The following is a 57,671-nucleotide window of genomic DNA, read 5'->3' on the forward strand; positions in this document are numbered from 1 at the left end:
AAATACATGTTCGATCCGCTGGACACCGAGTTCGGCGCCTACTTCATGAACTACCACAGCCGTGCGCCGATTTTCAGCGGCAAAGGTGCTCCGGCGAGCGCTTACAGCGCGGCGGGCCTGGTGGGTTCACTGAGGGCTGCGGGGGTTCCGGCCGGTGTCGCGGCAAGCCTGGCACCGACCTTGTTGCCATTGAACGTGGCCGGTAACTCCAGCTACTACGTCGAGTACCCTGAAGATATTCGCCTGTATGGCTTGAGCTTCTCCACGACGCTACCGACAGGTACTGCGTGGAGCGGTGAAGTCAGCTACCGGCCGAATGCTCCCGTTCAGCTCAACACCACCGACATTCTGTTTTCCGGTCTGACGCCGCTGAACCCTAACGTTTCCGTGCTCCAGGGGGCGCCAGGGGAGGATCAAAAAGGCTATCGCCGCAAGGAAGTGACCCAGCTCCAGACGACCCTTACTCACTTCTTCGACCAGGTGATGGGCGCCGAGCGACTGACCCTGGTGGGCGAGGTCGGCTTTACTCACGTTGGTGGTCTGGAAAGCACTAACAAAGCGCGTTACGGCCGTGACCCGAGCTACGGCCCCGGTCCATTGCCCGGTGGTCAGTGCCAGACATTGAACAGCGGCACCCTGGCCGGCGGACCACAAAACAACGTCAGTCGCTACTGCGAAAACGACGGGTTCACCACCGCAAACTCCTGGGGCTACCGTGGTCGTGCCATCTGGGAATACAACGACGTGTTCGCCGGTGTGAACCTCAAGCCGAACGTGGCCTGGTCTCATGACGTGGAAGGCTACTCGCCTGGTCCTGGCGGCAACTTCGAGGAAGGCCGCAAAGCGGTGAGCCTGGGTGTCGATGCCGAGTACCAGAACACCTACACCGCGAGCCTGGCTTACACCAACTTCTTTGATGGCAAGTACACCACCGTCGATGACCGCGATTTCGTTGCGCTCAGCTTCGGCGTGAACTTCTAAGCACTGCATTATCAGGACGAACACACCTATGAAAATAACAAAGAGTCTGTTCCACGTCGGTGTTCTGGGGCTTTCGCTGCTGGCGACCGGCGTCATGGCAGCGGTCCCTGCGGCCGAAGCGGACAAACTGGGCAAGAGCCTGACGCCGATGGGCGCCGAGATGGCGGGTAACGCCGACGGATCGATCCCGGCCTGGAAGCCGATGGCGAAAAACGCCGGCACCGCCGACAGCAAAGGTTTCCTGTCCGACCCGTTCGCCAGTGAAAAACCACTGTTCACCATCACCGCGCAGAATGTCGACCAGTACAAGGACAAACTCGCACCGGGCCAGTACGCGATGTTCAAGCGCTACCCGGAAACCTTCAAAATGCCGGTCTATCCGTCCCATCGCGGCGCGACCGTGCCGGATGCGGTGTTTGCCTCCATCAAGAAAAACGCCACGTCCACTAACCTGGTGTCCGGCGGCAACGGTCTGGAGAACTTCGAAACCGCCATTCCATTCCCGATTCCGAAGACCGGCGTCGAAGTCATCTGGAACCACATCACCCGTTATCGCGGTGGCAGCGTGACCCGTCTGGTGACCCAGGCCACGCCGCAGCCGAACGGCTCGTACAGCCTGGTGTACTTCCAGGACCAGTTCGTGTTCCGCGACAAGATGAAGGATTACGATCCGGCGAACCCGGGCAACATCCTGTTCTACTTCAAGCAGAAAGTGACCGCGCCGGCACGTCTGGCCGGTGGTGTGCTGCTGGTGCACGAAACCCTCGACCAGGTAAAGGAACCGCGTTCGGCGTGGGTCTACAACGCCGGTCAGCGTCGTGTGCGTCGCGCACCACAAGTGTCCTATGACGGGCCGGGTACTGCAGCCGATGGCCTGCGTACCTCCGACAACCTGGACATGTACAACGGTGCGCCGGATCGTTACGACTGGAAACTCGAAGGCAAGAAAGAGATGTACATCGCCTCCGACAGCTACAAGCTCGATGATCCGAAACTGAAATACGCCGACATCATCAAGGCCGGTCACATCAACCAGGACCTGGCTCGTTACGAGCTGCGCCGGGTCTGGCATGTGGTGGCTACCTTGAAGGAAGGTCAGCGTCATATCTATGCCAAGCGTGACTTCTACATCGACGAAGATACCTGGCAAGCGGCCGTGATCGACCACTACGACGGTCGTAATCAACTGTGGCGTGTGGCCGAAGCTCACTCCCAGAACTACTACAACGTTCAAGTGCCGTGGTACACCCTGGAAACCTTGTACGACCTGCAATCGGGCCGCTACCTGGCGCTGGGCATGAAGAACGAAGAGAAGTCGGCGTATGACTTCGGCTTCACCGCCACCACCAGCGACTTCACTCCGGCCGCTCTGCGCCAGGATGGTGTTCGCTAAGTTGTCCTGAACAGAGGCCGCATCCTCGAAAAACGCCCCGACTGGTTCGGGGCGTTTTTTTTGCAGTTCACAGCGATGTAGCCGCTATGGCCTGTAGGAGCCGAGCTTGCTCGCGATGGCGTCCGTATCATCTGCGCATGATTGTCGATACACCGCGTCACCACCAATCGCGGGCAAGCCATGCTCCTACGGTCTTTTTGTAGCCATTTGTAGCAATAACCTTCATTCCCTCTTCGTTTACCGCTAGTCTGCGGACATCTGCAACGCCGCCAACAGCATTTCAAACAAGAGCCGGCCATGACTGATCTGTCCCCACCTCCGGGCCCTGCAAGCGTTGCCGTCGCGGCACTGGACGGGCGTTTTTTTCGGCCTCCGTTGCCTGACGGCCATGTCCTGCGGCCTCGTCTGTGCGAGCGCCTGAGTGCGGGCCTCGGCGGCAGGTTGTTGCTGGTCAGCGCTCCGGCAGGGTTTGGCAAGAGTTCGTTGGCGGTGGAGTTCTGTCAGGGCTTGCCGGCTAACTGGCAAAGTCTGTGGCTGGGGTTAAGTCCGCGAGACAGCGATCCCGGACGTTTTCTTGAGCGGATGCTCGAAGGCCTCCAGGACTTTTTTCCGCAACTGGGCAGCCAGTCCCTGGGGCTGCTGAAAATGCGGCAGCGGCACCAGCCATTTGCCTTTGAGGAATGGCTGGACGGTTTACTCGATGAGTTGGCCGTGCACCTGTCAACGAGTACGCCCCTGCTGTTGGTGCTGGATGACTACCATCTGGCACAGGGCCCGGTTCTCGATCGCTGCCTGCAATTTTTCCTCAATCACTTGCCTGACGGTTTACTGGTCATGGTCACCAGTCGGCAGCGGCCGGACTGGCATCTGGCGCGCCTGCGGCTGTCGCGGCAATTGCTCGAGTTGAATGAACAGGACTTGCGCCTGACTCACGATGAAGCCTTGACCTTGCTTGATCGGCACAGCAGTTCCTTGCGCGGCGAAGCGCTGGAAAGCCTCATCCAGCGCAGCGAAGGCTGGGTTGCCGGGTTGCGTTTCTGGCTGTTGGCGGCGTCTGAAGCGGGCTCCCAAGGGGCTTTGCCGCAGACCTTGCATGGCGGGGAAGGGCTGATCCGCGATTATCTGCTGGAAGAAGTCATCGATTGCCTGCCCGCCGAGGTGCAGTCATTCCTTTACGACACTGCCCCTCAGGAACGCTTTTGCAGCGAACTGTGCGATGCCGTTCGCGAAGCCCATGACAGTGCCGAGATCCTGCGTTTTCTGCTGGCCCACCAGGTGTTCCTGGTGCCACTGGATGAAAACGGACACTGGTATCGCTACCACCATTTGTTTTCCGACCTGTTGCGCACCCGGCCTACCGCTCAAGCGATGGTGCCGGCGGCCAGCCTGCACCTGCGCGCCTGTCGCTGGTTCAATGCCCAGGGGCTGCTCGACGAGGCGGTTGAGCAGGCGCTGCGTGCCGGGCACCTGGATGTCGCGGCGAACCTGGTGCAGAACCTCTCCGAAGAACAATTGCTGGCCGAACAGAACGTCGGCATGTTGCTGCGCTGGAAAATGGATCTGCCCGACAGCCTGCTGGTCAGCACACCACGGCTGATCGTGTTGTACAGCTGGGCGTTGGGGCTGGCTTGTCAGCTGGACGCCGCCGAGGAGCTGGCCAGTCATTTGAGCCGCTTCCTGCCGGCCCCATCGGCCACTGCACAGAAGTCCATGCTGGCGCAATGGCTGGCCCTGAGCGGGATCATCGCCCGCGGGCGCGGCAATCGTGAGCTGACGCTGCGCTATTGCACCGAAGCGCAGGAAAGCCTGCCCGCCAAACGCTACGGGCAACGCCTGATGTGCCTCTCGACCCTGTCCAACCTGGCCATTGCCGATGGCGACTTGTGGCGTGCCCGCGAGTTGAACCGAGAATCTCTGGAGTTGGCGCAACGGGTCGGCAACCCGCTGTTCGAAGCGCTGGCCCATTACGATCGCGCTCGCGTACTGCAAGCGCGAGGGGAAATCCTGCGTGCACTGGATGAGGTGCGCCAGGGGCTGCAACGGCTGCAACCGTTATCCCCGCAACGGCTTTATGCAGTGCGCGCCCGACTGATTCTGTACGAAGGCTTTTTGCTAGCCTTGCGCTTGCAGCCCCAAGCTGCGCGGGCACGCTTGCAAGCCGGTTTGAATGAGGCGCGCGCCTGTCGGGACATCAGCGTATTGATCGGTCACTGCGTGATCGCCAGGCTTGAGGGAAGCAGCGGCGAATTCGCCAAAGCCTTCGCCGAACTCGCCGAGGCCGAGCGCCTGATGCACATCTGGGATGTGCCGCCGATCTACTACCTGGCGATGATCACCCTGGTCAAATGCGAGCTCTGGCTGTCGCAGGGGCGCACCGACCTGGCCGAAGCCTGGCTCGCTCGCTTGGGGCAGACCTACAACGGCGAACACGCGGCGGCCCCTCCAGAGTTCCATCCACAACTACCGCTGCATATCGAGTTGCAACAGGCCTTGCTGGAGGTCATTCAGGGGCAACCGATGCTGGCCGAAGGACGATTGAACGCGTTGCTTGAGCATAGGCAGCAAACGGGCAGGCAGTTGCTCAGCGTGATGGCGCTGACTCAAAAAGTGATGTTATTGCTGGGGAGCGGGCGCGAACCCGAGGCCCGCAAGGCCCTGGGTCAGGCGCTGGAAGCGGCGGCCGGTGGAGCGCTGCAACCGTTTGACCGGTTGTTGGCTGAACATCCGGACTGGCTGCGTACCCAACTTCAACTCGGTGTGCCGACGCCCGTTTCGCAGAGCCTTTCAGAGCAGCTTCCGGCAGTGTCAGCCCGGACGGCGGAGTCATCCGCCGCAGCGGAACAACTCAGTACGCGGGAAATGGCCGTCCTGCGACTGATTGCCCAAGGCTGTTCGAATCAGGAGATCAGCGATCAGTTGTTTATTTCGCTGCACACGGTGAAAACCCATGCCAGCCATATCAACAGCAAGCTTGGGGTTGAACGGCGCACGCAGGCGGTCGCCAGGGCGAAAGAGTTGGGTGTATTGCAGTAATCACCGATTAAAGACCTCTGGCACAAGGTGGGCCTTGCGATCAGAGGTTTCGGTCATTTCTCCTCGGAGGCAGTCACTCCGGGGCGTTTGCCTCACGTCGATTCAGGGCTTCAGGATCGACAGTAAGCCCAGGGAGCAGTCATCTTCGGTTTTACTGGCAATGGACTGTTGCAGGTTGTCACCCAGCACTTCTCTCATTTTTTTTCTGGGCAGCGTTGCATTCAGTTCCAGCAGCTTTTCAATCTCCGGGGCGGGGACGCCGCTGACTTTGTCATAGAGGCTTTCTGCGCTGCCGTCGCTTATGATCGCGAAGCCAGTCGTGGCTTCGATTGGCCCACGGTACAACCTGAGTCGCGACGCCGCTTTATGGTCAGTCAGAAGCAGGGGGCTGTTGGCAAGCTCGCCATTTTCCGGATGAGAAAGTGCCTGAAGTTGTCCGTCCGCATCAACGCTTGCGATGACGCCATCGCCCAAGTGGCCTGCCAGGTAGCGGCCTCTTGAGTAAGCGACGAATGACAAGTTGCAGGCCAGGTCATTGATCTCGCCGCCGAGCTTTGCAGATTTACGCCTGAACGCATCGAGGCAGCGATTAACCAGGCGCTGGGTTGCCTTCGCGTTGTGTTTGTCCATGTTTTGCCAGAGGCTTTCAAAGTTTTTGCAGACAAAGGCCAGGGTCGCCGTGACCGCTACCTGGGCGCCGATTGCAGAGCTGGCTCGGGAGCCGGCCCCATTGGCCAATGAAATGCAGGTCACCTCGTTGGACTCTCTGGCCGCGACATAGTCCTGGCAAGGGGTTTGAGTCTTGAGGTGCGAGCGTCCTGGCACAAACGCGCAGGTCGTTTTACAGCTGAAGTCTATCGGGATCTCAGGCATGGTTCAGACCTGTGCCCAGGCTTCGATACCTTTAATGTCCTGATGAAGGAGATAGTCTTCTTGCATGGGATTATCCTTTTTGGGCTGAGCGTTAGAAAAAACGCTTCAAGAGTCGTTTGAACCAGGCATTGGCTTCCTGCCGTCTTGTTTCAAAACTGGCGCGGCGCGAGGATAACCTATCAATTTTGCGGATCACAACCGCAGTACCCAGCCCTGGCACCAGGATTTAACCCATGCAAACCCCCAATACTGCCCTCATCCGAGAGACCTTCCCCGTCGGCCCTTTGCAGTGCAACTGCACGATCATCGGCGATCCGATCACCAAAAAGGCCATCGTGGTCGATCCGGGCGGTAACCACGAACTGATCCTCGCGCGGCTCGACGCATTGGGCCTGAAGGTGGTCAGCATCATTCACACCCATGCTCACCTCGACCACTTTCTGGCTTCCGGTCAGTTGAAGGAAAAAACCGGTGCTACCCTGCACCTGCATAAAGAAGATCAATTTCTGTGGGACAACCTGGAGATGCAATGCCAGATGTTCGGTGTGCCCTACACCCCGGTTCCGCCGCCGGATCGCTGGTTGGCCGATGATGAAGAACTGGCCTGCGGCTGTGGCGTGGCGTTGCACACGCCGGGTCATACGCCGGGCTCCATGAGCTTTTGGTTTTCAGAAGCTAAGCTGCTGATTGCCGGTGACACGTTGTTTCGTCGCGGGGTAGGGCGCACGGATTTGTGGGGTGGCGATCAGGCGACCATCGTGCGGTCGATCAAGCAGCGGCTGTACACCCTCGATGAAGAGGCGACGGTGGTGACCGGGCATGGTCCGGACACACGTCTTGGCGATGAAATGCGCGAGAACCCTTTTGTACGGGCTTAATTGTTACAGACGGAATTTTTGTCCGCTGAAACGATCCAACGCCCGCAAAGGTTTAATGCCTTGTCCGTTGCACCACAGAATGCAAAAAAAGTAGGAGCTCTACATGTTCACCAAGCAGCGTTTGATTATTGTCGCTACGGCTGTGGCCTTGCTGTCTGGCTGCGCCTCGCCTAACCCTTACGACAACCAGGGCCAGGCCGACGGTGGTTCCACGGGCATGAGCAAAACCGCTAAATACGGTGGCCTCGGCGCTCTGGCCGGTGCTTTGGCCGGGGCCGCGATCAGTCACGATAACCGTGGCAAGGGCGCGCTGATTGGCGCCGCGGTGGTCGGTGCTTCCGCCGCCGGTTACGGGTATTACGCCGACCAGCAAGAGAAAAAGCTGCGGGCCAGCATGGCCAACACCGGGGTGGAAGTGCAGCGCCAGGGTGATCAGATCAAACTGATCATGCCGGGCAACATCACCTTCGCCACCGATTCGGCGAACATCGCCTCGGGTTTCTATCAGCCGTTGAACAACCTGGCGGGCTCGCTCAAGGAGTTCAGCCAGAACCAGATCGAGATCGTCGGCTACACCGACAGCACCGGCAGCCGGCAGCACAACATGGACCTGTCCCAGCGTCGGGCCCAGAGCGTGGCGACTTACCTGACGTCTCAGGGCGTGAGCGGTGCCAACCTGTCGGCTCGCGGTGCCGGGCCGGATAACCCGATTGCCAGCAACGGTGATGCCAATGGCCGGGCACAGAACCGCCGGGTCGAGGTCAACCTGAAGGCGATTCCGGGTCAGCAGTATGGTGGTCAGCAACAGCAAGGTACGGTTCAGCAGTATCCATAAGCGTCTAACTGAACCCCAGGCGTAAAAAAGCCCGCTCGATCCTCAACAGATCGGGCGGGCTTTTTTGTGCCGTCAGTCAGGGCCTCTTCGCGAGCAAGCCCGCTCCCACAGGGGAGTGCATTCCAAATGTGGGAGCGGGCTTGCTCGCGAAGAGGCCCGAACTGGCAACTAAACCATCAGCAACAAAAAAGCCCTCGGACAATCACTTGTCCGAGGGCTTTTTCATGGTGCGCGAAACCTGATTACTTCTTCAGGCCGTAATGCTCATCGAGCATGCCCGGCGCGTTCGGGGCTTTGGGGGCGTAGTCGCGAGGCGGCTCCTGATTGCGCGGCGGCGTCAGGCGTTCCCGTGGGGCGGCTGCCGCATCAGCGTGCAGCGAGGCCAGCAGGCGTTGGCGGGTTTGCTCGTCCAGGGCCAGGCGGTTGGCGCCCTCGGCGAGGTGATCCTGCACTTCCTGATAGCTCTGAGTCAGCTTCTTGACCAGTGTTGCAGTGCTGTTGAAGTGGGTAACCACCTCGTTCTGATAACTGTCGAAACGTTCCTGAATGTCATCCAGCTGACGTTGCGTGCTGCTAGGCGCGGCATTCGGCACCAGGCGAGCGATCAGGAAACCAATGGCGACACCCACAACCAGGGCAAGAGTCGGTAACAACCAAACTAAGAGCGAGTGTTCCACGAGTCCTTCCTCTATAAACGGCTTTGCTTTACGTTAACGGCTCGAACCTGCGCTGTATACCGCGATTCACTCGCAATAGATTGGCACAGACAATTTGCTAGACGAGTCGACCCGATTCGAGGTCACGGAGTTCCTTCCTTGCTTATGCGCGAAACCCCTGTAGTGATTGATGGCCCGGTGGGTCAACTGGAAGCACTTTACCTGGAAAACGAGCAGCCCCGCGGCGTGGCGCTGATTTGCCATCCAAACCCGGTGCAGGGCGGCACCATGCTCAACAAAGTCGTCTCGACCTTGCAGCGCACCGCTCGCGATGCTGGTTTGATTACTTTGCGGTTCAACTACCGTGGCGTCGGTGCCAGCGAAGGCACCCACGACATGGGCACCGGCGAAGTCGACGACGCCCAGGCCGTTGCCGAATGGTTGCGGGCCAAACACCCCGAGTTGCCGCTGACGCTGTTCGGCTTCTCCTTCGGCGGTTTTGTTGCAGCCAGTCTCGGCGGACGTCTGGAAGCCAAGGGTGAGCCGCTCAAGCACCTGTTCATGGTTGCGCCTGCGGTGATGCGCCTGGGCGATCAGGATCAACTGCCGCAGCAAGGCGAACTGACGCTGATCCAGCCGGAAACCGACGAAGTCATCGATCCGCAGCTCGTTTACGACTGGTCCTCGAAACTCGAGCGCCCCCATGAGCTGCTGAAAGTGGCAGAATGCGGACACTTTTTTCATGGCAAGCTGACCGATCTCAAGGATCTGATCCTGCCGCGTCTTTCGAATTGATTGCAGTCTGACAAGCGATTACCCATGACGACTCGTACCCGTATCCTCACCGGCATCACCACCACCGGCACGCCGCACCTGGGCAACTACGCCGGCGCGATCCGCCCGGCGATCATCGCCAGCCGTGACAGCAATGCCGATTCGTTCTACTTCCTGGCCGACTACCACGCCCTGATCAAATGCGATGACCCGCTGCGCATCCAGCGCTCGCGTCTGGAAATCGCCGCGACCTGGCTGGCCGGTGGCCTGGATGTGGAGCGCGTAACCTTCTATCGCCAGTCCGACATCCCGGAAATCCCCGAGCTGACCTGGCTGCTGACCTGCGTTGCCGCCAAGGGCCTGCTCAACCGCGCCCACGCCTACAAGGCATCGGTGGACAAGAATGTCGAAACCGGCGAAGACCCGGACGCCGGCATCACCATGGGTCTGTACAGCTACCCGGTGCTGATGGCCGCGGACATTCTGATGTTCAACGCTCATAAGGTGCCGGTCGGTCGTGACCAGATCCAGCACGTGGAAATGGCCCGTGACATCGGCCAGCGCTTCAACCACCTGTTCGGCCAGGGCAAAGAATTCTTCACCATGCCCGAGGCGTTGATCGAAGAAAGCGTCGCCACGCTGCCAGGCCTCGACGGTCGCAAGATGTCCAAGAGCTACGACAACACCATTCCGTTGTTCAGCAGCGCCAAGGAAATGAAGGACGCGATTTCGCGGATCGTCACCGACTCCCGCGCGCCGGGCGAGGCGAAAGATCCGGATAACTCGCACCTGTTCACCTTGTTCCAGGCCTTCGCCACCCCGGCGCAGTCCGAGGAATTCCGCAGCGAATTGTTGCAGGGCCTGGGTTGGGGTGAGGCGAAGAATCGTCTGTTCCAGTTGCTCGACAGCGAATTGGGCGAATCCCGCGAGCGTTATCACCAGTTGATCGAACGTCCGGCGGACCTGGAAGACATGCTGCAGCTCGGCGCCAAAAAGGCTCGTTCGGTGGCGACACCGTTCCTTCACGAACTGCGTGAAGCGGTTGGCCTGCGTTCTTTCGTCGCTCAGACCCAGGTCGCGGCGACGACCAAGAAGAAAGCTGCGAAAGCCGCGCGTTTCGTCAGTTTCCGTGAAGACGATGGCAGTTTCCGCTTCCGTCTGCTGGCGGCCGACGGCGAACAACTGCTGCTGTCGCGCAACTTCGCCGACGGTAAAACCGCAGGGCAAGTGACCAAGCAACTGCAATCGGGCCAGCCATTGGACGTGCGCAGCGAAGACCTGAGCTTCAGCGTCTGGCTCGAATGCGAGTGCGTTGCCGACAGCCCGGCCTTTGCTGACAGCGCCGCCCGCGATGCTGCCATCGAGACCCTGCGAGTGGCTCTGACGCCGGTTCAGGAATAAATCAGCGGCTCGGCCCGACCAAGGGCTGATTGCCATTCCCACGGGCCGTCGCTACAGTGACGGCCCGTTTTTGTTGCCTTGCTAACGAATTATGACGCCCCTAGAACGATATCAAGCTGATCTGAAACGCCCGGAATTCTTCCATGACGCCGCGCAGGAAACTGCGGTGCGCCATTTGCAGCGCCTGTACGACGATCTGGTCGCGGCCTCGCAGAGCAAGCCGGGCCTGTTCGGCAAACTGTTTGGCAAAAAAGACGCGGCACCGATCAAGGGCCTGTACTTTTGGGGCGGCGTCGGTCGCGGCAAGACCTATCTGGTCGACACCTTCTTCGAAGCGCTGCCGTTCAAGGAAAAGACCCGCACTCACTTCCACCGCTTCATGAAGCGCGTGCATGAAGAGATGAAGACCCTGGGTGGCGAGAAAAACCCGCTGACCATCATCGCCAAGCGTTTCTCTGACGAGTCGCGAGTGATTTGTTTCGATGAATTCTTCGTCTCCGACATCACCGACGCGATGATCCTTGGCACGCTGATGGAAGAGCTGTTCAAGAACGGGGTGACCCTGGTCGCGACGTCGAACATCGTGCCGGACGGCCTGTACAAGGACGGCCTGCAACGTGCGCGCTTCCTGCCAGCGATTGCGCTGATCAAGCAGCACACCGAGATCGTCAACGTCGACAGCGGCGTCGATTACCGTCTGCGTCACCTCGAGCAAGCGGAACTGTTCCACTTCCCGCTGGATGATGCGTCCCACGAAAGCCTGCGCAAGAGCTTCCGCGCCCTGACGCCGGAATGCACGGCAGCCATCGAGAACGATGTGCTGATGATCGAGAACCGCGAAATCCGTGCTTTGCGCACGTGCGATGACGTGGCCTGGTTCGACTTCCGCGAACTCTGCGACGGCCCGCGCAGCCAGAACGATTACATCGAACTGGGCAAGATCTTCCACGCCGTGTTGCTCAGCGGTGTCGAGCAAATGAGCGTCACCACCGACGACATCGCCCGGCGCTTTATCAACATGGTCGACGAGTTCTACGACCGTAACGTGAAGCTGATCATTTCCGCTGAAGTCGAGCTCAAGGACCTCTACACCGGCGGTCGACTGAACTTCGAGTTCCAGCGCACCCTGAGTCGCCTGCTGGAAATGCAATCCCACGAGTTCCTGTCCCGGGCCCACAAGCCGTAGGATTTCGGAAAATGAAAAAGGTCTGCATCTGCAGGCCTTTTTTGTAGATGTGCTGATCCCCACTCGCTGCTACAGGTAGTTGTATCAGTCTTCCAGGAGGAAGCTGGCCAGTTCATCTTGCCGCTGGCAGCCGATCAGCAACCACAGCAAGACCCGGGCTTTACGCGGGCAAAGAAATCCAGCCATCGAAACACCTTTGCGGATCAAGTCCATCTCGCCGCCAATAAAGCCGTAGGAAGAGTGTGCGGTGGACCCGGAACCGGTCCGGGTTGCAACGATCACCGGGATTTTCCTGGCGATCTTTTCGATAACATCCGCCCAACTCTGCGAAACATGTCCGGCACCGAAACCGCCGATCACCAGTCCGTCATAACCCAGTTCAAGGATGTTCTCCAGTAACAGCGTGTCGGCAGAGAGCGACGTCTCCAGCATCGCAACCTTCTGCGTGGTCTGTTGCGGCAAAGGTAAAACCGTTCGCGGGGTTGGTGGGCGCAAATAGCGGGTGATGTTTTCCACAAGCATTCCGCAGGGACCAAAGGCTGGAGAGGAAAACGCCTGCAATGCCAGCGAATCGGTTTTACGCACGCGGCATGCCGCGTGAATCTGCCCGTTCATGACCACCTGAACGCCTCGCAGTCGACTGTTTTCAGCCAGTGCAACCCGGCAAGCATCCAGCAGATTCGCCGGACCATCAGCCCCTGCCTGCGCCGCCGAACGCATGGCGCCGGTCACGACCAGCGGTTCGTCGTGCTCCCACAAGTAATCAAAAAACGCGGCCGTTTCTTCAAGGGTGTCCGTGCCTTGGGTAATCACAACCCCGACGGCACCTTGCTTGATCTGAAAGTTGGCCCAGGAAAGGACACTCAGCAAAAACTCGAAATCCAGTGAGGCACTGGGCAGTAACCCGAGCGTTTCGACGTTGACCCGGGCCAGTGCCGTCAGCTCCGGTACCGACGCCAGCAGGGTTTCGCCGCTGACGGTCGGGACAACACCTTCGCCAGCGTTCCGGGCTTGCATGCTCACGGTGCCGCCGAGCGCGGCGATGGCCAGTTGGGGCAGGTCCATGTGATACCTCGCTTGTTTGTAATGAAAAGTGGCTGTACCCGGCTTCGAGTCCGGATACAGCCGGCTGGCAGCGTGCGTCAGTTGGCGATCAGCAGTCCGATAATCGGAATGATCAGCAAAGTGCTGATGGCCATGGACAGGACATTACCGATGTAGGCATGCATGTACGCAGGCACTCGCTGGGCAATGGCGCAAGCCAGGGGCGGTGCAATCAGCGCGCCCAGCAGTGCGCTCGAGAGGATCACCTGCCAACTGCCGCCATACGTCAGAACGGCCGCCGGCACCACGGACACCAATGGAACGTAAGTCGGATACCAGCCGCGTGACATCCATTGCCGACGCCAGATCACCACCCCCAGCGCTGAGGTCAACGCCTGGGCACCGATCAATTGGGGCAGCAGGCCCGAGCCGTATACCGGGCTCATCGGATTCCAGGTGTAAGCCAGCAATACACCCAGCAACAGGCCGAGGCTGGCCAACTCATTGCCAAAGAACGGCGCTTCCGAAAAATCGGCCAGCACCCGGCGCAAGCTCCAGATCACCCCGTAGTCGGGCGTTTTGGTATTGACGGTTGCGGGCGAAGGGGCGGATGGCTTCTCGCAGGTCTCGGACTTCACCAGGCTTGGCAGGTAACGGCAAAGCACGAAAGCGAAGACGCTGGCGACTGCCATGCCCAAGACATTACCGATGACGACAGGCAAGCCCAGGGGATTGCACACGTAGTTGACGAACAGCAGGCACGTCGGCGTGACCAGCACGGCACCCATGAATGCGCCATTGATCGTGACCTTCCAGCCACCACCAAACATCAGCACCATCGCCGCGGGCAGCGAAACAAACGCGGCAAACGTCGGTTGCCAACTGGTGGCGGTGACCGTCCAGCCCCACAGCAGGTTGCTCAGCAACAGTCCAAGCAACGAACTGGTCACCAGCCACGGCCACAATCCAGTCCCATAGGAAATGGCAAAACCTTGCCAGGTTTTTCCTGTGCGATTCGCCCAGTAGGCCAGATAGGCGCCGGCCAACAACCCGATAGAGGCGAACTCGTGCTTGTAGAACGCCACCTCGCTGATGTCGCCCAGCACCCAGCGCAACCACGCAGCCGGTTCGGGAAGGCCGGAGACCATGTCGCTGTAGCTTGGCCAATGCGCTTCCCAGGCGGAACGGTGGGTCAATGAAAGCCAGATTATCAGCAGTGCCGTGCCGATCATCAGCAGGATGATCGCAAGATCCAGTGGCGATCTGGCGCCAGGCCGGTTTTTTTCGGTTGTGATGTTCATCGGTTAGCCCCCTTTTCAGCGCGGCAGGCAAGGGTGCTGGGTGTAACCGAGCATTTGATCGTAGAGATCGGCGCGACGATCGCGATGCAGATCGTTCAAATTGTTCCAGATCGGCGCGCTTCGGGAGCTGGTCAGGTCGATATCGGCAAACAGGATTTGTTCCTGGTCCGCTGACGCCACGGCGCCAATCGGCCAGCCATTCGTACCGGCAATCAGTGAGCAGCCCAGATAACGAGCCCCTCGTTCTTCGCCGATCCGGCTGGCGGCGGCGATAAACACATTGTTGACGTGTGCGGCGGTCATGGTCAGGTACGACGCCATGCACTTGCCGGCTTCGTCGAACAGCGGTGGCGGTGTCCACACCCAGTTGTTCAGGCTGCAAATAATGTCCGCGCCTTGCTGGGTCAGGATTCGCGGTACTTCCGGGAACCAGATATCCCAGCAGATCAACAGGCCGATACGACCAATAGGCGTATCAAACACCGGAAAGCCCAGGTCGCCCGGCGTGAACCACAGCTTCTCCAGATTCCACAAATGGGCCTTGCGGTACTTGCCGATAAAACCGTCAGGGCCGACCAGAACACCGGTGTTGAACAGCCGCATGCCGTCACGCTCAGGTAATCCGGCGACCAGGTAGACCTTGTGGTTGCGGGCGAAGTCCATCCAGATTTTCACACTCGGTCCGTCGGGAATGGCCTCCGAATGGTCGAACGCGTCCTGCCGGTTGCTGAAGAAATAACCTGTGCTGGAAAGCTCGGGCAGCACGATGAGATTGGCACCGCCATTTACCGCCTCCAGTGCCAGTTCCAGACCATGACGCAAATTACCTGCACGTTTTTCCATGCCGACTTGTGGGTCGAATTGCACAACTGCTACACGAACAGGACTTGTTGGCTCGCTCATTCGGGATGACCTCTTTTTATTGTTATTCACGCTGTTTAATTGCGTGTTTATAAGAGTTGAAATGGCGTTTTTGCGTAAGTCAGCGGCTTCCGTTTGAGCTGTAGTCCGTGTCCGAAGATCGCGCAGGGCAGAGCGCCCGGGTTTCCCTGTCGGGGCGCAAGATGGCGTAATAGAGCGGTTTGACGCTGGCAGAACCAACGCGCAGGGCGCATTGGTTCGGGCAAGGTCTCAGGTGCGGATGCGGTATTGCGGGTAGTCGCTCATGCAGAATCCGCCGTTGAACACTGCTGCGGTTTTATTGCAGATATGAATCACGGCATCCACGGCGCCGCGAAAACAGGGCTCTGTCCAGCCGGCATCGACCGAAAACGATTCTCCGCAAAAATACAGGCCGGACAGATGTGAGAAATCCTGGTTGTACTTCATCAGGCTCACTGCGTCGTAATAAGTGCCGGGCCTGTATAACTTTGCGCAGCCCAAGGCGTTTCTGTCCGTCATCCAGCGTTGGACCAAAGCGTGTTCAGTTTGAATATAGGGGGAAATCCTCTCCTGGATATTGGCGCAATTCATCAATATCCGGTCGAGTTCCTCTACGCACTTCGCCACCAGTTCCTGGTCGTTGAACAACGCCAGTTTGGTGGCGTCATCCTCCCATGTGTAACTTAATAATATGCAGTCGTACGGATAATTCTCGTTGTAGCGATAGCTGTAAACGTCATGAATGAAACTGTCGGTCACAATGGCCTGGGGGACTCTGGTGTTACTCGAAAGGAAAGATTTACTTAACGGCGCATACACTTTGCAGCTGGTTTCCCAGTGTGCTGTTTTGTAAGCGTTGATCATTGCGAACGGCAACATGTGCTGATTGAAGTTTTCGAGCCGGACACCCGTTTCGATCAGCCAGGAAGGCAGGGTCATGATGACCGCGTCAAAGTCATTGAACAGTTCCTGCGATTGACAGGGCTGGCTGAATTTCCACGTGTAATGGACACGTATTTTTTGATCGTCCAGTTTCTTCAGTTTGTTGACGGAAGAGTCGGTGAAAAAACCGTCGCCCCTTTCAAGACAATGTTCGTAGAACGATTTGTGCGCGCTGTCGGTGTTCATGAATAGCAAGCATTCGTCCAGCGCCGCAAGACCGATATAGCGCGGACTGTCGAAAGGCAAGCCCTTCGCATCGAGAACAGCATCGCTGTGCAAGTACGGCGCGGGAAGCGGTTCGCCGCACGAATCGACCCTGCCGTGAACGAGTTGCAGGCGGCTGCTGAATCCGAAAATGGCGGTGCGCAGCGGGTAGAGCGCGCACACGTCATAAAAAGCGCCCCAGCTACCGTCGCCGATGCCTATCGAATAGAACAAGGTTGATTCGTGCGAGGTCATTCCGACTCCGCCAAAATCTCCAGGTTTGTCTTTATCCCAGGTGTCCAGCACCGGCATACAGACCAGCTCGCGAAACGAAACACGCTCGTACCTTTCGACGATCGCCGCCCAGACCGCTTCCCATTCCGGCGTGGCGTAGATCGGCGCAACCTGGCGAGTCATCCTGGCGGCAAAGGTTTTCCACTTGGCATAAACCGTTTGCAGCGCCTCGTCGGGTGGAGGGGTCAAGCCGTCTTTGTTCGTCCAGATCAACATGTGCGGATCCGCACGACCACCCAGGCTGCCTTCCTGGAGATAAATACCGGTCGAACTCACCCACGGGCTTCCCGGGTTGGGGAAATCCGATAGCGCCAGGTCAAATGCCTTGGCGTAGTAGGCCATCAGCGATCGACCCACTTTGGGTGGCTCGTTTTCCCTATTGAAGAATGGCAGACGCATGGCGCCCATTTCGAAAGGAGTATGACTTTCTTTTATTGAATGGCGGCCATGGACGGTCAGGTGTCTGCCGCCGATGCGTGTCGATTGTTCTATCAGTGTCACGTCGGTAAAACCGCAACGGTAAAGTTCCCGGGCGGCAGTCAGTCCGGTAACACCTGCGCCGATTATGCATATTTTATGGGTGGGATTGGTTGCCTTTGCGACGCCATGTTCCTGTTCGAGTAACGCCCGGTAGTCAAAGCACAAGTCCGGCGGATTGGGGAATCGGCCTGCCCAGTTCTTTTTAGTCTGGAGATTGTCGGTGTTGTTGTTACATGAAAGAGGTTGGGGAGTGGTGTCCGTTGTCATTGTCGATCTTCCCTGAAGTGCGGTTCAGTTGGCGGGAAGAATATGTTGGCGAATCCAGAAAGCAGCTCGCAAGAGTACAAAGGACTTGTCCGGTGCTCTGCATTCCGTTTTTCATGTAAGGGGAATAATCACTTTACCGTTCTCTTTAAACACGGTTGGTACAGGCAGTTTAATTTGCAAACAGGCGCCGCTTGGCAATTGCGTGGCGGCGCCTGTATCAACCGTTAGGCTGCTTGTTGAAACTGCTGCCGATACTGGTTCGGCGAGAGCTCGGTGTGCTGGCGGAACAGGCGCGCAAAGAAACTTGCATCGTCATAGCCGACTTCATAGCTGATGGTCTTGATGCTCTTGCGGCTGCCGGACAGCAGACCCTTGGCGGTTTCGATGCGCAGTCGTTGCAGGTAATGCAACGGCTTGTCGCCGGTGGCGGTCTGGAAGCGCCGCATGAAATTGCGGATGCTCATGCCGTGTTCGCGAGCCACGTCTTCGAAGCGGAATTTGTCGGCGAAATGTTCTTCGAGCCAGTGCTGGATCTGCAGGATGATCACATCCTGATGCAGCTTCTGACCGCCGAAACCGATTCGTCCCGGCGAGTAGCTGCGCTGCACTTCATAAAGAATGTCTCGCGCCACGGCCTGGGAGACGTTGGCGCCGCAGAAGCGTTCGATCAGATAGATGTAAAGGTCGCAGGCCGAAGTGGTGCCGCCCGCGCAATACAGGTTGTCGGCGTCGGTCAGGTGCTTGTCCTGATTGAGCTGAACCCGTGGGAAGCGTTCGGCAAACGCATTGAAGAAGCGCCAGTAAGTGGTCGCCTCCTTGCCGTCGAGCAATCCGGCCTCGGCCAGCCAGAACACCCCGGTGGCTTCACCGCACAGCACTGCGCCGCGAGCATGTTGCTGACGCAGCCAGGGCAGGACCTGTGGGTAGCGTTGGCAAAGGGTGTCGAAGTCGTCCCAGAAGGCGGGCAGGACAATGATGTCGGCGTTTTCCAGGCCGCCGTCCACCGGCATGATCACGTCACTGAAGCTGTTTACCGGTTTGCCGTCGGGGCTGACCAAGCGGGTTTCGAACGCCGGAGTCAGGCCTTGGCCCAGTTGTTTGCCGTAACGCAGGCTGGCCAGGTGGAAGAAATCCTTGGCTTGCATGAGGGTGGAAGCGAAAACCCGGTCGATAGCCAGGATGCTGACGCGCCGCAAGGGCGTGGAGACTTGGTTAGACATAATTCAACTTTATTCTTATAGGGGAAAGTGGTCACCAGACGGCTGGATCGTCTTATTTTTTGTCGCATGTGTCCAGTGTCCTGTGCCGGAGGCGAGGCATAGTCTTTGAGGATCAATTCCGGCTAACAATAACGACAGGTGCCGCATGATCCCCAGAACCTTGTTCAGCTCAGAGCACGAACTTTTTCGCGACAGCGTGCGAGCGTTCCTCGAAAAAGAGGCCGTGCCGCTCCATGGGCAATGGGAAAAACAAGGCTATATCGACCGCAAACTCTGGAACAAGGCGGGGGAGGCGGGGATGCTCTGTTCGCATCTGCCGGAAGAATACGGTGGCCTGGGTGCTGACTTTCTCTATAGCGCGGTGGTGATCGAAGAGATCGGTCGTCTCGGCCTGACCGGTATCGGTTTCTCCCTGCATTCGGACATCGTCGCGCCTTACATCCTGCATTACGGCAGTGAAGCGCTGAAACACAAATACCTGCCGAAACTGGTGTCTGGCGAAATGGTCACGGCGATTGCCATGACCGAGCCGGGTGCCGGTTCCGACCTGCAAGGGGTGAAAACCACCGCGGTGCTCGATGGCGACGAGTATGTGATCAACGGTTCGAAGACCTTCATCACCAACGGCTTTCTCGCTGACCTGGTGATTGTCGTGGCCAAGACCGATCCGAAAGCTGGCGCGAAAGGCACCAGCCTGTTTCTGGTGGAGGCCAACACCCCGGGCTTCGCCAAGGGCAAGCGCCTGGAAAAAGTCGGCATGAAGGCCCAGGACACTTCGGAACTGTTCTTCCAGGATGTTCGGGTGCCCAAGGAAAACCTGTTGGGGCAGGCCGGGATGGGCTTCGCGTACCTGATGCAGGAATTGCCGCAGGAGCGTCTTACCGTGGCCATCGGCGGGCTTGCTTCGGCTGAAGCTGCGTTGCAATGGACGCTGGATTACACCCGCGAGCGCAAGGCATTCGGCAAGGCAATCGCCGACTTCCAGAACACCCGCTTCAAACTGGCGGAAATGGCGACCGAGATTCAGATCGGTCGGGTCTTCGTCGATCGCTGTCTGGAGTTGCACTTGCAAGGCAAGCTCGACGTGCCGACCGCGGCGATGGCCAAATACTGGGGAACAGACCTGCAATGCAAGGTGCTCGACGAGTGCGTGCAGTTGCATGGCGGTTACGGTTTCATGTGGGAATACCCGATCGCCCGGGCGTGGGCGGATGCGCGGGTGCAGCGGATTTATGCGGGGACCAACGAGATTATGAAGGAGATCATTGCGCGGTCGCTTTGATTTGCAGCGACTATCAGGTCGCTATCGCGAGCAGGCTCGCTCCCACATGGATCCGTGTCGATCACAAAATGGTGGTCAGACCTAAATCCAATGTGGGAGCGGGCTTGCTCGCGAAGGCTTTTTAATTATCGATCAAGGAGCCGGGTTCGGGTGATCCTTGTGAATCGCCTCAATCCCCTCCAGCACTTCATCGGAAAGTTTCAGATCGAAGCTGGCGATGTTGCTGTCCAACTGCTCCAGCGTCGTGGCGCCAATGATGTTGCTGGTCACAAAGGGTTGCTGCGTGACAAATGCCAGCGCCATTTGCGCCGGGTCCAGGCCATGTTCACGCGCCAGCGCCACATAACGACTGCACGCGGCTTCCGACTGCGGGTTGAAATAGCGGCTGAAGCGGCTGTAGAGGCTCAGGCGACCTTTCGGCGGACGTGCGCCACCTTCGTACTTGCCCGACAGGAAACCGAACGCCAGCGGGGAATAGGCGAGCAGGCCGCACTGTTCGCGGATAGCGATTTCCGCCAGGCCGACTTCGAAGCTGCGGTTGAGCAGGTTGTACGGGTTCTGGATCGACACGGCGCGCGGCCAACCACGAGCTTCGGCCAGGGCGAGGAAGCGCATGGTGCCCCATGGCGTTTCATTGGACAGGCCGATGTGGCGGATCTTCCCGGCCTTGACCTGTTCGTCCAGCGCTTCGAGGGTATCCTCCAGCGGCGTGAGGTTGGCTTCGGTCTGGTGTTTGTAGCCGAGTTGGCCGAAGAAATTGGTGCTGCGTTCCGGCCAATGCAGCTGGTAGAGATCGATGTAATCGGTCTGCAAGCGCTTGAGGCTGGCGTCCACGGCTTCGGTGATGTGCTGGCGGTTGTGTCGCAGGTTTTTGTCGCGGATGTAGTCGATGGTGTTGCCGGGGCCGGCGATCTTGCTGGCCAGGATCCAGTCGGCGCGATCACCACGGCTTTTGAAGTAATTGCCGATGTAGCGCTCGGTGGTGGCGTAGGTTTCGGCCTTGGGCGGCACCGGGTACATCTCGGCAGTATCGATGAAATTGATCCCGGCACTCTTGGCCCGTTCGATCTGGGCGAAGGCTTCAGCCTCGCTGTTTTGCTCGCCCCAGGTCATGGTGCCGAGGCAGATTGCACTCACGTTCAGATTGGTTCGGCCTAGCTGGCGATAGTCCATCGGGTGCTCCTTGGGCAAAACAATCATAAAAGCAGGTTGAATTATTTTTCGCAATCTGCATAATTGCGCACCTCTTTCTGCAGTGGAAGTGATGCGCCGCCGCCGAAGAATCTTGCCGTTGAACGGACGCGCCGACCCGAGCCCCCGAAAGCGTCTGTATCCGGCTGCCTTTGACTTGTCAAAGTACGCACTATTCAGTAAGATCCGCCGTCTAATTTACAGGGCGGCCCCTGAGGCTATAAAGAATGAAAACTTTTACTGCTAAACCGGAAACAGTACAGCGCGACTGGTTTGTCGTCGACGCTGCAGGTCAGACCCTGGGTCGTCTGGCCACCGAAATCGCGAGCCGTCTGCGTGGCAAGCATAAAGCTGAGTACACTCCTCACGTTGACACCGGCGATTACATCGTCGTTATCAATGCCGAGCAGATTCGTGTAACCGGTGCTAAAACCACCGACAAAATCTACTACTCCCACTCCGGTTTCCCGGGCGGCATCAAGTCGATCAACTTCGAGAAGCTGATCGCTAAAGCCCCTGAGCGCGTGATCGAGACCGCGGTCAAAGGCATGCTGCCTAAGAACCCGCTGGGTCGCGACATGTATCGTAAGCTGAAAGTCTATGCGGGCGCTGTACACCCTCATACTGCTCAGCAGCCCCAAGAACTGAAGTTTTAACGGAATAGTTCATTATGTCGGCGACTCAAAATTACGGCACTGGCCGTCGCAAGACCGCAACCGCACGCGTTTTCCTGCGTCCGGGTACTGGTAACATCTCCATCAACAACCGCACCCTGGAAAATTTCTTCGGCCGCGAAACTGCCCGCATGGTAGTTCGTCAGCCGCTGGAACTGACTGAGACTGTCGAGAAATTCGACATCTACGTCACCGTGATCGGTGGTGGTGTAAGTGGTCAAGCTGGCGCAATCCGCCACGGTATCACTCGCGCACTGATGCAGTACGACGAAACCCTGCGTGGCGCTCTGCGCAAAGCTGGCTTCGTTACTCGCGATGCACGTGAAGTTGAACGTAAGAAAGTTGGTCTGCGTAAAGCGCGTAAGCGTCCGCAGTACTCGAAGCGTTAATTCGCTTTTACGTTCAAAAAGAACGCCCAGTTTCCTTGCGAAGCTGGGCGTTTTTTTATGGGCGTGATTTATCAAGAATTGCTCTGTGACAACTTGCCACAGCCGTAGAAGCCCTATACTGCAAGGCTTGGCAGTGAAGCCCCTCGGTAATTACCTTGTCAGAATTGGGGCTTTTCATTACCATTCGGCAAAATTTTTATAAGTTCAGATTTTTACTTAGTAGACGCCTGATTTAACAGGCCACAAAGCTGATGGGAGAGGACTGAATGAGCAATGACGGCGTGAATGCAGGCCGGCGTCGCTTCTTGGTAGCAGCCACATCCGTGGTGGGTGCTGCAGGAGCGGTGGGGGCTGCGGTCCCGTTCGTGGGGTCATGGTTTCCCAGTGCCAAGGCGAAAGCCGCAGGTGCACCGGTGAGGGTGAATGTCAGCAAGATCGAGCCAGGCCAGCAGATGATTGCTGAGTGGCGCGGTCAGCCGGTGTTCATTGTCCGCCGTACCGAGGAAATCCTGGGGAATCTGAAAAAGATCGAGGGCCAGCTGTCTGACCCGACCTCCAAGAACTCGACACAACCGACTTATGTCGACCCGGAAACGCGTTCGATCAAGCCAGAGGTTCTGCTGCTGATCGGTATCTGCACGCACCTGGGTTGCTCGCCGACCTTCCGTCCAGAAGTGGCACCTGCGGATCTGGGCAAGGATTGGGTAGGTGGTTATTTCTGCCCTTGCCACGGTTCCCACTACGATCTGGCTGGCCGCGTCTACAAGTCGCAACCTGCGCCTTTGAACCTGCCAGTTCCCCCGCATTCCTATGAGACCGATGACATCATTGTCGTTGGCGTCGATACGGAGAAAGCGTGATGAGCAAGTTCATGGATTGGGTTGATGCGCGCTTTCCCGCGACCAAAATGTGGGAAGACCATCTCAGCAAGTACTACGCCCCGAAGAACTTCAACTTCTTCTATTTCTTTGGTTCCCTCGCACTGCTCGTTCTGGTCAACCAGATCGTTACCGGTGTCTGGCTGACCATGAGCTACACCCCGTCGGCGGAAGAGGCGTTTGCTTCCGTCGAATACATCATGCGCGACGTCGAGCACGGCTCGATCCTGCGCATGCTGCACGCAGTCGGCGCTTCGATGTTCTTCATCGTCGTTTACCTGCATATGTTCCGTGGCCTGCTTTACGGTTCGTACCAGAAGCCGCGTGAGCTGGTGTGGGTGTTCGGCATGCTGATCTACCTGGCGTTGATGGCTGAGGCCTTCATGGGTTATCTGCTGCCGTGGGGCCAGATGTCCTACTGGGGGGCCCAGGTGATCATCTCGCTGTTCGGTGCGATCCCGGTCATCGGTGACGACCTGACCCAGTGGATCCGTGGTGACTACCTGATTTCCGGTATTACCCTGAACCGCTTCTTCGCCCTGCACGTTGTTGCCTTGCCGATCGTGATCCTCGGTCTGGTGGTGCTGCACGTTCTGGCGCTGCACGAAGTCGGTTCGAACAACCCGGACGGCGTGGACATCAAGAAATTCAAAGACGAAAACGGCGTACCGCTGGATGGCATTGCCTTCCACCCGTACTACACCGTGAAAGATATCGTCGGCGTGGTGGTGTTCCTGTTCATCTTCTGCTCGATCGTGTTCTTCTTCCCTGAAATGGGCGGCTACTTCCTCGAGAAGCCGAACTTTGAAGTGGCAAACGCCTTCAAGACTCCTGAGCACATCGCTCCGGTCTGGTACTTCACACCGTTCTACGCGATTCTGCGGGCGGTTCCGGACAAGCTCCTGGGCGTTATCGCCATGGGCGCGGCCATCGCTGTGCTATTCGTCCTGCCATGGCTCGATCGCAGTCCGGTCAAGTCGATGCGCTACAAAGGCTGGCTGAGCAAGATCTGGCTCTGGGTGTTCTGCATTTCGTTCGTGATCCTGGGCGTGTTGGGTGTTCTGGCTCCAACGCCAGGCCGTACGTTGCTGTCTCAGGTATGTACCTTCCTGTACTTCGCCTACTTCATTCTGATGCCGTTCTACACCAGGCTCGAGAAGACCAAACCGGTTCCGGAAAGGGTGACTGGCTGATGAAAAAGCTATTTGCTGTACTGATTCTTGCGGCGATGCCTGTACTGTCTTTCGCATCGACATCGAGTGGCCCTGAGCTGGAAAAGGTCGATATCGACGTTTCCGACAAGGCTGCCATGCAGGACGGCGCACGTACGTTCGCCAACTATTGCATGGGCTGCCACAGCGCCAAGTTCCAGCGCTACGAGCGTGTTGCCGATGACTTGGGCATTCCACATGACCTGATGCTCTCGAAGCTGGTGTTCACCGGCGCCAAGATTGGCGACCACATGAGCATCGGCATGCAGCCGGCTGACGCCAAGACCTGGTTCGGTGCGGCGCCGCCCGACCTGACCCTGGTCGCCCGCGTTCGTGGTACTGACTGGCTCTACGGTTACCTGAAATCTTTCTACGAAGACCCATCGCGTCCTTGGGGCGTGAACAACAAGGTATTCCCGAACGTCGGGATGCCTAACGTTCTGGTCGGCCTGCAGGGTCGCCAGGTGGTAGGCTGCAAACAAGTTCAAGTCGTCGAAGACGGCAAGAAGCAATTCGATCCGCTGACCGGCACGGCTTTGACTCATGAAGCCTGCGACCAACTGACCGTATTGCCGAAAACCGGCACGCTGAACGAAGAGCAGTTCGACGAGAAGGTCAAGAATCTGGTGACCTTCCTGGCCTACTCGGCCAACCCGGTGAAGCTGCAGCATCAGCGCATCGGTACCTATGTGTTGCTGTACCTGGCGTTCTTCTTCGTATTCGCATACTTGCTCAAGCGTGAATACTGGAAAGACGTCCATTGATATTGCTGTAAAATTGCTGTCAATCGCGCGCGCCCAGGGGCGTCTCTTAAGGTGTAACGAGCCTGGTGGTCCAGGCGTTACGGGAGGCGCCCTCTGGGCGCGCGCGTTTTTCCGTTTCCGATAATTTCAACAAGCGAGGAGGACCGCCATGGGCGTGACCAATCGGTTGGCCTGTTACTCCGACCCCGCCGACCACTATTCCCACCGAGTGCGTATCGTACTTGCAGAGAAGGGTGTCAGCGCCGAGATCATTTACGTGGAAGCTGGTCGCCAGCCGCCTAAACTGATTGAAGTGAACCCTTACGGCAGCTTGCCCACCCTGGTCGATCGTGACCTGGCGTTGTGGGAGTCGACCGTGGTGATGGAATATCTGGATGAGCGTTACCCGCACCCGCCTTTATTGCCGGTTTATCCCGTGGCGCGTGCCAACAGCCGTCTGCTGATTCATCGTATTCAGCGTGACTGGTGTGGACTGGTGGATCTGATCCTGGATTCCCGATCCAAGGAAGCAGCCCGTGTCGTGGCTCGTAAAGAGCTGCGCGAAAGCCTGACTGGCGTGTCGCCGCTGTTCGCCGACAAGCCGTTTTTCCTCAGTGAGGAACAAAGCCTGGTGGATTGCTGCCTATTGCCAATACTCTGGCGATTGCCGATTCTGGGTATTGAACTGCCGCGGCCTGCCAAGCCGCTGCTTGATTATATGGAGCGCTCGTTTGCGCGTGAGGCTTTCCAGGCGAGTCTGTCTGGTGTCGAACGCGATATGCGCTAAGGCTTAAGGAGCCGCTATGAACTCCAGTCGACCTTATCTGGTCCGCGCGCTCTACGAGTGGATTGTGGACAACGATTGCACCCCGCACATGCTGGTCAATTCCGAGTATCCGTCGGTGCAGGTGCCTCAGGGTTTTGCCAGTGACGGACAGATTGTCCTGAACGTATCACCGGCAGCCGTGCGTCATTTGCACATGGACAACGAAGCGGTCAGCTTCGAAGGGCGTTTCGGTGGCGTGCCACACACCCTGTACGTGCCTATCGCATCGATCCTGGGCATTTACGCTCGGGAGAACGGTCAAGGCATGGTGTTCGATCTGGAATCGCCTATGGAAGACGACGAAGAGATCGAGCCGGATGACGATATTCCGCCACCCGACAGTGAGCCACCGCGTCCCAGCGGTCGACCCAGTTTGAAAGTGGTGAAGTAATAAAAAAGGCGATCCGAAAGGATCGCCTTTTTTATTACAGCTCCTACAGGACGATGGCGATCCTGAGATCGTCATCGTCGGCAGGGTTTATTCAGTCGATGTATTCGAACAGCTTCACGATTTTCTGCACGCCGGAAACGCCCTGCACCAAATTGGTGGCTTGGGCCGCTTCCTGTTTGGTCAGCAGACCCAGCAGGTAGACGATGCCGTTCTCGGTGACAACCTTGATGCGTGAGCCCGGAATGTTCGGATCGGTGAGCATCTGCGTCTTGATCTTGGAGGTCAGCCAGGTGTCGTTCTGGCGAGCCAGGAAGCCGGAAGGTGGCAGGACTTGCAGTTCGTTGTGGACTGTCTTCACCCGCTGAACAGCCGCAGCGGCCTGTTCGGCCTTGGCCTTGAGATCGGCGCGTGGGGTTTGTCCGGCAAGCAGCACGACGCCATTGAAGCTGGTGACGACGATGTGCGAGTCGTTATCCAGGGCGGGATCGGCCTTGGCAATGTTCACGCCGACCTTGGTGTCGATCAGAGAGTCGTCGATCTTGCTGCCGAAGGTGCGCGTGCCGCGGTCATCTTCAATCGGTGCTTCGCGGCTGGCTTTAACCACCGAGGTGCAGCCGCTGATGCCGAGGCACAGGGTCAAGGCCAGAAGGCCTAGGCGATTAGGGGTCATTCTTCACTCCCGAACAATTGGCTGTCGATCAAATCGCAAAGGCAATGGATCGCCAGCAGGTGGACTTCCTGAATACGTGCGGTGACGTTGGCCGGTACGCGAATCTCGACGTCCTCGGGCAATAGCAGCGACGCCATGCCGCCGCCATCGCGACCGGTCAATGCTACGACAACCATTTCGCGATCATGTGCGGCCTGGATCGCTTGAATAATGTTTGCCGAGTTGCCGCTGGTGGAAATCGCCAGCAATACATCGCCCGGCTGGCCGAGGGCGCGGATCTGTTTGGAAAAGATTTCGTTGTAGCTGTAGTCGTTGGCGATCGAGGTGATCGTCGAGCTGTCGGTGGTCAACGCAATCGCTGGCAAGCTCGGGCGCTCGCGCTCGAAGCGGTTGAGCAGCTCGGACGAAAAGTGCTGGGCATCCCCGGCAGAGCCGCCGTTGCCGCAGGACAGCATTTTGCCTTCGTTGAGCAGGGCGTTGACCATCACCTGGCTGGCTTGCTCGATGTGCGGTGCAAGTACGTCCATCGCCATTTGCTTGGTATCGATACTGGCCTGAAAAAGCTGGCGAATTCGGGATTGCATGTCCATCTGTGTGACCTTAATTAGCGCGGCTACTCGGCACATGAATGTGCAGCCCGCAAAGCAAAGAGCAAAAGTGTTGGGTGGAAGTGTCCGGTTCGGGGCGTACGCGATCAGCTGTCGAAGGCATTCTGCAACCAGTTCAACTGATCGAGGTTGCTGTCGATGGCAACCACGTCGAAACGGCAAGGGGAATTGGCCCAACGCGACTCGCGCTGAAGAAAATACTGCGCGGCAATTATCAGTTTCTGCCGTTTGCGCTCATCGATGCTGTCGAGCGCGCCACCCCATTGAGTGTTTTTTCTGTAGCGGACTTCAACGAATACTACTGTATCGCCATCAAGCATGACCAGATCAAGCTCGCCGCGTTTGCACAACCAGTTCTGCGCCAACAGGCGCAGACCTTGTTGTTGAAGATGCTCGAGCGCATGGCGCTCGCCATCTTTACCGCTTTGCTGGCGTGATCTGTCGGGCATCAGCGCGGAGTATCCGGGAGGCGTTGAACCTGGCCGCTGACAAACTGTGCCCACGGCAACTGGCGCACGACTCGCTGGTTCTGAGTCATGCCCAGGCTGCCCGACTGACCTTCGATGCGGCTGTCCGGTAGAGCCTTGAGTTGGCCCAGGCGTGGTGCCAGGCTGTAAGCATCGACACCCATCGCGTACAGGCGGCCCAGGCTGCCAGCAGCTTGTGGCCATTGAGCGGTGACCTGTTTGCGCAGTGGATCGTTAGTCTCCAGCAACCATGGGGTTTCGCAGAAGCGAATGCCGTTCATGTCGTTGTACTGGTTCACATCGCCGCTGGCGCTGAACACGTGGGAGGTGGCATAAACCGGCACATCGCCGGCGTACTGGAAGTTCAAGGTCGGCTTGATCTGCTGGGCCTGCTGAGGCGTTGCAGCGAGGAAGATGAACTCGATGTCCTGGCGACGTGAAGGCTGGGCGGCGACCTGTCCGCCAACGGTGCTTTGCAGGCTCTTGGCACGACCTTCGCTCTGACGCAGCTGGAACATGTCAGCGATCTGCTGGGCCAGTTGAACCGGTTGATCGACACGTTCGGTGGCGACGATGCTGCCACCGTTAGCCTGCCAATCCTGGCTGAACGCTCTCAAGACGCGATCGCCCCATTCGCCTTTCGGCACCATGATGGCTGCGCGATGCAGGCCATCGGCGCGAGCACGGCGGGACACTTCGCGGGCTTCGTCCTCAGCGGCGAGACCGAACTGGAACAGTTGGGCTGGACCTTGTGTGCCTTCGCTGTAATTCAGCGCCAGGGTGGTGATCGGCAGTTGCGGGCGAGCGCTGAGCTGTTTGACCAGCGGTTTCTCCAGCGGGCCGATGACCAGTTGCACACCGTCGGCCTGGGCCTTGCGATAGAACTCATCGAGGGATGTCAGACGCGTGCTGTCATAGAACTCGATGGCTGGCGGCTTCTGCCCGGCTTGTTGGGCCTGGTAGTGAGCAGCCATGAAACCTTCGCGCAGTGCTCTGCCGACCGAGGCCAGCGGGCCGTCTTGTGGCAGCAGCAGGGCGATTTTGCTCAGGGGCTGGCTGGCCAGTTCCTTGAGTTTGGTCAGTGGCAGCGGCAATTGAATGGCGGCGGGGTGCTTTGGATTCTGGGCGCGCCAGTTGTCGATCGCGGCTTGCTGCTGTTCCAGGGTGCCGGCAGTTTTCACCGCCTGCGCCAGGCCCATCCAGCCGCCGAGGTCGTCGGTGGCGCTCGGCTGCAATTGATCGGTCGGCAGCGAGGCGATCAATGTCCAGATCGCTTCGTGGTTTTTGCTGGCGGCTTCACCTTCAAGCATTGGCGCGATGAAGATGCGCTCCCGTGCGGCGGCCAGCGTCTGGCCATCGGCTTCAAGGGCGCGGGCATGGACGGTGCCGGTGCGAACCTGTTGCTCGACCGGCAGTTCGCTCAGGCGTTGCAGGCTCGGATGACTCAAGGCTGTCAGCGCCGCTTTGGGCTGATTGCGAACCATGGCCAGTTCAGCCGCCAGGGTGCTGGCGAAAACCTGTGGGCCAGGCTTGAGTGTTTCGACGGGGACTTGTTGCAGGATTTGCGCGGATTGGCCGGCGTTCCCCTGGCGATAGGCCAGGTCTGCCGCGCTCAGGCGCAACAGGGAGGCTTTTTCCGGGTCTTTGCTTTCAGCGGCCTGTGCGAGCAGTTGCTCGATACTGGCATCCGGGGTCCGTGGAAGTTCGCCAAGGCTGGAGGAGGGCGAGCTGGCGCAAGCCGCCAGCAAGGCAGCAAGGCAGAGGGCAGTGAACAGCCGCAGGCAAGCGATCATGTAGTGTTCCTGATACTCGATCAAATTAGCGTGGAATTGTACCCAAGCACTGGCCGGGGCGCGATGTTACTGGTGTGAATCGATCAATTTAGCTCGTGCAATTGTTGCGGCACTGCACAAAAGGCTGCAAAACCGAGGGTTGCTTGCGCGTATCGCGAGCGTCACGACGCGCTACAATGGCGGCTTTTACCGATAATGAGGTGTGCGCTTTGACTGCTCCAGGTGCTTTGAATTCCGCTGCTGGCTCGCTTTATGTGGTGGCGACGCCCATCGGCAACCTGGACGACATCAGTGCGCGTGCGCTGAAAATCCTGCGCGACGTCGCCCTGATCGCCGCCGAAGATACCCGTCACTCCCAGCGATTGATGCAGCATTTCGGCATTCCTACACCGCTGGCGGCCTGCCATGAACACAATGAGCGGGATGAAGGTAGCCGCTTTATCACTCGTTTGCTTGCCGGCGACGATGTGGCACTGATTTCAGATGCCGGCACGCCGTTGATTTCCGATCCGGGTTATCACCTCGTGCGTCAGGCTCGTGCTGCGGGTATCAATGTGGTGCCGGTTCCGGGCGCCTGTGCGTTGATCGCGGCGTTGTCGGCGGCGGGTCTGCCGTCGGACCGTTTCATTTTCGAAGGCTTTCTGCCGGCCAAGGCTGTCGGTCGGCGCGCCCGTCTTGAGTTGGTAAAGGAAGAGCCGCGCACGCTGATTTTTTATGAGGCCCCGCACCGGATCCTTGAGTGCCTTCAAGACATGGAGTTGGTGTTTGGTGGCGAGCGTCCGGCGTTGCTGGCGCGTGAGCTGACCAAGACGTTCGAAACCCTTAAAGGTTTGCCATTGGCTGAATTGCGCGAGTTCGTCGAATCAGACAGCAATCAGCAGCGTGGTGAATGTGTGGTGTTGGTGGCGGGTTGGTCTGCCCCCGAGACCGAGGATGCCGTCAGCAGTGAAGCCATGCGCATTCTGAATCTGTTGCTTGAAGAAATGCCGCTCAAGCGAGCCGCAGCGTTGGCGGCGCAAATTACCGGCGAGCGCAAGAATGTGCTCTATCAGGTCGCGCTGGATAAACAGAAGGGCGAGTAGAAACCGACGTGCAGGCGCAGTCCAAGGCGTTTAGCGCTTGTCCTTCGGCCGCTCTGCCGTTAATCTTCGCCGCGGAGAGTCGATCGGACAGTCGCTGCCCTCTATGAAAATTAGGGGGGGGAGGAAAGTCCGGGCTCCATAGGGCGAAGTGCCAGGTAATGCCTGGGAGGCGTGAGCCTACGGAAAGTGCCACAGAAAATAACCGCCTAAGCGCTTCGGCGCCGGTAAGGGTGAAAAGGTGCGGTAAGAGCGCACCGCACGACTGGCAACAGTTCGTGGCTTAGGTAAACCCCACTTGGAGCAAGACCAAATAGGGTCCCAAGGCGTGGCCCGCGCTGGGACCGGGTAGGTTGCTAAAGATGTCCAGTGATGGCCATCGTAGACGAATGACTGTTCAAGACAGAACCCGGCTTACAGATCGACTCTCCACCTTTTTCCCCTCCCTGCTTTAATCATTGAGCAGGGCGCCTGTAGTAGCTTTTCCCCTCCTTACAGAAACAACAGCAGAAGCACTTTCCTAATACCGAAAAAATCTTACTCTTAACAAATTACTTTAACTTTCGAACGCAGCTTTCAGTGCTGATTCAAGTTATTGAGCAAGATGATGCGCCAAATTCTCGCTACCCCTCCTTTTGCGCTCCTAAATCTCAGTTCTGTAAGGGTTTTCCTTTAATCCGCGCCTTGACGGTGCGGTGGCCGCATTCCTATAGTGTGCGCAAGTGGCGGAAAGTGGCATGAAGTGGGTTTTTTGAGCTCAAAACGCTAATATTTGGAGAAACGCTGACGTGTTTCGCGGAGCTAACGCTATCAGTCTCGATGCAAAGGGCCGTCTCGCTATGCCGAGCCGGTACCGTGACGAGCTCGTTTCGCGTAGTTCCGGTCAGTTAATCGTCACAATTGATGCCGTTGATCCGTGTTTGTGTGTTTACCCCCTCGATGAGTGGGAAATTATTGAAACCAAACTGCGCGCACTGCCTTCGCTTCGCGAAGAGAACCGCCGCCTGCAACGTTTACTGATTGGTAATGCCGTCGACCTCGAGCTCGATGGCAGTGGTCGTTTTCTGGTTCCGCCGCGTCTTCGTGAATATGCCAAGTTGGATAAGCGCGCGATGTTGGTAGGCCAACTGAACAAGTTCCAATTGTGGGACGAGGATGCCTGGGATGCGGTTTCTGCCGCTGACCTGGCTGCCATTCAACAACCGGGCGCCATGCCTGATGAACTGCGTGATTTGATCCTGTGACTATTGATAGCGGCTTTAACCACATCACCGTACTGCTCGACGAAGCCGTGGAGGCTCTCGCCGTACGTCCTGATGGCTGCTATCTGGACGGTACGTTCGGGCGCGGCGGACACAGCCGGTTGATCCTCAGCCAGCTCGGCCCCGAGGGTCGGGTACTCGGATTCGACAAGGATCCTCAAGCGATTGCCACCGGGCAAACGCTAGCGGCCGAAGACGGCCGCTTTGTCGTTGTGCAGCGCAGCTTTGCCGAGCTCGGTTCGGAAGTCGCCGAACGTGGTCTGGCCGGCAAGGTCAGCGGCGTTTTGCTCGACCTCGGCGTGTCCTCGCCGCAGCTCGATGACCCTGAGCGCGGCTTCAGTTTCCTCAATGATGGCCCGCTGGACATGCGCATGGATCCGTCCCGTGGAATCAGCGCTGCCGAATTCGTCAACACCGCCCCGGTGGAAGAAATCGCCCGTGTATTCAAGCAATACGGCGAAGAGCGTTTTTCCGGCCGGATGGCCCGTGCCGTGGCCGAGCGTCGTGACATCAAGCCGTTCGAGCGCACTGCCGATCTGGCTGAAGTCCTGAAAGTCGCCAACCCGGCATGGGAAAAGGGCAAGAACCCGGCGACCCGTGCGTTCCAGGGCTTGCGTATTCACGTCAACAACGAACTGGGTGATCTGGAAGCCGGCCTCGAAGCCGCACTGGAATGCCTGGAAGTCGGTGGCCGCCTGGTGGTCATCAGCTTCCACTCGCTGGAAGACCGCATCGTCAAGCTGTTCATGCGCAAACTGGTGAAAGGCGAAGCCGACAACCTGCCGCGTAACCTGCCGGTCCGTCACGTCGCTTTCGAACCGATAATCAAAATCCATGGCAAAGCGCAGTCCGCCTCCGAGGCCGAACTCAAAGCCAACCCACGTTCCCGTAGCGCCGTCATGCGCGTCGCGGAGAAGCTGCGGTGAGCAAGCTTTTCGCCAAGCCACTTCCCGGCGGAAGCTTTTTCATGTTTCTGCTGTTTATTGGCGTGCTCGTGTCGGCCATCGGCGTTTCCTATAGCGCCCACTGGAACCGTCAACTGTTGAACTCCCTGTACAACGAGTTGAGCGTGCGCGACAAGGCGCAAGCGGAGTGGGGCCGTTTGATTCTTGAACAGAGCACCTGGACCGCCCACAGCCGTATCGAAGTCCTGGCGACCGAGCAACTGAAGATGCGCATTCCTGGCGCCGCTGAAGTGCAGATGGTGGCGCCATGATGAAACTTGAGGGCGCTCTCTTTCCATGGCGGTTCCGCCTGGTACTGGGTTTGCTCGGCGTCATGGTCGCGGCGATTGCCTGGCGCATTATCGATCTGCAGGTGGTCGACCGTGCCTTCCTTAAAGGTCAGGGCGATGCGCGCAGCGTGCGTCATATTCCGATTCCGGCTCACCGTGGTCTGATCACCGACCGTAACGGCGAGCCTTTGGCCGTGAGTACCCCGGTCACCACCCTTTGGGCCAACGCCAAGGAAATGCAAACGGCCAAAGAGAAGTGGCCTGCACTGGCGGCTGCCTTGGGGCAGGACCCGAAAGCCCTGGCCGAACGTCTCGAAGCCCAGGCCAACAAAGAATTCATTTACCTGGTGCGCGGGCTGACCCCCGAGCAAGGCCAGTCCGTGCTCGATCTGAAAGTGCCGGGCGTTTATGGCATCGAAGAATTCCGCCGTTTCTACCCGGCCGGTGAAGTCACTGCCCATATGGTCGGTTTTACCGACATCGATGACCACGGTCGTGAAGGCGTCGAGCTGGCCTACGACGAATGGCTGGCCGGGGTTCCAGGCAAGCGGCAGGTGATCAAGGATCGGCGTGGCCGACTTATCAAGGATGTTCAGGTCACCAAAAACGCCAAGGCCGGAAAGCCCTTGGCGTTGTCCATTGACCTGCGTCTGCAATACCTGGCCAACCGTGAGCTGCGTAATGCGATCATCGAGAATGGCGCCAAGGCCGGCAGCCTGGTGATCATGGACGTGAAGAGCGGCGAGATCCTCGCCATGGTCAACCAGCCGACCTACAACCCGAACAACCGTCGCAACCTGCAACCGGCGATGATGCGTAACCGCGCGATGATCGACGTGTTCGAACCGGGTTCGACCATGAAAGCGATTTCCATGAGCGCCGCGATTGAAACCGGGCGCTGGAAGCCGACCGATACCGTCGAGGTTTATCCGGGCACCTTGCAGATTGGTAAATACACCATCAAGGACGTCTCCAAATCCGAAGGCCCGGTGCTCGACCTCACCGGCATCATGATCAACTCCAGTAACGTCGGCATGAGTAAAGTCGCGTTCGATATCGGCGGCGAAACGATTTTCCGCCTTGCGCAAAAAGTCGGCCTTGGCCAGGACACCGGCCTCGGCTTCCCGGGCGAGCGCGTCGGCAACCTGCCGAACTACCGCGAATGGCGCAAGGCTGAAACCGCCACGCTGTCGTACGGCTACGGTATCTCCGTGACCGCGATCCAGTTGGTCCACGCTTTCTCGGCCCTGGCCAACAACGGTCGCCTCGCGCCGCTGACCCTGATCAAAACCGACAAGGCGCCGCAAACCACACAGGTATTGCCGGAAGCTGTCGCGAAGACCATGCAAACCATGCTGCAACAAGTGATCGAAGCCCCGCGCGGTGTATTCCGCGCGCAAGTGCCGGCGTATCACGTGGGCGGCAAGTCGGGTACCGCGCGCAAGACGTCGGTCGGCACCAAAGGCTACGCCGAGAATTCCTACCGCTCGCTGTTCGCCGGCTTCGGCCCGATGAGCGATCCGCGCTATGCCATCGTGGTGGTGATCGATGAACCGTCCAAGGCCGGTTACTTCGGTGGTCTGGTATCGGCCCCGGTGTTCAGCAAAGTGATGTCCGGGACCTTGCGCCTGATGAACATCACCCCGGACAACCTGACACCTACTCAACAAGCGATCGCAGCACCGGTCGTTCCGCTGAAAGCCAATGGAGGGCGAGGCTGATGTCTCTGAGCCTGAACAAGATTTTCGCCCACGCCGGCCGCGATCTGTTGATCCGCGAACTGACCCTGGACAGCCGCAACGTGCGGGCAGGCGATCTGTTTCTCGCCGTCCCTGGCGGCAAGTTCGACGGACGCGCACACATTGCCGACGCCCTGCAACGCGGCGCTGCCGCTGTGGCGTATGAAGTCGAAGGCGCGACCGTATTGCCGATTACCGATGTGCCGCTGATTCCGGTCAAAGGCCTGGCGGCGCAGCTGTCGGACATTGCCGGGCGTTTTTACGGTGACCCTAGTCGCCACTTGAACCTAATCGGCGTGACCGGCACCAACGGCAAAACCAGCGTGACGCAGTTGGTTGCACAAGCCCTGGATTTGCTCGGCCAGCATTGCGGCATCGTCGGCACGTTGGGCACCGGTTTTTACGGCGCGCTCGAAAGCGGCTTGCACACCACACCGAACCCGATCGCCGTGCAGGCAACCCTCGCCGACCTGAAAAAGGCCGGTGCCAAAGCCGTCGCCATGGAGGTTTCTTCCCATGGTCTGGATCAGGGGCGCGTGACCGCCTTGGCCTTCGATGTGGCGGTGATGACCAACCTGTCCCGCGATCACCTGGATTACCACGGCACGATGCAAGCCTACGGCGAAGCCAAGGCCAAGTTGTTTGCCTGGAATGATTTGAAGTGCCGGGTGGTCAACCTCGACGACGATTTCGGCCGCCGACTGGCCGCTGATGATGGTGAGTCGCGCTTGATCACCTATAGCCTGGAAGACTCCAGGGCCTACCTTTATTGCCGTGAAGCGCAGTTCGATGACGAGGGCGTGCGCGCCACGCTGGTCACGCCGCAGGGTGAGCATCATCTGCGCAGCACCTTGCTCGGTCGCTTCAACCTGAGCAACGTGCTGGCCGCGGTCGGCGCCTTGCTGGGTCTTGACTACGCGCTGGACGAAATTCTCAAGGTCCTGCCAAAACTCGAAGGCCCGGCCGGACGCATGCAGCGCCTCGGCGGCGGTACTCAGCCGCTGGTGGTGGTCGATTACGCTCATACACCGGATGCGCTGGAAAAAGTCTTGATGGCCCTGCGCCCTCACGCCAAAGGTCGTTTGCTGTGCCTGTTCGGTTGCGGTGGTGATCGCGATCGCGGCAAGCGTCCGCTGATGGCTGAAGTGGTCGAGCGTCTGGCTGACGGCGTGCTGGTGACCGATGACAACCCGCGCACCGAAGACCCGGCAGTGATCTTCGACGACATCCGCGCCGGTTTTACCGCTGTGGATAAAGTCACCTTCGTCGCAGGCCGTGGCCAGGCGATTGCCCAACTGATCGCCAGCGCTTCGGCGGATGATGTGATTGTCCTGGCCGGTAAAGGTCACGAGGACTATCAGGAAATCAACGGCCAGCGTCATGCTTTCTCCGATCTGGTCGAGGCCGATCACGCCTTGAGCGCGTGGGAGGTGGCCCATGCTTAAAACCTTGAAACTGAGCGAACTGACCGGCGCGCTGAATGCCCGCCTGGTTTCTGCCGATGCCAGCTTCGACGGCGTCAGCATCGACAGCCGTGCGATCAAGCCAGGCCAACTCTTTATTGCCCTGGCCGGCCCGCGTTTCGATGGTCACGACTATCTCAATGACGTCGCCGCAAAAGGCGCCGTGGCGGCGTTGGTCGAGCGTGAAGTCGCCGACAGCGCACTGCCGCAATTGCTGGTCAAAGATACGCGTCAGGCGCTGGGGCAACTCGGTGCATTGAACCGTTCGGCTTACACCCATCCTGTCGCGGCCATCACCGGTTCCAGCGGCAAGACCACGGTCAAGGAAATGCTCGCCAGCATCCTGCGCACGCGCGGTCCGGTGTTGGCGACCCGTGGCAACCTGAACAATGACCTCGGCGTGCCGCTGACGTTGCTCGAACTTGCGCCGGAACATACCGCTGCGGTGATTGAGCTGGGTGCGTCGCGTCTTGGCGAAATCGCCTACACCGTCGGCATGACCAAGCCGCATGTGGCCGTACTCAACAACGCCGGGACCGCCCACGTCGGCGAGTTCGGCGGGCCAGAAAAAATCGTTGAAGCCAAGGGCGAGATTATTGAAGGGCTGGATGCCGATGGCGTCGCCGTTCTCAATCTTGACGACAAGGCGTTCGACATCTGGAAGAACCGCGCTGCCGGTCGCAAAGTGCTGACCTTCGCCCTGAGCAATGTCAGTGCCGATTTCTACGCCAGCGATCTGGACCGCGACGCTCGCGGTTGCCCGGCGTTCAACCTGCACAGCCCTGAAGGTATGGAGCGCGTTCAACTGAACCTGCTCGGCACCCATAACGTTGCCAATGCCCTGGCCGCTGCCGCCGCCGCCCATGCACTGGGCGTGTCGCTGTTCGGCATCGCCACCGGCCTGGGCGCGGTGCAACCGGTCAAGGGCCGCACCGTCGCGCAACTGGCCAGCAATGGCATGCGCGTAATTGATGACACGTACAACGCGAACCCCACCTCCATGTGCGCCGCCGTTGATATACTCGCCGGCTTTTCCGGTCGCACCGTTCTGGTGCTCGGGGATATCGGCGAGTTGGGCGATTGGGCGGAGCAGGGGCACCGCGATGTGGGCGAGTACGCCCGCGGCAAGGTTTCCGCGCTTTACGCCGTCGGGCCAATGATGGCTCACGCCGTGAACGCTTTCGGTCCGCAGGCCTTTCACTTCAGCACGCAGGCTGAACTGATCGAGGCCCTGGGCGCCGAGCAAGACACAAACACCACCATTTTGATCAAGGGCTCGCGCAGCGCCGCGATGGAAAACATCGTCGCCGCTTTGTGCGTGACCAGCCTGGAGAAACATTAATGCTGCTGCTGCTAGCGGAGTATCTGCAACAGTTCTACAAAGGCTTCGCGGTCTTTCAGTACCTGACCCTGCGCGGGATTCTCGGTGTGCTGACCGCGTTGGTTTTGTCGCTGTGCTACGGCCCGTGGATGATCCGCACGTTACAGAATCGTCAGATCGGTCAATCCGTTCGCAACGACGGTCCGCAATCGCACCTGTCCAAGTCCGGCACCCCGACCATGGGCGGCGCGCTGATCCTGTCGTCCATCGGTGTCAGCACTTTGCTGTGGGCTGACCTGAGCAACCGTTACGTGTGGACCGTGCTGCTGGTGACTTTGCTGTTCGGCGCGATCGGCTGGGTCGACGATTACCGCAAAGTCATCGAGAAGAACTCCCGTGGTTTGCCGAGTCGCTGGAAGTACTTCTGGCAATCGGTGTTCGGCCTGGGCGCGGCGATCTTCCTTTATATGACCGCAGCGACACCGGTGGAAACCACCCTGATCTTGCCGATGCTCAAGGACCACAGCATTCCGCTGGGCATAGGTTTCATTGTCCTGACTTACTTCGTGATCGTTGGCTCGAGCAACGCGGTCAACCTGACCGACGGCCTCGACGGTCTGGCGATCATGCCCACCGTAATGGTCGGCGGCGGGTTGGGGATCTTCTGCTACCTGTCGGGTAACGTGAAATTCGCTGAATACCTGTTGATTCCATATGTGCCGGGCGCAGGCGAGTTGATTGTGTTCTGCGGCGCGTTGATCGGCGCGGGCCTCGGATTCCTCTGGTTCAACACGTATCCGGCCCAGGTGTTCATGGGCGACGTCGGCGCACTGGCGCTGGGCGCGGCACTGGGCACCATCGCGGTGATCGTCCGTCAGGAAATCGTCCTGTTCATCATGGGCGGCGTGTTCGTGATGGAGACCCTGTCGGTCGTCATTCAAGTTGCTTCCTTCAAGTTGACTGGTCGCCGCGTGTTTCGCATGGCACCGATTCACCACCACTTTGAACTCAAGGGCTGGCCCGAGCCGCGTGTGATCGTCCGTTTCTGGATCATCACCGTGATTCTCGTACTGGTTGGCCTTGCCACCCTGAAGCTGAGGTAGAACGAGTGTCTCTGATCGCTTCTGACCACTTCCGCATCGTTGTCGGCCTCGGCAAGAGCGGCATGTCCCTGGTTCGCTTCCTGGCGAACCGGGGCACGTCGTTTGCTGTCGCCGACACGCGGGAAAATCCACCGGAACTGGCCACGCTCAAGCGTGACTATCCGCACGTGGAAGTGCGTTGTGGCGAGCTGGACGTCGAATTCCTGTGCCGCGCCGACGAGCTCTACGTGAGCCCCGGCCTGGCGCTGGCGACCCCGGCCCTGCAGGCTGCCGCCGCCCGTGGCGTGAAATTGTCCGGTGACATCGAGTTGTTCGCGCGTAACGCGAAGGCGCCGATCGTCGCCATCAGCGGTTCCAACGCGAAAAGCACCGTCACCACACTGGTCGGCGAGATGGCTGCGGCGGCCGGCAAGCGTGTCGCCGTCGGTGGCAACCTCGGTACGCCGGCGCTGGACCTGCTCAGCGACGACGTCGAGCTGTACGTGATGGAACTGTCGAGCTTCCAGCTCGAGACCACCGATCAGCTCAACGCCGAAGTGGCGACCGTGCTCAACGTCAGCGAAGACCACATGGACCGCTATAGCGGCCTGCCGGCTTATCACCTGGCCAAGCACCGGATCTTCCGGGGTGCCAGGCAGTTTGTGGTCAACCGTCAGGATGCCTTGAGCCGTCCGCTGATTGGCGAAGGCCAGCCATGCTGGACCTTCGGTTTGAGCAAGCCTGATTTCAAGGCATTCGGTATCCGCGAAGAAGACGGCGAGAAGTACCTGGCCTTCGAATTCCAGAACCTGATGCCAGTGCGCGAGCTGAAAATTCGCGGTGCCCACAACCAGTCCAACGCCTTGGCGGCATTGGCCCTGGGCCACGCCGTCGGCCTGCCGTTCGACGCGATGCTGGCGAGCCTGCGCACCTTCGCCGGGCTCGAGCATCGCTGCCAGTGGGTCCGTGACCTGAATGGCGTGAGCTACTACAACGATTCCAAAGCCACCAACGTCGGTGCCGCACTGGCGGCCATCGAAGGCCTGGGCGCGGACATCGACGGCAAACTCGTGCTGATCGCCGGTGGCGATGGCAAGGGTGCCGAGTTCAAGGACTTGCGTGATCCGGTGGCGGCCAACTGCCGCGCCGTGGTGCTGATGGGGCGTGACGCCGAGCTGATCGCTCAAGCCATCGGCGATGCCGTGCCACTGATTCGCGTCAACTCGCTGATCGAAGCGGTCGAGCAATGCCGCGCCATCGCAGAGAAGGGCGACGCCGTGTTGTTGTCGCCGGCCTGCGCCAGTTTCGACATGTTCAAGAATTACGAAGACCGTGGTCACCAGTTCGTCCGCGCTGTGGAGGACCTGGCATGAGCCTGATGAACATCATCAAGCCCTACCCGTCGCCGATCATCACCGGGCGCGGTATCGACCTCGACTTCCCGATGCTCGCCGGCTGCCTGGCCTTGATCGGCCTCGGGCTGGTCATGATTGCCTCGGCATCGACCGAAGTGGCGGCTGTGCAGTCGGGCAGCGCGCTGTACTACATGATTCGCCACCTTATCTACGTGGTGCTGGGCCTGGGTGCCTGCATCGTCACCATGATGATTCCGATCGCCACCTGGCAACGCCTGGGCTGGCTGATGCTGATTGGTGCGTTCGGTTTGCTGGTGATGGTGATCATCCCGGGGATCGGCCGTGAAGTGAACGGTTCGATGCGCTGGATCGGCTTCAGTTTCTTCAACGTTCAGCCGTCGGAAATCGCCAAGGTATTTGTCGTTATTTACTTGGCCGGTTACCTGGTGCGTCGCCAGAAAGAAGTGCGTGAAAGCTGGATGGGCTTCTTCAAGCCGTTCATCGTCCTGCTGCCAATGGCGGGTCTGTTGCTGATGGAGCCGGACTTCGGCGCCACTGTCGTAATGATGGGCGCTGCTGCGGCGATGCTGTTCCTCGGGGGGTCGGGCTGTTCCGTTTTTCCCTGATGGTTGTCCTGGCGGTCGGGGCGGTGGTGTTGCTGATTCAAATGCAGCCGTATCGAATGGCGCGCCTGACCAACTTTGCCGATCCGTGGGCCGACCAGTTCGGTGCCGGTTATCAGTTGTCTCAAGCGTTGATCGCTTTTGGTCGCGGCGAATGGCTGGGCGTTGGCCTGGGCAACAGCGTGCAGAAACAGTTCTACCTGCCGGAAGCCCACACCGACTTCGTGTTTTCGGTCCTGGCCGAAGAACTGGGTGCCGTCGGTTCTTTGTGCACGGTAGCGCTGTTCGCCTTTGTCTGTATTCGCGGGATGTACATCGGTTATTGGGCCGAGAAGGCCAAGCAGTTTTTCGCCGCCTACATCGCGTACGGCTTGTCGTTCCTGTGGATTGGTCAGTTCCTGATCAACATCGGGGTGAACGTCGGCCTGCTGCCAACCAAGGGGCTGACCCTGCCGTTTCTCAGTTACGGCGGTAGCTCGTTGGTGATCTGTTGTGCCTGTCTCGGCTTGTTGCTGCGCATCGAGTGGGAAAGTCGAACCCACTTGGGCAGCGAAGAGATGGAGTTCCATGAGAGTGACTTCGCCGAGGAGCCGACCCATGGGCGCTAACGTATTGATCATGGCGGGCGGCACCGGTGGCCACGTGTTCCCGGCGCTGGCGTGTGCTCGCGAATTCCAGGCCCGTGGTTACACCGTGCATTGGCTGGGGACTCCGCGTGGCATCGAGAACGAACTGGTCCCGATGGCCGGCATCGAACTGCATCGGATCAATGCCAGCGGATTGCGTGGCAAGGGCAAATTGTCCCTGCTCAAGGCCCCATTCATGTTGCTCAAGTCGATCTGGCAGGCACGGGCGATCATTCGCCAGTTGCGGCCGGTGTGTGTCGTCGGCTTTGGCGGTTATGTGACCGGTCCCGGTGGCGTTGCCGCCAAACTGGCTGGCGTGCCGGTGATCGTTCACGAGCAGAACGCCGTAGCCGGTACCGCCAATCGGTTGCTGGTGCCGTTGGCCGCCCGAGTCTGTGAAGCGTTCCCCGACACCTTTACTCTGTCGGGCAGCCGTCGGACCACCGGTAACCCGGTGCGCACCGAGCTGTTCCTCGAAACACCGCGACAGGCTCTGGCCGGTCGCAAGGCGCGTTTGCTGATCCTGGGTGGAAGCCTGGGCGCAGAACCGTTGAACAAGTTGCTGCCTGAAGCCCTGTCGCAAGTCGCCCCCGACCTGCGCCCGGAAGTGTTTCATCAGGCCGGCAAAAACCACGATGAAGTGACTGCAGAGCGCTATCGCGCGGCTGGCGTCGAGGCGCAAGTGCAGCCTTTCATCAAAGACATGGCCCACGCCTATGGCTGGGCCGACCTGGTGGTGTGCCGCGCAGGCGCGTTGACCATCAGTGAACTGGCCGCCGCCGGTCTGCCCTCGATGCTGGTGCCTTTGCCCCACGCGATCGACGATCACCAGACCCGCAACGCCGATTATTTGGCCCGTGAAGGCGCTGCCTTCCTGATGCCGCAAAGAACGACTGGCGCAGCGGATCTTGCCGCACGCCTGACAGAGGTCCTGATGCAACCACAACGACTCACCGACATGGCTACCGCGGCACGCCGCCTGGCCAAACCCGATGCAACCCGTAACGTGGTCGATACCTGCCTGGAGGTGGCCCATGGTTGAGAATCAGAAAGCCATGCCGCAACCGGAAATGCGCCGCATCCGTCGCATCCATTTCGTCGGGATCGGCGGCGTGGGCATGTGCGGCATTGCCGAAGTGTTGTTGAACCTGGGCTATGAAGTGTCCGGTTCCGACCTGAAAGCTTCGCCGGTGACCGAGCGTCTCGAGTCCTTCGGCGCCCAGATCTTTATCGGCCACCGCGCCGAGAACGCTGCGAACGCCGATGTACTGGTCACCTCCAGTGCCGTGAACACCTCCAACCCGGAAGTCGCCACTGCCCTGGAACGCCGCATCCCGGTGGTGCCGCGCGCTGAAATGCTGGCTGAGCTGATGCGCTACCGCCACGGCATCGCCGTCGCCGGTACCCATGGCAAAACCACCACCACCAGCCTGATCGCTTCGGTGTTCGCCGCCGGTGGCCTGGACCCGACATTCGTGATCGGTGGCCGTCTGAATGCCGCGGGCACCAATGCCCAACTGGGCACCAGTCGTTATCTGATCGCTGAAGCAGATGAAAGCGACGCCAGCTTCCTGCACTTGCAGCCGCTGGTGGCCGTGGTCACCAACATCGACGCCGACCACATGGCGACCTACGACGGTGACTTCAACAAACTGAAGAAAACCTTCGTCGAGTTCCTCCACAACCTGCCGTTCTACGGTCTGGCGGTGGTGTGCCTGGACGATCCGGTGGTGCGTGAAATCCTGCCGTTGGTAAAACGTCCGACCGTGACTTATGGCTTCGGCGACGACTGCGATGTGCGTGCGATCAATGTGCGTCAGCAGGGCATGCAGACCTTCTTCACCGTGCTGCGTCCTGATCGCGATCCGCTGGATGTCTCGGTGAACATGCCGGGCAACCACAACGTGTTGAATGCACTGGCAACCATCTGCATCGCCACCGATGAAGGCGTCAGCGATGAAGCCATCGTCCAGGGCCTGTCCGGGTTCCAGGGTGTCGGCCGACGCTTCCAGGTCTACGGCGAACTGCCGGTAGACGGTGGCAGCGTGATGCTGGTCGACGACTACGGTCACCACCCGACCGAAGTTGCCGCGGTCATCAAAGCCGTGCGCGGTGGCTGGCCGGAGCGCCGTCTGGTGATGGTCTACCAGCCGCACCGTTACAGCCGCACCCGTGACCTGTACGACGATTTCGTCAATGTATTGGCCGACGCCAACGTCCTGTTGCTGATGGAAGTCTACCCGGCCGGTGAAGAACCGATCCCGGGCGCCGACAGCCGCAAGTTGTGCAACAGCATCCGTCAGCGCGGTCAGCTCGACCCGATCTACATCGAGCGCGGTGTCGATCTCGCGCCGGTGGTCAAGCCGCTGCTGCGTGCTGGCGACATCCTGCTGTGCCAGGGCGCCGGTGACATCGGTGGTCTTGCTCCAAAACTGTTGAAAAGTCCGTTGTTCGCTGGCGCCGTTGCTGCGCCGAGTGTGGGGAAGTTGAAATGACTGCTGCTTACGCCAACCTCGTCTCCACTGTCGCGCCGAAAGATTTCGGCCGCGTCGCCGTGCTCTTCGGCGGCAAGAGTGCCGAGCGTGAGGTTTCCCTCAAGTCGGGTAACGCGGTTCTCGATGCGCTGCTAAGCGCCGGTGTGGACGCGTTTGGTCTCGACGTGGGCGATGATCTGTTGCAGCGTCTGCTGAACGAAAAAATCGATCGCGCCTTCATCATTCTCCACGGTCGTGGTGGTGAAGACGGCAGCATGCAGGGCCTGCTGGAATGCCTGGGTATTCCGTACACCGGCAGCGGCATTCTTGCTTCGGCGCTGGCCATGGACAAGCTGCGGACCAAACAGGTCTGGCACAGCCTCGGTATTCCGACGCCACGCCATGCCGTACTGAGCTGCGAGGCCGATTGTATTTCGGCGGCGACGGAACTGGGCTTCCCTTTGATCGTCAAACCGGCCCATGAAGGTTCAAGTATCGGGATGGCCAAAGTGACCTCCACGTCGGAGTTGATCGACGCGTGGAAAGCGGCCAGTACCTACGATTCGCAAGTGTTGGTCGAGCAATGGATTCAAGGTCCGGAGTTCACCATCGCCACCCTGCGTGACCAGGTGTTGCCACCGATTGCCCTGGGCACGACGCACAGCTTCTACGACTACGACGCCAAGTACGTGGCTTGCGATACCCAGTATCGGATTCCGTGTGGCCTGGACAGCAACAAAGAAAAAGAACTGATGGACCTCACGGCGAAAGCCTGTGAGGCGCTGGGTATCGCCGGTTGGGGCAGGGCAGACGTGATGCAGGACGCCGACGGGCAGTTCTGGTTCCTGGAAGTCAATACCGCGCCGGGCATGACCGATCACAGTCTGGTGCCGATGGCGGCTCGTGCTGCCGGTCTGGATTTCCAGCAACTGGTTCTGGCGATTCTGGCCGCAAGCATTGAGCCGCGAGGTTAAGACCATGCAAGGCGCACAGCTGAGACATCAGCCCTCCGCACCGACCGGCCGCAAGCCGGTACCGCGGGGTGCCAGCCGAATGGTGGCCAAAGAGCCGATGTCTGCGCGCCTGCCGAAAGCCAATTTCGGTTTTCTGAAAAGCCTGTTCTGGCCGGTGCTGCTGGTCGCTCTGGGTTTCGGTACTTACGAAGGCGCGCAGCGTTTGTTGCCGTACGCCGACCGGCCGATCACCAGGATCAACGTGCAGGGCGACCTGAGTTACATCAGCCAGCAAGCAATACAGCAGCGGATCGCCCCGTACGTGGCGTCGAGCTTCTTCACCATCGACCTGGCGAGCATGCGTACCGAGCTGGAAACGATGCCATGGATTGCCCACGCCGAAGTGCGTCGGGTGTGGCCGGATCAAGTGGTGATCCGCCTGGAAGAACAACTGCCAGTGGCCCGTTGGGGCGATGAATCGCTGTTGAACAACCAGGGCCAGGCGTTCACCCCGCGCGAGCTGGCGAACTACGAACACTTGCCACAGCTGTTCGGCCCACAACGGGCCCAACAGCAAGTGATGCAGCAATACCAGGTGCTGAGCCAGATGCTCAGGCCGTTGGGCTTCTCGATTGCGCGCCTGGAATTGCGCGATCGAGGCAGCTGGTTCCTGACCACCGGCGCCGGCAGCGCGGGCCCGGGAATCGAACTGTTGCTGGGACGCGGCAACCTGCTGGAAAAGATGCGCCGTTTCATTGCCATCTATGACAAGACGCTTAAAGAACAGATTACGAACATTGCGCGCATCGATCTGCGCTACGCCAACGGCCTCGCTGTTGGCTGGCGGGAACCTGTAGCGCCCACGACAGCCCAACCCGCTGTCGCGAAGAATTAAGAAGAGGCAGGACCATGGCAAACGTGCAAAGCGGCAAAATGATCGTCGGTCTCGATATCGGCACCTCCAAGGTGGTGGCGCTGGTCGGCGAGGTCTCGGACGACGGCACGCTGGAAATCGTCGGGATCGGTACCCATCCGTCCCGTGGCCTGAAGAAAGGCGTGGTGGTGAACATCGAGTCCACCGTGCAATCGATCCAGCGCGCGATCGAAGAGGCGCAGCTGATGGCTGGTTGCCGCATTCACTCGGCGTTCGTCGGCGTGGCCGGCAATCACATCCGCAGCCTGAACTCCCACGGCATCGTGGCGATTCGTGATCGCGAAGTCAGCTCCGCCGACCTGGAACGAGTGCTCGACGCCGCCCAGGCTGTAGCAATCCCGGCTGACCAGCGCGTGCTGCACACCCTGCCGCAGGATTACGTGATCGATAACCAGGAAGGCGTTCGTGAGCCTCTGGGCATGTCGGGTGTACGCCTGGAAGCCAAGGTCCACGTGGTCACCTGCGCCGTCAACGCCGCACAGAACATTGAAAAATGCGTGCGTCGGTGCGGCCTGGAAATCGACGACATCATTCTCGAGCAGCTGGCTTCGGCCTACTCGGTCCTGACCGACGACGAGAAAGAGCTGGGCGTGTGCCTGGTGGACATCGGTGGCGGCACCACCGACATCGCGATCTTCACTGAAGGCGCGATCCGTCACACCGCAGTGATCCCGATTGCGGGCGACCAGGTGACCAACGACATCGCCATGGCGTTGCGCACCCCGACCCAGTACGCCGAAGAAATCAAGATTCGCTACGCCTGCGCCCTGGCCAAACTGGCCGGTGCCGGTGAAACCATCAAGGTCCCAAGTGTCGGCGACCGTCCACCGCGCGAGCTGTCCCGTCAGGCCCTGGCCGAAGTGGTCGAGCCGCGTTACGACGAGCTGTTCACGCTGATCCAGGCCGAACTGCGTCGCAGTGGCTACGAAGACCTGATCCCGGCCGGCATCGTGCTGACCGGTGGTACGTCGAAGATGGAAGGCGCAGTCGAACTGGCCGAAGAAATCTTCCACATGCCGGTGCGCCTGGGCGTGCCGCATGGCGTCAAGGGCCTGGACGACGTGGTCCGCAACCCGATTTATTCCACTGGCGTTGGCCTGTTGATGTACGGCCTGCAGAAGCAGTCCGACGGGATTTCCTTCTCGGGCATCAGCAGCCGCGACAGCTACAGCAATGAAGAACCGAAAGCCGCCTTGCTCGATCGCATCAAGAGCTGGGTACAAGGCAACTTCTAACGAAGCAGATTCAAGCGACAAGTTTCAAGCGGCAAGCGGTAAAAGCAGCAAAACGCAGTAGGCGAAAAAACTAGAGAAATGAAAGGAGAGGGAAAATGTTCGAACTCGTAGACAACATCCCCGCAAGCCCGGTTATTAAAGTTATCGGTGTTGGCGGAGGCGGCGGCAACGCCGTCAACCACATGGTCAAGAGCAACATTGAAGGCGTTGAATTCATCTGCGCCAACACTGATGCCCAAGCGCTGAAAAGCATCGGCGCGCGGACCATCCTGCAACTGGGCACCGGCGTGACCAAAGGTCTCGGCGCTGGCGCCAACCCTGAAGTAGGTCGTCAGGCCGCTCTCGAAGATCGCGAGCGCATTGCCGAAGTCCTGCAGGGCACCAATATGGTGTTCATCACCACTGGCATGGGCGGTGGTACCGGTACCGGTGCTGCGCCGATCATTGCTGAAGTGGCCAAGGAAATGGGGATTCTCACCGTTGCGGTGGTGACTCGTCCGTTCCCGTTCGAAGGTCGCAAGCGCATGCAGATCGCCGATGAAGGCATCCGTCTGCTGTCTGAAAGCGTCGACTCGTTGATCACCATTCCCAACGAGAAGCTGCTGACCATCCTTGGCAAGGACGCAAGCCTGCTGTCCGCATTCGCCAAGGCCGACGATGTACTGGCCGGTGCCGTTCGCGGTATCTCCGACATCATCAAGCGTCCGGGCATGATCAACGTCGACTTTGCCGACGTGCGTACCGTGATGAGCGAAATGGGCATGGCGATGATGGGCACTGGCTGCGCCAGCGGTCCGAACCGTGCACGTGAGGCCACCGAAGCGGCCATTCGCAACCCATTGCTGGAAGACGTGAACCTGCAAGGTGCACGCGGCATCCTGGTGAACATCACCGCCGGTCCTGACCTGTCCCTGGGTGAGTACTCCGACGTGGGTAGCATCATCGAAGCTTTCGCTTCCGAGCACGCGATGGTCAAGGTCGGTACCGTTATCGATCCGGACATGCGCGACGAGCTGCACGTAACAGTAGTAGCCACTGGTTTGGGCGCAAAAATCGAGAAGCCTGTAAAGGTCATCGACAACACCATGCACACGTCCGTGGCTTCGCAGCCGCAGCAACAAGCGCCTTCGCGTCAGGAAGCGCCTGCTGTGAACTACCGTGATCTGGACCGTCCGACCGTCATGCGCAACCAGGCTCAGGCCGGTGCTGCGACTGCCGCGAAGATGAATCCGCAAGATGATCTGGACTACCTGGACATCCCGGCTTTCCTGCGTCGTCAGGCCGATTGATGGAATGTATCAGGGCTATGAAGGTGATTGGTGTTCAGCAAAGGTCTGGTCTGCTATCATCGCCAGCCTTTGTTGATACCAGTTCGCAATTTGCGCTGAAGCGGCCCAAGCCATGATTAAACAACGCACACTGAAAAATATTATCCGTGCTACAGGTGTAGGCCTGCACTCCGGGGAAAAGGTATACCTGACCCTCAAGCCCGCACCTATCGACACCGGCATTGTGTTTGTTCGTGCCGATCTCGACCCTGTGGTGCAGATTCCTGCCCGCGCGGAAAACGTTGGTGAAACCACGATGTCGACCACATTGGTCAGTGGTGACACCAAAGTGGATACGGTGGAGCACTTGCTCTCGGCCATGGCTGGCCTGGGCATCGATAACGCCTACGTCGAGCTCTCCGCGTCTGAAGTTCCGATCATGGATGGTAGCGCTGGACCTTTCGTATTCCTGATTCAATCGGCCGGCCTGGAAGAACAGGACGCACCGAAGAAGTTCATCCGGATCCTGCGGGAAGTGACAGTGGAAGACGGCGACAAGCGCGCCACTTTCGTCCCTTTCGAAGGCTTCAAGGTGAGTTTCGAGATCGATTTCGATCACCCGGTTTTCCGTAACCGCACACAAAGTGCAAGCGTGGATTTTTCCAGCACTTCGTTTGTAAAAGAAGTCAGCCGCGCCCGTACCTTTGGTTTCATGAGTGATATCGAGTACCTGCGCAAGCACAACCTCGCACTCGGCGGCAGCGTTGAAAACGCTATTGTGGTCGACGCGGATGGCGTACTGAACGAAGACGGCCTTCGCTATGAAGACGAATTCGTGAAGCACAAGATCCTCGATGCAATTGGTGACCTCTACCTGCTGGGCAATAGCCTGATTGGTGAGTTCAAGGGCTTCAAGTCCGGACATGCATTGAACAACCAGCTGCTGCGCAAGTTGATTGAGCAGACAGATGCTTGGGAAGTCGTGACTTTCGAAGACGCCAGCACTGCACCGATCTCTTACATGCGTCCAGTTGCGGCCGTGTAAGTAAAAACCTCTCTAGTTTTTAAAGGCTACCTTCGGGTGGCCTTTTTTTATGCCTGGAAAGTCGATCGTTCCCACGCATTGCGATGATCGTTCCCACGCTCCGCGTGGGAACGATCATCCTGCGACTACCCGATTACGCCCACTTTCCTTGGCCTGATACAGCGCCTTGTCCGCTGCAAACAATAGCTGTTCGAGACTGATGTCGGTGGAGGTGGTCCAGGTGCTGATACCGATACTGACAGTAATCGGCGACTCGGCACCTGCCACCCGCGGCAACTGCTCTACGGTCGCGCGGATGTGTTCGGCAATCTGTTGTGCACCCTGGCTGTCGGTTTCCGCGAGAATCACCGAAAACTCCTCACCGCCATAACGGGCGACCAGGTCAGCGGGTCGTCTCACATTGTCGGCGATCACCTTGGCCACCGAGCGCAACGCATCATCGCCAGCCTGATGCCCATGACGATCGTTGAACGCCTTGAAATGGTCGGCATCTATCATCAGCAGCGACAAAGGCTGGCCGGAACGTTGAGCGCGGAACCACTCATGCCGCAGCACCTGATCCAGCGTTCGGCGGTTGGCCAGGCCGGTCAAGGGATCGGTGGCCGCCAGTTGCGCCAGTTCCTGTTCGGCGTGGTGGCGCAGGCGCAGTTCGCGGCTGAGCAGCCAGGTCAGCCAGAGCAAGCCGATGCACAGCGCCATCGTCGCAACGCTAACCACCACCGCCGTGCGCTTCCACGAGGCAAACACTTCATCACTGGACAGCGCAACGATGACGATCAACGGCAAGTTGCCAACCTTGGAGAACGTGTACAGGCGTTTGTCCTTATAGCGGCTTGAAACACCGGTGAAGCTGCCGTCGACTTCTTTGACGATGCGCTGGAAGTTGGGACGGTTGCTGAAGTCCTTGCCAATCAGCTCCTCGGCCAAGCGGGGCTCCTGGGCCAGAAGAATCCCGTCCGAGCTGATCAGGTTGACCGAGCTGTCACGACCGATGCTCAAGCTGTTGAACAGTTGATCGAAATAACTCAAGCGCATGGCGGCTTCGGCCACGCCAAGAAATTCGCCCTGTGAGCCGCTGATTCGGCGACTGAAGCTGATTCGCCATTCATGTTCAGGTTGTCTGGAGCGGAAAGGACGGCTGATGAGCATGCTTGGGTCGCGATTGTTCACGTGCGACTGAAAGTATTCGCGGTCAGCAAAATTGCCCTTTCTGGGGTCTACCGAGGCCGAGTCGGCGATCACGTCGCCCTTGTTGTCCAGCAACAAAATGTCGCCCTTGTACGGCGCGGCAGTGGCGCGGTCAAACAAGGCCAGGTGTCGGATGGTAGGGGAAACGTTCTTGAGGTCTTCACGCTGGGAGGCGGCGATCAAGCCGAGCAAGGACAGGTCATAGAGTTCGACATTGCGCAGCACGTCGGCGTCGATCAGTTGCACGATGTTGGTTGCTGCACGAGTGGCCGACTGTTCAGCATTGGCGCGTTCGCGAATGAGCAGGAACGCGACGATGCTCAATATCGCAATCACCAACAGCAAACTGCCGAGAACCAGGAGCCGCTCCGATCGCGTCGACCGGACCGGGTGGTGAGATGTCGCACTGCTCACACTCATGGTTCTACTTCTGCTAATGAGGCGTTATTAAAGTGTTTTGCAAGACTCAGGCAGAATCCCGGAAACCATTTGCGTTCGGTGCGCCTGTATAAATCCCGAGTAAAAAAAAGGCCAGCAAAACATGCTGGCCTTTTGCTTATTGAAGCTTAGAAGACATTGAGCGGGTAGTCGACGATCACCCGGTATTCATCGGTGTCCTGATCCAGCGCGCCATAGCCGTTGCCTCCACGGTTGGTCGCCCATTGCAGGCGCAGCGCCAGGTTTTTGGCCTTGCCGCCCTGAACCACGTAGTTGAGGTCGATGTCACGTTCCCAGTGCCTGGCGTGTTTGCCGTCAGCGCTGTACCACGAGGCATAACCTGGACTGTCCGGATCGACCTTGGTCAGGTCCAGTTCACCTCGGGAGTAAGAGACCGCCGAGGTCAGGCCGGGGAGGCCGAGTCCGACAAAGTCGTAGGCGTACTTGAGTTTCCATGAGCGTTCGTTCGGGCCGTTGAAGTCCGAATACTGCTGGGAGTTGTCGAGGTAGACGCTGTCGCCCTGGCTGATGTAGTCGAACGGTGTGTTGCCGTTGACCCGCTGATAGGCCGCGGTAACGCTGTGATCGCCAACCCCCACGGTGAAATGCAGGCTGTAGGTGTTGTTGTCGATGTGGCCCAGCAGCGCATCGCCGGTGTCTTGCGTGTGATAGGCATGCAGACCGGGGTTGAGGCTGACCCGATCGTTCAATGCGTAGGTGTAATCCAGGTCGTAGTAATACTGGTTCCAGATGTCCTTGAGTTCGGAAGCATAGACGCTGCTGGTCAACCCCGGCAGGCCGCTCCAGGCCACGCCGGCCCAATTCAGGTGCTTACTTTCGTCACCGTCGGCCAGGCTGCCGTAGGACGTGCCGATTCGGGTGTGTCCACTCTGGTTGTAAGGCTTGGTGAAACTCGCCTGGCCACCTTCGATCATCCAGCCGTCAAAACGGTGGTTGGTCAGGCTGACGCCGCGAAAGGTCTGGGGCAGCATGCGGGTTTCGCCGCCGGCGATCACCGGGTTGGCGAGAAACAAGTCACCGGCCTTCAGTTCGGTATCGTAGGCACGCATTTTCAGCGTGCCCCCCGCCGTCGAGAACGAGCCCGGCGCTTTGCCGTTGCCATCGCTGACCGGCAGGATGCTCGAGCCATCGGTACCGCCACCGCCGTCGAGCTTGAGCCCGAGCATCGCATGGGCGTCAACGCCGAAACCGACGGCGCCTTGGGTGTAGCCCGATTCGAAGAGGCCAAGGAAACCCTGGCCCCATTCAATGTTGTCGTCCGTCTGCTGCAGGCGGTTGCGGTTCATGTAGTAGTTACGGGCGTTGAGGTTGAGGCTCGATCCTTCAACGAAACCTTCGGCGTTTGAGTCGTCTGCGGCGTGAGCAACAGGCGTCACCGTTGCAGCGATTGCAATGAACAACGGGCTGAATCTGAGAGGGAAACGCACTAGCGGTAAAGCTCCTTGGATGAACTAAGAACCTCATTGTCTTGAGACTCAGGATGTTTCTTGTTAGGGAAGACGAACTAAAACTGTTTTAAACCACAACGAAAAAAAGCCGCTGATAGCAGCGGCTTGAAGACAACTTTTCAAAGGAAAGAGCCGATGAAAAGTGTCGAGGGAAACAGAGCGATATTGAACAATCAGCTTTCTTTCTCAATCGGTGGTCGGGCCTGAGTGCTCGACGCTTGAGGGGTTTGCGCAGCTTCCTGAGCCTTGGCCGTCATTTCGTTGTGAGTCTGTTCGAATGCAGCCGCGCGTGCGGAGTTTTGCGCGACGAACGTCTGCGACTCTTCAGCGATGGCGAACGGAGACAGAAACAAAGAGGACAAAACGAAAGCGCTGGCAATACCCATAGTGTTGGACATCTTTAAAACCTTCTTGCTTGGCAAGTGCTGTTTGGTGCGGCAAAGATAAGGGGGATTGGCGAGGGGAAAAAGAGCGGATTCATGAAAGGACTGTTGCGCTTAAGGCAACAGTTGACCACCGATCGTTCCCACGCTCTGCATGGGAATGCCTCAACGGACGCTCCGCGTTCGGCTTGGAATGGGACGCGGAGCGTCCCTGGCTGCATTCCCACGCGGAGCGTGGGAACGATCATTTGGCGGGGGCAGACCGGGAGATGGATACCGAAGGTATTCATGCCGTGATCACTGCGCACAAACACATCCCCGCCGTGAATCAGCGCAATGGCCTTGACGTCTTCGATAAGAAGAACGCGAATGACCCGCCTCAGTCTGTGGTCGCCAGCGCCGGTTGAGGTGCTGATGCTGGTGGGAGAGGGTGCCGATGGAATAGCCGCTCGAGCCACAAGTATATGACTGGCGTGGTGAACAGCGTCAGCGCCTGGCTCACCAGCAAACCGCCGACCACCGCGATCCCCAGCGGCTGGCGCAGTTCGGCGCCGGTGCCATAGCCGAGCATCAGCGGCAGGGCACCGAGCAGGGCGGCGAGGGTGGTCATGATGATCGGACGGAACCGCGTCATACACGCCTCATAGATCGCCTCTTCGGGAGGCAAGCCACGGTTACGTTGGGCGTCCAGCGCGAAGTCGATCATCAGAATGCCGTTCTTCTTGACGATGCCGATCAGCAGCACCAGCCCGATCAACGCCATGATCGAAAAGTCCTGCCCGCAGATCCACAGCATGACAACCGCCCCAAGCCCCGCCGAGGGCAGCGTCGAAATGATCGTCAGCGGATGCACGAAGCTTTCATACAGAACGCCCAGAATGATGTACACCGCGACCAGCGCCGCCAGAATCAGCCAAGGCTGACTGGCCAGCGAACTCTGGAACGCCTGGGCGGCGCCCTGGAAATTGCCACTGATGGCCACCGGCATGCCGATGTCGGTCTTGGCCTGGTCGAGCATGATCACCGCATCGCCCAACGCGACGCCGGGCGCCAGGTTGAACGACAGGTTGGCCGCCGGGAACATCCCGTCGTGAGCGATGGACAACGGGCCGATGGTTGGCGCATCGAATTTCGCCAGGGCCGACAGCGGCACCATTTCCCCGCTCAGCGGCGAGCGCAGGTAGAAATAGTTGAGGCTTTCGGCCTTGCCGCGCTGCTTGGTGTCCAGTTCCAGAATCACGTTGTACTGGTTGGTCTGGGTCTGGAACTCGTTGATCTGCCGTTGGCCGAAGGCGTCGTACAGCGCTTCATCGACATCGCTGGCGGTCAGGCCGAAACGCGCTGCGGCGCTGCGGTCAATGCTGATGTGGGTGATGCTGCCGCCCAGTTGCAGGTCGTTGGAAATGTCACGGAACGCCGGGTTGGCGCGCAGCTTTTCCGTCAGGCGCTGGGTCCAGGTGCTGAGGACTGCACCGTCGTTGCTCTTGAGCACGTATTGGTACTGCGCGCGACTCGGACCGGAACTGAGGTTGATGTCTTGCCCGGCGCGCAGGTACAGCACGATGCCCGGGACTTTCATCAGTTGCGGGCGAATCCGGTCGATGAACTGGCTGGCGGACACGTCACGATCGCCGCGCTTTTTCAGCGAAATCCAGAAGCGGCCGTTAGCGATGGTCTGGTTGCTGCCCGCAACGCCAACCGAGTGTGAGAACGTCTCGACAGCGGGGTCGGCGGCGACGATTTCGGCCATTGCCAGGTGTTTTTTCACCATGTCGCCGTAGGAGATGTCCGCCGCTGCTTCGGTGGTGCCGAGGACGAAACCGGTGTCCTGCACGGGGAAGAAACCCTTCGGAATGAAAATGTACCCGGCGACCGCCAAGCCGAGGGACAGGCCGAATACACCGATCATCAACTTCTGATGGGCGAGGGCCCGGCGCAGGCCTTTTTCATACAGCGCCAGCAAGCGTTCGCCGAAGCCCGATTGGCGGTGTTGCGGCGCACGCATGAATAGCGCGGCCAACGTCGGTGCCAGCGTCAGGGACACCACCACCGAAATCATGATGGTCGAGGTAGCGGTCAGGGCGAACTCCTTGAACAGTCGCCCGACCACGCCGCTCATGAACAGCAGCGGAATGAACGCCGCCACCAGCGAGAAGCTGATCGAGACCACGGTAAAGCCGATCTCGCCGGCACCCTTGATCGCCGCTTCGCGCCTGCCGTCGCCGGCTTCCAGGTGACGGTGAATGTTTTCCACCACCACAATCGCATCGTCCACCACAAACCCGACGGACACCACGATCGCCACCAGCGTCAGGTTATTCAGGCTGAAACCCATGATGTACATCAGGGCAAAACTGGCGATCAGCGACACACCGAGCACCGACGCCACGATCAGGGTCGCCGACAACTGCCGCAGGAACAGCGCCATCACCGCCACCACCAGCAGGATCGCGATCAGCAGGGTGATTTCCACTTCATGCAACGACGCGCGGATGGTCTGGGTGCGGTCGACCAGCACGTTGACCTGCACCGAGGCCGGCAGCATGGCCTCCAGCGCCGGCAGGGCTGCTTGAATTCGGTCGACGGTCGCGACGATGTTGGCCCCCGGTTGCCGGAAAATCACCAGGTTCACCCCCGGCTTACCATCAGCCCACGCCTGGATGTAGGCGTCTTCCGAACCGTTGACGACTTTGGCCACATCCTTGAGATGAACCGGTGCGCCGTCCTTGTAGGAAACAATCAGCTGACCGTATTCCTCGGGGTGGAACAATTGGTCGTTGGTGGACAAGGTCGAAATGCTCGACTCGCCGTACAACGCCCCTTTGGCCAGATTGAGGCTGGTCTGCTGGATTGCCAGGCGAATGTCCGCCAGCGTCAGGCCGATGGCAGCGAGTTTGTCTGCTGACGCCTGCACCCGGATCGCCGGACGTTGCTGACCGGTGATGTTGATATTGCCTACGCCGTCGATCTGGCTGATCTGACGGGCGAGCAGGGTTTCCACCAGGTCACTGACTTCGGTGCCGGGCATTTGCGGCGAGTGGATGCTGAGGATCAGCACCGGGCTATCGGCCGGGTTGACCTTCCTCCAGTTCGGCAGGTTCGGCATGTCCTTGGGCAGTTTGCCGGCGGCGGTGTTGATCGCGGCCTGGACTTCCTGCGCGGCGGTGTCGATGCTTTTGTCGAGGGTGAATTGCAGGGTCAGGATGGTCGAGCCCAGGGCGCTGCTCGAGGTCATCTGGGTCACGCCGGGGATGGCGCTGAATTGCACTTCAAGCGGCGTGGCCACCGACGAGGCCATGGTTTCGGGGTTGGCGCCGGGTAATTGCGCGGCCACCTGGATGGTCGGGAATTCCGCTTCCGGCAGTGGTGCAATCGGCAGTCGCGGGAAGGCGATGACACCGAGCAGCACCAAGGCAAAGGTCAGCAGGACCGTCGCCACCGGATGATCGATGCACCACGCGGAAATCGAACCATGGCCCTTCATGGTTTCGGCTCCGATTGCACCACTTGCGGTGGGTCGGTCACGACCTGCACGGTCGAACCCGGTTTGAGCCGCGACTGGCCGTCGCTGACCAGTACGTCGCCCGGTTTCACGCCCTTGATGAGGTCCTGGCCGCTGCCTTGATGAACCATCTGCACCTGAACGACTTCGACCTTGTCGCCATTGACCCGGTAGACGAAATGTTGATCGAGGCCACGTTGTACGACGGTAGGCGGCACTACCAGCGCATTTTTATCCAGTGCTGTCTGAATCTTTACCGTTACCAGCAGGCCCGGCCAGAGTTTCTGTGCGGGGTTGGCGAATTCGGCCTTGGCGCGGATGGTCCCGGTGTTGGCGTTGATCTGGTTGTCGATCAGGGTCAGGCGGCCTTCGCCCAGCAGGTTGCCGGTTTCCCCATCGGTGTCGGCACCGATGTAAGCCTTGACCGGCGTGTGCCGGGGATCGTTGATCAGGCCTTGCAGGGTCGGCAACATGTGTTGCGGCAGGGAAAACTCCACGGCGATCGGGTCGATCTGGGTCACCGTGAACAGGCCTTGAGCGTCGGTCATGCGCAGGAAGTTGCCTTCATCCACCGTGCGAATACCGACGCGACCGGTCACCGGGGAGCGAATCTGTGTGTAGGAGAGCTGCACTTGAGCGGCGTCGATTGAGGCCTGGTTACCTTGGGCGGTGGCTTTGAGTTGGTTGACCAGGGCTTGTTGCTGGTCGTAGGTCTGCTTGGAAACCCCGTCGTCCACGCTCAACAGTTTGTAGCGCTTGAGGTTGACCTGCGCCACTTGCAGTTGCGCCAGGCTTTCGCCAAGTTGTGCCCGGGCCTGTTCGAGGCTGGCGCGGATCGAGCGGTCGTCGATGGTGGCGAGCAGATCGCCTTTGTTCACCCGTTGGCCTTCCTTGACCAGGATTTTGGTGAGGATGCCGTCGATTTGCGGACGCACCACAACGCTATGCAGGGACAGCACCGAGCCGATGCCGCTGACGTAGCGTGGGACGTCTTTTTCGATGACGTTCACTACCCGAACGGGGATCGCAGAGGGGGCGGTCAGTTTGGTGGCAACGGGTTTGTTGGCGTACCACAGGCCCAGCGCTGCCAGGACGATCAGAAGGGCTGCGAGCAAGGCGGGTTTTTTCTGAATTCGCATGCGAGTGGGGCGCCGGGGCTGTGGGTCGGTTTTTTTTCAGGTTTGTATCTTCCTTTATAAACCTGTTCGCCGGTCAGGGAGGTGAATGCTAA

At 59.1% G+C, this 57,671-nt stretch carries 49 protein-coding genes, 1 other RNA gene and 1 pseudogene (1 of these 51 only partly in view); 34 read left to right on the forward strand and 17 right to left on the reverse strand.

The features are described 5' to 3' along the window. From PFAS1_RS16465 to PFAS1_RS16475, 3 genes are all read left to right on the forward strand, one after another. Positions 1-981: the 3' portion of a DUF1302 domain-containing protein gene (locus tag PFAS1_RS16465; RefSeq protein WP_076029818.1), read on the forward strand. 957 nt of this gene lie to the left of the window's left edge; 981 of the gene's 1,938 nt are visible here — the last part of the coding sequence; the start codon falls outside the window, past its left edge; the stop codon is at positions 979-981. A gap of 28 nt (positions 982-1,009) precedes the next feature. Then, positions 1,010-2,374 carry a DUF1329 domain-containing protein gene (locus PFAS1_RS16470; protein ID WP_076029819.1) on the forward strand — a complete coding sequence of 455 codons (1,365 nt, stop codon included), beginning with the start codon at positions 1,010-1,012 and terminating at the stop codon, positions 2,372-2,374. Positions 2,375-2,671: 297 nt separating this feature from the next. Then, positions 2,672-5,407, forward strand: a complete 2,736-nt coding sequence (locus PFAS1_RS16475) for a winged helix-turn-helix domain-containing protein (RefSeq protein ID WP_076029820.1) — start codon at positions 2,672-2,674, stop codon at positions 5,405-5,407. A gap of 102 nt (positions 5,408-5,509) precedes the next feature. Here PFAS1_RS16475 and PFAS1_RS16480 read toward each other — a convergent pair whose 3' ends face one another. Further along, the gene (locus PFAS1_RS16480) at positions 5,510-6,280 is read right to left on the reverse strand and encodes a PP2C family serine/threonine-protein phosphatase (RefSeq protein WP_076029821.1); all 771 of its coding nucleotides are present in this window, start codon (positions 6,278-6,280) and stop codon (positions 5,510-5,512) included. A 233-nt stretch (positions 6,281-6,513) separates the two neighbouring features. Here PFAS1_RS16480 and PFAS1_RS16485 point away from each other — a divergent pair, with 233 nt between their 5' ends. Both PFAS1_RS16485 and PFAS1_RS16490 read left to right on the forward strand, forming a co-directional pair. Continuing rightward, positions 6,514-7,158 carry an MBL fold metallo-hydrolase gene (locus PFAS1_RS16485; RefSeq protein WP_046048274.1) on the forward strand — a complete coding sequence of 215 codons (645 nt, stop codon included), beginning with the start codon at positions 6,514-6,516 and terminating at the stop codon, positions 7,156-7,158. A gap of 103 nt (positions 7,159-7,261) precedes the next feature. Then, positions 7,262-7,993, forward strand: coding sequence for a YiaD family glycine zipper/OmpA-like lipoprotein (locus tag PFAS1_RS16490; RefSeq protein WP_076029822.1), 732 nt, complete (start codon positions 7,262-7,264; stop codon positions 7,991-7,993). Positions 7,994-8,235: 242 nt separating this feature from the next. Here PFAS1_RS16490 and PFAS1_RS16495 read toward each other — a convergent pair whose 3' ends face one another. Continuing rightward, complete coding sequence (locus PFAS1_RS16495; protein WP_008155956.1) at positions 8,236-8,670, reverse strand: Z-ring associated ZapG family protein; 435 nt, start codon at positions 8,668-8,670, stop codon at positions 8,236-8,238. Between the two features lie 144 nt (positions 8,671-8,814). Here PFAS1_RS16495 and PFAS1_RS16500 point away from each other — a divergent pair, with 144 nt between their 5' ends. The 3 genes from PFAS1_RS16500 (at position 8,815) to zapE (ending at position 12,010) form a co-directional block, all read left to right on the forward strand. After that, positions 8,815-9,444, forward strand: a complete 630-nt coding sequence (locus PFAS1_RS16500; protein WP_076029823.1) for an alpha/beta hydrolase — start codon at positions 8,815-8,817, stop codon at positions 9,442-9,444. Between the two features lie 24 nt (positions 9,445-9,468). Further along, complete coding sequence (locus PFAS1_RS16505) at positions 9,469-10,824, forward strand: tryptophan--tRNA ligase (protein ID WP_076029824.1); 1,356 nt, start codon at positions 9,469-9,471, stop codon at positions 10,822-10,824. A gap of 91 nt (positions 10,825-10,915) precedes the next feature. After that, positions 10,916-12,010, forward strand: a complete 1,095-nt coding sequence (zapE, locus tag PFAS1_RS16510; RefSeq protein ID WP_074880131.1) for a cell division protein ZapE — start codon at positions 10,916-10,918, stop codon at positions 12,008-12,010. 84 nt (positions 12,011-12,094) lie between these two features. Here zapE and PFAS1_RS16515 read toward each other — a convergent pair whose 3' ends face one another. The 5 genes from PFAS1_RS16515 to PFAS1_RS16535 form a co-directional block, all read right to left on the reverse strand. Next, positions 12,095-13,075 (reverse strand): asparaginase, encoded by a 981-nt coding sequence (locus PFAS1_RS16515; protein ID WP_076029825.1) that lies wholly within the window; start codon positions 13,073-13,075, stop codon positions 12,095-12,097. Positions 13,076-13,152: 77 nt separating this feature from the next. Beyond that, positions 13,153-14,355 carry a threonine/serine exporter family protein gene (locus PFAS1_RS16520; RefSeq protein WP_076029826.1) on the reverse strand — a complete coding sequence of 401 codons (1,203 nt, stop codon included), beginning with the start codon at positions 14,353-14,355 and terminating at the stop codon, positions 13,153-13,155. A gap of 15 nt (positions 14,356-14,370) precedes the next feature. Further along, entirely contained in the window at positions 14,371-15,258 is an 888-nt protein-coding gene (locus PFAS1_RS16525; protein WP_076029827.1) for a nitrilase family protein, read from the reverse strand. 228 nt (positions 15,259-15,486) lie between these two features. Continuing rightward, positions 15,487-17,424, reverse strand: coding sequence for a flavin monoamine oxidase family protein (locus tag PFAS1_RS16530; protein WP_076029828.1), 1,938 nt, complete (start codon positions 17,422-17,424; stop codon positions 15,487-15,489). 224 nt (positions 17,425-17,648) lie between these two features. Continuing rightward, positions 17,649-18,545 (reverse strand): GlxA family transcriptional regulator, encoded by an 897-nt coding sequence (locus PFAS1_RS16535; protein WP_173860460.1) that lies wholly within the window; start codon positions 18,543-18,545, stop codon positions 17,649-17,651. A gap of 244 nt (positions 18,546-18,789) precedes the next feature. Here PFAS1_RS16535 and PFAS1_RS16540 point away from each other — a divergent pair, with 244 nt between their 5' ends. Next, the gene (locus PFAS1_RS16540; protein WP_076029829.1) at positions 18,790-19,926 is read left to right on the forward strand and encodes an acyl-CoA dehydrogenase family protein; all 1,137 of its coding nucleotides are present in this window, start codon (positions 18,790-18,792) and stop codon (positions 19,924-19,926) included. 132 nt (positions 19,927-20,058) lie between these two features. Here PFAS1_RS16540 and PFAS1_RS16545 read toward each other — a convergent pair whose 3' ends face one another. After that, entirely contained in the window at positions 20,059-21,099 is a 1,041-nt protein-coding gene (locus PFAS1_RS16545) for an NADP(H)-dependent aldo-keto reductase (protein WP_076029830.1), read from the reverse strand. Positions 21,100-21,344: 245 nt separating this feature from the next. Here PFAS1_RS16545 and rplM point away from each other — a divergent pair, with 245 nt between their 5' ends. The 7 genes from rplM (at position 21,345) to PFAS1_RS16580 (ending at position 26,229) form a co-directional block, all read left to right on the forward strand. Beyond that, positions 21,345-21,773, forward strand: a complete 429-nt coding sequence (gene rplM, locus PFAS1_RS16550) for a 50S ribosomal protein L13 (protein ID WP_007905295.1) — start codon at positions 21,345-21,347, stop codon at positions 21,771-21,773. A 14-nt stretch (positions 21,774-21,787) separates the two neighbouring features. Further along, positions 21,788-22,180 carry a 30S ribosomal protein S9 gene (gene rpsI / locus PFAS1_RS16555; RefSeq protein WP_003216038.1) on the forward strand — a complete coding sequence of 131 codons (393 nt, stop codon included), beginning with the start codon at positions 21,788-21,790 and terminating at the stop codon, positions 22,178-22,180. A gap of 266 nt (positions 22,181-22,446) precedes the next feature. After that, entirely contained in the window at positions 22,447-23,040 is a 594-nt protein-coding gene (gene petA / locus PFAS1_RS16560; RefSeq protein WP_074880113.1) for a ubiquinol-cytochrome c reductase iron-sulfur subunit, read from the forward strand. Beyond that, a complete protein-coding gene (locus PFAS1_RS16565) occupies positions 23,040-24,251 on the forward strand; it encodes a cytochrome b (RefSeq protein ID WP_074880111.1) in 1,212 nt (403 codons plus the stop codon). Before petA ends, PFAS1_RS16565 begins: the two co-directional genes overlap by 1 nt. Further along, complete coding sequence (locus PFAS1_RS16570; protein WP_076029831.1) at positions 24,251-25,033, forward strand: cytochrome c1; 783 nt, start codon at positions 24,251-24,253, stop codon at positions 25,031-25,033. The genes PFAS1_RS16565 and PFAS1_RS16570 overlap by 1 nt, the downstream gene beginning before the upstream one ends. Before the next feature lie 148 nt (positions 25,034-25,181). Next, positions 25,182-25,799 carry a glutathione S-transferase N-terminal domain-containing protein gene (locus PFAS1_RS16575; protein ID WP_008155978.1) on the forward strand — a complete coding sequence of 206 codons (618 nt, stop codon included), beginning with the start codon at positions 25,182-25,184 and terminating at the stop codon, positions 25,797-25,799. Between the two features lie 16 nt (positions 25,800-25,815). Next, positions 25,816-26,229, forward strand: coding sequence for a ClpXP protease specificity-enhancing factor (locus PFAS1_RS16580; protein WP_074880107.1), 414 nt, complete (start codon positions 25,816-25,818; stop codon positions 26,227-26,229). A 91-nt stretch (positions 26,230-26,320) separates the two neighbouring features. Here PFAS1_RS16580 and PFAS1_RS16585 read toward each other — a convergent pair whose 3' ends face one another. The 4 genes from PFAS1_RS16585 to PFAS1_RS16600 all read right to left on the reverse strand — a co-directional run bounded on the left by PFAS1_RS16585 (position 26,321) and on the right by PFAS1_RS16600 (position 29,767). Further along, on the reverse strand, positions 26,321-26,899 hold the full coding sequence (locus PFAS1_RS16585) for a BON domain-containing protein (protein ID WP_074880104.1): 579 nt from the start codon (positions 26,897-26,899) through the stop codon (positions 26,321-26,323). Then, positions 26,896-27,489, reverse strand: a complete 594-nt coding sequence (locus tag PFAS1_RS16590; RefSeq protein WP_007943727.1) for a phosphoheptose isomerase — start codon at positions 27,487-27,489, stop codon at positions 26,896-26,898. Before PFAS1_RS16590 ends, PFAS1_RS16585 begins: the two co-directional genes overlap by 4 nt. 104 nt (positions 27,490-27,593) lie before the next feature. Then, the gene (locus tag PFAS1_RS16595) at positions 27,594-27,956 is read right to left on the reverse strand and encodes a YraN family protein (protein ID WP_076029832.1); all 363 of its coding nucleotides are present in this window, start codon (positions 27,954-27,956) and stop codon (positions 27,594-27,596) included. After that, positions 27,956-29,767 carry a penicillin-binding protein activator gene (locus PFAS1_RS16600; protein WP_076029833.1) on the reverse strand — a complete coding sequence of 604 codons (1,812 nt, stop codon included), beginning with the start codon at positions 29,765-29,767 and terminating at the stop codon, positions 27,956-27,958. Before PFAS1_RS16600 ends, PFAS1_RS16595 begins: the two co-directional genes overlap by 1 nt. 176 nt (positions 29,768-29,943) lie before the next feature. On the opposite strand from PFAS1_RS16600, the gene rsmI reads away from it, so the two are divergent. From rsmI to lpxC, 18 genes and pseudogenes are all read left to right on the forward strand, one after another. Then, a complete protein-coding gene (gene rsmI / locus PFAS1_RS16605; protein ID WP_162493963.1) occupies positions 29,944-30,849 on the forward strand; it encodes a 16S rRNA (cytidine(1402)-2'-O)-methyltransferase in 906 nt (301 codons plus the stop codon). 75 nt (positions 30,850-30,924) lie between these two features. Further along, positions 30,925-31,279, forward strand: an RNA gene (rnpB, locus tag PFAS1_RS16610) — RNase P RNA component class A. 355 nt (positions 31,280-31,634) lie between these two features. Further along, positions 31,635-32,090, forward strand: a complete 456-nt coding sequence (gene mraZ / locus PFAS1_RS16615) for a division/cell wall cluster transcriptional repressor MraZ (RefSeq protein ID WP_008147486.1) — start codon at positions 31,635-31,637, stop codon at positions 32,088-32,090. Then, positions 32,087-33,034 (forward strand): 16S rRNA (cytosine(1402)-N(4))-methyltransferase RsmH, encoded by a 948-nt coding sequence (gene rsmH, locus PFAS1_RS16620; protein ID WP_074880092.1) that lies wholly within the window; start codon positions 32,087-32,089, stop codon positions 33,032-33,034. The genes mraZ and rsmH overlap by 4 nt, the downstream gene beginning before the upstream one ends. Continuing rightward, the gene (gene ftsL / locus PFAS1_RS16625; protein WP_033053422.1) at positions 33,031-33,324 is read left to right on the forward strand and encodes a cell division protein FtsL; all 294 of its coding nucleotides are present in this window, start codon (positions 33,031-33,033) and stop codon (positions 33,322-33,324) included. The genes rsmH and ftsL overlap by 4 nt, the downstream gene beginning before the upstream one ends. Continuing rightward, positions 33,324-35,063 (forward strand): peptidoglycan D,D-transpeptidase FtsI family protein, encoded by a 1,740-nt coding sequence (locus PFAS1_RS16630; protein ID WP_198044983.1) that lies wholly within the window; start codon positions 33,324-33,326, stop codon positions 35,061-35,063. The genes ftsL and PFAS1_RS16630 overlap by 1 nt, the downstream gene beginning before the upstream one ends. Beyond that, entirely contained in the window at positions 35,063-36,526 is a 1,464-nt protein-coding gene (locus PFAS1_RS16635; protein ID WP_076029835.1) for a UDP-N-acetylmuramoyl-L-alanyl-D-glutamate--2,6-diaminopimelate ligase, read from the forward strand. Before PFAS1_RS16630 ends, PFAS1_RS16635 begins: the two co-directional genes overlap by 1 nt. Next, positions 36,519-37,886 carry a UDP-N-acetylmuramoyl-tripeptide--D-alanyl-D-alanine ligase gene (locus tag PFAS1_RS16640; RefSeq protein ID WP_076029836.1) on the forward strand — a complete coding sequence of 456 codons (1,368 nt, stop codon included), beginning with the start codon at positions 36,519-36,521 and terminating at the stop codon, positions 37,884-37,886. The genes PFAS1_RS16635 and PFAS1_RS16640 overlap by 8 nt, the downstream gene beginning before the upstream one ends. Then, positions 37,886-38,968, forward strand: a complete 1,083-nt coding sequence (gene mraY / locus PFAS1_RS16645; RefSeq protein WP_008147501.1) for a phospho-N-acetylmuramoyl-pentapeptide-transferase — start codon at positions 37,886-37,888, stop codon at positions 38,966-38,968. The genes PFAS1_RS16640 and mraY overlap by 1 nt, the downstream gene beginning before the upstream one ends. Positions 38,969-38,973: 5 nt before the next feature. Next, a complete protein-coding gene (murD, locus tag PFAS1_RS16650) occupies positions 38,974-40,320 on the forward strand; it encodes a UDP-N-acetylmuramoyl-L-alanine--D-glutamate ligase (protein ID WP_074880081.1) in 1,347 nt (448 codons plus the stop codon). After that, a pseudogene (gene ftsW, locus PFAS1_RS16655) lies at positions 40,317-41,533 on the forward strand (putative lipid II flippase FtsW). Before murD ends, ftsW begins: the two are co-directional and overlap by 4 nt. Beyond that, positions 41,523-42,593 carry an undecaprenyldiphospho-muramoylpentapeptide beta-N-acetylglucosaminyltransferase gene (gene murG, locus PFAS1_RS16660; RefSeq protein ID WP_076029837.1) on the forward strand — a complete coding sequence of 357 codons (1,071 nt, stop codon included), beginning with the start codon at positions 41,523-41,525 and terminating at the stop codon, positions 42,591-42,593. The pseudogene ftsW and the gene murG overlap by 11 nt, the downstream one beginning before the upstream one ends. After that, positions 42,586-44,046 (forward strand): UDP-N-acetylmuramate--L-alanine ligase, encoded by a 1,461-nt coding sequence (gene murC, locus PFAS1_RS16665; RefSeq protein WP_074880068.1) that lies wholly within the window; start codon positions 42,586-42,588, stop codon positions 44,044-44,046. The genes murG and murC overlap by 8 nt, the downstream gene beginning before the upstream one ends. Next, positions 44,043-44,999: a D-alanine--D-alanine ligase gene (locus tag PFAS1_RS16670; RefSeq protein WP_076029838.1), complete on the forward strand. Its 957-nt coding sequence runs from the start codon at positions 44,043-44,045 to the stop codon at positions 44,997-44,999. Before murC ends, PFAS1_RS16670 begins: the two co-directional genes overlap by 4 nt. A gap of 4 nt (positions 45,000-45,003) precedes the next feature. Further along, complete coding sequence (locus PFAS1_RS16675; protein ID WP_074880062.1) at positions 45,004-45,873, forward strand: cell division protein FtsQ/DivIB; 870 nt, start codon at positions 45,004-45,006, stop codon at positions 45,871-45,873. 14 nt (positions 45,874-45,887) lie between these two features. Beyond that, positions 45,888-47,147, forward strand: coding sequence for a cell division protein FtsA (gene ftsA / locus PFAS1_RS16680; RefSeq protein ID WP_008147519.1), 1,260 nt, complete (start codon positions 45,888-45,890; stop codon positions 47,145-47,147). Positions 47,148-47,242: 95 nt separating this feature from the next. Beyond that, positions 47,243-48,436, forward strand: coding sequence for a cell division protein FtsZ (gene ftsZ, locus PFAS1_RS16685; protein ID WP_033061342.1), 1,194 nt, complete (start codon positions 47,243-47,245; stop codon positions 48,434-48,436). A gap of 112 nt (positions 48,437-48,548) precedes the next feature. Continuing rightward, entirely contained in the window at positions 48,549-49,460 is a 912-nt protein-coding gene (gene lpxC, locus PFAS1_RS16690; RefSeq protein WP_008147525.1) for a UDP-3-O-acyl-N-acetylglucosamine deacetylase, read from the forward strand. A 114-nt stretch (positions 49,461-49,574) separates the two neighbouring features. Here the strand turns inward: lpxC and PFAS1_RS16695 are convergent, their stop codons facing one another. From PFAS1_RS16695 to PFAS1_RS16715, 5 genes are all read right to left on the reverse strand, one after another. Further along, a complete protein-coding gene (locus tag PFAS1_RS16695) occupies positions 49,575-51,068 on the reverse strand; it encodes a sensor domain-containing diguanylate cyclase (RefSeq protein ID WP_076029839.1) in 1,494 nt (497 codons plus the stop codon). A gap of 146 nt (positions 51,069-51,214) precedes the next feature. Then, complete coding sequence (locus PFAS1_RS16700) at positions 51,215-52,534, reverse strand: OprD family porin (RefSeq protein ID WP_076029840.1); 1,320 nt, start codon at positions 52,532-52,534, stop codon at positions 51,215-51,217. Between the two features lie 194 nt (positions 52,535-52,728). Next, on the reverse strand, positions 52,729-52,953 hold the full coding sequence (locus tag PFAS1_RS16705; protein ID WP_074880051.1) for a hypothetical protein: 225 nt from the start codon (positions 52,951-52,953) through the stop codon (positions 52,729-52,731). Positions 52,954-53,317: 364 nt separating this feature from the next. Beyond that, a complete protein-coding gene (locus PFAS1_RS16710) occupies positions 53,318-56,422 on the reverse strand; it encodes a multidrug efflux RND transporter permease subunit (RefSeq protein ID WP_076029841.1) in 3,105 nt (1,034 codons plus the stop codon). Beyond that, a complete protein-coding gene (locus PFAS1_RS16715; protein ID WP_076029842.1) occupies positions 56,419-57,579 on the reverse strand; it encodes an efflux RND transporter periplasmic adaptor subunit in 1,161 nt (386 codons plus the stop codon). Before PFAS1_RS16715 ends, PFAS1_RS16710 begins: the two co-directional genes overlap by 4 nt. Between the last annotated feature and the right edge of the window lie 92 nt (positions 57,580-57,671).

Origin of the sequence: Pseudomonas frederiksbergensis (assembly GCF_001952935.1) — a bacterium.
GTDB classification, from domain to species: Bacteria; Pseudomonadota; Gammaproteobacteria; order Pseudomonadales; family Pseudomonadaceae; genus Aquipseudomonas; species Aquipseudomonas frederiksbergensis.

Excerpts from the sequence above, each read along its gene's own strand:
- PFAS1_RS16600 (WP_076029833.1), bottom strand. The coding sequence starts at position 29,767 with ATGATCGCTTGCCTGCGGCTGTTCACTGCCCTCTGCCTTGCTGCCTTG.
- PFAS1_RS16470 (WP_076029819.1), top strand. The coding sequence starts at position 1,010 with ATGAAAATAACAAAGAGTCTGTTCCACGTCGGTGTTCTGGGGCTTTCG.
- PFAS1_RS16485 (WP_046048274.1), top strand. The coding sequence starts at position 6,514 with ATGCAAACCCCCAATACTGCCCTCATCCGAGAGACCTTCCCCGTCGGC.
- PFAS1_RS16595 (WP_076029832.1), bottom strand. The coding sequence starts at position 27,956 with ATGCCCGACAGATCACGCCAGCAAAGCGGTAAAGATGGCGAGCGCCAT.
- PFAS1_RS16715 (WP_076029842.1), bottom strand. The coding sequence starts at position 57,579 with ATGCGAATTCAGAAAAAACCCGCCTTGCTCGCAGCCCTTCTGATCGTC.
- PFAS1_RS16675 (WP_074880062.1), top strand. The coding sequence starts at position 45,004 with ATGCAAGGCGCACAGCTGAGACATCAGCCCTCCGCACCGACCGGCCGC.
- PFAS1_RS16585 (WP_074880104.1), bottom strand. The coding sequence starts at position 26,899 with ATGACCCCTAATCGCCTAGGCCTTCTGGCCTTGACCCTGTGCCTCGGC.
- PFAS1_RS16705 (WP_074880051.1), bottom strand. The coding sequence starts at position 52,953 with ATGTCCAACACTATGGGTATTGCCAGCGCTTTCGTTTTGTCCTCTTTG.
- PFAS1_RS16695 (WP_076029839.1), bottom strand. The coding sequence starts at position 51,068 with ATGAGTGTGAGCAGTGCGACATCTCACCACCCGGTCCGGTCGACGCGA.
- murG (WP_076029837.1), top strand. The coding sequence starts at position 41,523 with ATGGGCGCTAACGTATTGATCATGGCGGGCGGCACCGGTGGCCACGTG.
- PFAS1_RS16500 (WP_076029823.1), top strand. The coding sequence starts at position 8,815 with ATGCGCGAAACCCCTGTAGTGATTGATGGCCCGGTGGGTCAACTGGAA.
- rsmI (WP_162493963.1), top strand. The coding sequence starts at position 29,944 with ATGGCGGCTTTTACCGATAATGAGGTGTGCGCTTTGACTGCTCCAGGT.
- rplM (WP_007905295.1), top strand. The coding sequence starts at position 21,345 with ATGAAAACTTTTACTGCTAAACCGGAAACAGTACAGCGCGACTGGTTT.
- petA (WP_074880113.1), top strand. The coding sequence starts at position 22,447 with ATGAGCAATGACGGCGTGAATGCAGGCCGGCGTCGCTTCTTGGTAGCA.
- PFAS1_RS16520 (WP_076029826.1), bottom strand. The coding sequence starts at position 14,355 with ATGAACATCACAACCGAAAAAAACCGGCCTGGCGCCAGATCGCCACTG.
- lpxC (WP_008147525.1), top strand. The coding sequence starts at position 48,549 with ATGATTAAACAACGCACACTGAAAAATATTATCCGTGCTACAGGTGTA.
- PFAS1_RS16635 (WP_076029835.1), top strand. The coding sequence starts at position 35,063 with ATGTCTCTGAGCCTGAACAAGATTTTCGCCCACGCCGGCCGCGATCTG.
- PFAS1_RS16525 (WP_076029827.1), bottom strand. The coding sequence starts at position 15,258 with ATGAGCGAGCCAACAAGTCCTGTTCGTGTAGCAGTTGTGCAATTCGAC.
- ftsA (WP_008147519.1), top strand. The coding sequence starts at position 45,888 with ATGGCAAACGTGCAAAGCGGCAAAATGATCGTCGGTCTCGATATCGGC.
- ftsZ (WP_033061342.1), top strand. The coding sequence starts at position 47,243 with ATGTTCGAACTCGTAGACAACATCCCCGCAAGCCCGGTTATTAAAGTT.
- PFAS1_RS16630 (WP_198044983.1), top strand. The coding sequence starts at position 33,324 with ATGAAACTTGAGGGCGCTCTCTTTCCATGGCGGTTCCGCCTGGTACTG.
- PFAS1_RS16580 (WP_074880107.1), top strand. The coding sequence starts at position 25,816 with ATGAACTCCAGTCGACCTTATCTGGTCCGCGCGCTCTACGAGTGGATT.
- PFAS1_RS16670 (WP_076029838.1), top strand. The coding sequence starts at position 44,043 with ATGACTGCTGCTTACGCCAACCTCGTCTCCACTGTCGCGCCGAAAGAT.
- mraY (WP_008147501.1), top strand. The coding sequence starts at position 37,886 with ATGCTGCTGCTGCTAGCGGAGTATCTGCAACAGTTCTACAAAGGCTTC.
- PFAS1_RS16530 (WP_076029828.1), bottom strand. The coding sequence starts at position 17,424 with ATGACAACGGACACCACTCCCCAACCTCTTTCATGTAACAACAACACC.
- PFAS1_RS16545 (WP_076029830.1), bottom strand. The coding sequence starts at position 21,099 with ATGGACTATCGCCAGCTAGGCCGAACCAATCTGAACGTGAGTGCAATC.
- PFAS1_RS16505 (WP_076029824.1), top strand. The coding sequence starts at position 9,469 with ATGACGACTCGTACCCGTATCCTCACCGGCATCACCACCACCGGCACG.
- PFAS1_RS16640 (WP_076029836.1), top strand. The coding sequence starts at position 36,519 with ATGCTTAAAACCTTGAAACTGAGCGAACTGACCGGCGCGCTGAATGCC.
- PFAS1_RS16480 (WP_076029821.1), bottom strand. The coding sequence starts at position 6,280 with ATGCCTGAGATCCCGATAGACTTCAGCTGTAAAACGACCTGCGCGTTT.
- zapE (WP_074880131.1), top strand. The coding sequence starts at position 10,916 with ATGACGCCCCTAGAACGATATCAAGCTGATCTGAAACGCCCGGAATTC.
- PFAS1_RS16565 (WP_074880111.1), top strand. The coding sequence starts at position 23,040 with ATGAGCAAGTTCATGGATTGGGTTGATGCGCGCTTTCCCGCGACCAAA.
- PFAS1_RS16590 (WP_007943727.1), bottom strand. The coding sequence starts at position 27,489 with ATGGACATGCAATCCCGAATTCGCCAGCTTTTTCAGGCCAGTATCGAT.
- PFAS1_RS16475 (WP_076029820.1), top strand. The coding sequence starts at position 2,672 with ATGACTGATCTGTCCCCACCTCCGGGCCCTGCAAGCGTTGCCGTCGCG.
- murC (WP_074880068.1), top strand. The coding sequence starts at position 42,586 with ATGGTTGAGAATCAGAAAGCCATGCCGCAACCGGAAATGCGCCGCATC.
- rpsI (WP_003216038.1), top strand. The coding sequence starts at position 21,788 with ATGTCGGCGACTCAAAATTACGGCACTGGCCGTCGCAAGACCGCAACC.
- PFAS1_RS16710 (WP_076029841.1), bottom strand. The coding sequence starts at position 56,422 with ATGAAGGGCCATGGTTCGATTTCCGCGTGGTGCATCGATCATCCGGTG.
- PFAS1_RS16575 (WP_008155978.1), top strand. The coding sequence starts at position 25,182 with ATGGGCGTGACCAATCGGTTGGCCTGTTACTCCGACCCCGCCGACCAC.
- PFAS1_RS16540 (WP_076029829.1), top strand. The coding sequence starts at position 18,790 with ATGATCCCCAGAACCTTGTTCAGCTCAGAGCACGAACTTTTTCGCGAC.
- PFAS1_RS16515 (WP_076029825.1), bottom strand. The coding sequence starts at position 13,075 with ATGGACCTGCCCCAACTGGCCATCGCCGCGCTCGGCGGCACCGTGAGC.
- PFAS1_RS16570 (WP_076029831.1), top strand. The coding sequence starts at position 24,251 with ATGAAAAAGCTATTTGCTGTACTGATTCTTGCGGCGATGCCTGTACTG.
- PFAS1_RS16490 (WP_076029822.1), top strand. The coding sequence starts at position 7,262 with ATGTTCACCAAGCAGCGTTTGATTATTGTCGCTACGGCTGTGGCCTTG.